General features: G+C 69.4%; 50 protein-coding genes and 3 tRNA genes. 38 read left to right on the top strand and 15 right to left on the bottom strand.

The genetic code is table 11. The features are described 5' to 3' along the window. Positions 1-23 precede the first annotated feature (23 nt). A complete protein-coding gene (locus AC1DYD_RS12250; protein WP_478173009.1) occupies positions 24-1,292 on the bottom strand; it encodes a cation:proton antiporter in 1,269 nt (422 codons plus the stop codon). A 78-nt stretch (positions 1,293-1,370) separates the two neighbouring features. Continuing rightward, positions 1,371-1,769 (bottom strand): Co2+/Mg2+ efflux protein ApaG, encoded by a 399-nt coding sequence (gene apaG / locus AC1DYD_RS12245; protein ID WP_478173008.1) that lies wholly within the window; start codon positions 1,767-1,769, stop codon positions 1,371-1,373. Between the two features lie 90 nt (positions 1,770-1,859). On the opposite strand from apaG, the gene rpe reads away from it, so the two are divergent. Then, positions 1,860-2,555, top strand: a complete 696-nt coding sequence (rpe, locus tag AC1DYD_RS12240; RefSeq protein ID WP_478173007.1) for a ribulose-phosphate 3-epimerase — start codon at positions 1,860-1,862, stop codon at positions 2,553-2,555. A gap of 73 nt (positions 2,556-2,628) precedes the next feature. Beyond that, entirely contained in the window at positions 2,629-3,600 is a 972-nt protein-coding gene (locus AC1DYD_RS12235; RefSeq protein WP_478173006.1) for a succinylglutamate desuccinylase/aspartoacylase family protein, read from the top strand. On the opposite strand, the gene AC1DYD_RS12230 is transcribed toward AC1DYD_RS12235, so the two are convergent. Beyond that, entirely contained in the window at positions 3,601-4,203 is a 603-nt protein-coding gene (locus AC1DYD_RS12230) for a phenylacetic acid degradation protein PaaY (RefSeq protein WP_478173005.1), read from the bottom strand. It lies immediately after the preceding gene. Between the two features lie 170 nt (positions 4,204-4,373). On the opposite strand from AC1DYD_RS12230, the gene AC1DYD_RS12225 reads away from it, so the two are divergent. The 16 genes from AC1DYD_RS12225 to AC1DYD_RS12150 all read left to right on the top strand — a co-directional run bounded on the left by AC1DYD_RS12225 (position 4,374) and on the right by AC1DYD_RS12150 (position 21,780). Then, complete coding sequence (locus AC1DYD_RS12225; protein WP_478173004.1) at positions 4,374-5,174, top strand: enoyl-CoA hydratase-related protein; 801 nt, start codon at positions 4,374-4,376, stop codon at positions 5,172-5,174. Between the two features lie 9 nt (positions 5,175-5,183). Beyond that, the gene (gene paaI, locus AC1DYD_RS12220; protein WP_478173003.1) at positions 5,184-5,633 is read left to right on the top strand and encodes a hydroxyphenylacetyl-CoA thioesterase PaaI; all 450 of its coding nucleotides are present in this window, start codon (positions 5,184-5,186) and stop codon (positions 5,631-5,633) included. Positions 5,634-5,707: 74 nt separating this feature from the next. Then, on the top strand, positions 5,708-7,027 hold the full coding sequence (gene paaK / locus AC1DYD_RS12215; protein WP_478173002.1) for a phenylacetate--CoA ligase PaaK: 1,320 nt from the start codon (positions 5,708-5,710) through the stop codon (positions 7,025-7,027). A gap of 24 nt (positions 7,028-7,051) precedes the next feature. Next, the gene (paaA, locus tag AC1DYD_RS12210; RefSeq protein ID WP_478173001.1) at positions 7,052-8,065 is read left to right on the top strand and encodes a 1,2-phenylacetyl-CoA epoxidase subunit PaaA; all 1,014 of its coding nucleotides are present in this window, start codon (positions 7,052-7,054) and stop codon (positions 8,063-8,065) included. A gap of 36 nt (positions 8,066-8,101) precedes the next feature. After that, entirely contained in the window at positions 8,102-8,407 is a 306-nt protein-coding gene (gene paaB, locus AC1DYD_RS12205) for a 1,2-phenylacetyl-CoA epoxidase subunit PaaB (protein WP_478173000.1), read from the top strand. A 10-nt stretch (positions 8,408-8,417) separates the two neighbouring features. Then, entirely contained in the window at positions 8,418-9,191 is a 774-nt protein-coding gene (paaC, locus tag AC1DYD_RS12200; protein WP_478172999.1) for a 1,2-phenylacetyl-CoA epoxidase subunit PaaC, read from the top strand. Between the two features lie 143 nt (positions 9,192-9,334). After that, a complete protein-coding gene (paaD, locus tag AC1DYD_RS12195; protein WP_478173095.1) occupies positions 9,335-9,805 on the top strand; it encodes a 1,2-phenylacetyl-CoA epoxidase subunit PaaD in 471 nt (156 codons plus the stop codon). Positions 9,806-9,815: 10 nt separating this feature from the next. Further along, positions 9,816-10,901, top strand: coding sequence for a 1,2-phenylacetyl-CoA epoxidase subunit PaaE (gene paaE / locus AC1DYD_RS12190; RefSeq protein WP_478172998.1), 1,086 nt, complete (start codon positions 9,816-9,818; stop codon positions 10,899-10,901). Between the two features lie 140 nt (positions 10,902-11,041). Then, on the top strand, positions 11,042-11,665 hold the full coding sequence (locus tag AC1DYD_RS12185) for a TetR/AcrR family transcriptional regulator (protein ID WP_478172997.1): 624 nt from the start codon (positions 11,042-11,044) through the stop codon (positions 11,663-11,665). A 67-nt stretch (positions 11,666-11,732) separates the two neighbouring features. Next, on the top strand, positions 11,733-12,887 hold the full coding sequence (locus AC1DYD_RS12180; RefSeq protein WP_478172996.1) for an ABC transporter substrate-binding protein: 1,155 nt from the start codon (positions 11,733-11,735) through the stop codon (positions 12,885-12,887). A gap of 217 nt (positions 12,888-13,104) precedes the next feature. Continuing rightward, positions 13,105-14,133, top strand: a complete 1,029-nt coding sequence (locus tag AC1DYD_RS12175) for a branched-chain amino acid ABC transporter permease (protein WP_478172995.1) — start codon at positions 13,105-13,107, stop codon at positions 14,131-14,133. Then, positions 14,130-15,956: a branched-chain amino acid ABC transporter ATP-binding protein/permease gene (locus AC1DYD_RS12170; RefSeq protein WP_478172994.1), complete on the top strand. Its 1,827-nt coding sequence runs from the start codon at positions 14,130-14,132 to the stop codon at positions 15,954-15,956. Before AC1DYD_RS12175 ends, AC1DYD_RS12170 begins: the two co-directional genes overlap by 4 nt. Continuing rightward, entirely contained in the window at positions 15,953-16,705 is a 753-nt protein-coding gene (locus AC1DYD_RS12165; RefSeq protein ID WP_478172993.1) for an ABC transporter ATP-binding protein, read from the top strand. Before AC1DYD_RS12170 ends, AC1DYD_RS12165 begins: the two co-directional genes overlap by 4 nt. Before the next feature lie 22 nt (positions 16,706-16,727). Beyond that, positions 16,728-18,773, top strand: a complete 2,046-nt coding sequence (gene paaZ, locus AC1DYD_RS12160; RefSeq protein WP_478172992.1) for a phenylacetic acid degradation bifunctional protein PaaZ — start codon at positions 16,728-16,730, stop codon at positions 18,771-18,773. A 51-nt stretch (positions 18,774-18,824) separates the two neighbouring features. Continuing rightward, on the top strand, positions 18,825-21,335 hold the full coding sequence (ligD, locus tag AC1DYD_RS12155) for a DNA ligase D (protein WP_478172991.1): 2,511 nt from the start codon (positions 18,825-18,827) through the stop codon (positions 21,333-21,335). 58 nt (positions 21,336-21,393) lie between these two features. Then, complete coding sequence (locus AC1DYD_RS12150; protein ID WP_478172990.1) at positions 21,394-21,780, top strand: DUF4345 family protein; 387 nt, start codon at positions 21,394-21,396, stop codon at positions 21,778-21,780. Between the two features lie 36 nt (positions 21,781-21,816). Here the strand turns inward: AC1DYD_RS12150 and AC1DYD_RS12145 are convergent, their stop codons facing one another. Then, positions 21,817-22,644 (bottom strand): transglutaminase-like domain-containing protein, encoded by an 828-nt coding sequence (locus AC1DYD_RS12145; protein WP_478172989.1) that lies wholly within the window; start codon positions 22,642-22,644, stop codon positions 21,817-21,819. A 288-nt stretch (positions 22,645-22,932) separates the two neighbouring features. Here AC1DYD_RS12145 and katE point away from each other — a divergent pair, with 288 nt between their 5' ends. Next, positions 22,933-25,113 (top strand): catalase HPII, encoded by a 2,181-nt coding sequence (katE, locus tag AC1DYD_RS12140; protein WP_478172988.1) that lies wholly within the window; start codon positions 22,933-22,935, stop codon positions 25,111-25,113. Positions 25,114-25,172: 59 nt separating this feature from the next. Here the strand turns inward: katE and AC1DYD_RS12135 are convergent, their stop codons facing one another. The 3 genes from AC1DYD_RS12135 to AC1DYD_RS12125 form a co-directional block, all read right to left on the bottom strand. Further along, positions 25,173-27,164, bottom strand: coding sequence for a sensor histidine kinase (locus tag AC1DYD_RS12135; protein WP_478172987.1), 1,992 nt, complete (start codon positions 27,162-27,164; stop codon positions 25,173-25,175). 66 nt (positions 27,165-27,230) lie between these two features. Beyond that, a complete protein-coding gene (locus AC1DYD_RS12130; RefSeq protein WP_478172986.1) occupies positions 27,231-28,184 on the bottom strand; it encodes an ABC transporter substrate-binding protein in 954 nt (317 codons plus the stop codon). 158 nt (positions 28,185-28,342) lie between these two features. Further along, positions 28,343-30,277, bottom strand: a complete 1,935-nt coding sequence (locus AC1DYD_RS12125; RefSeq protein ID WP_478172985.1) for an ATP-binding response regulator — start codon at positions 30,275-30,277, stop codon at positions 28,343-28,345. A gap of 136 nt (positions 30,278-30,413) precedes the next feature. Here AC1DYD_RS12125 and phnD point away from each other — a divergent pair, with 136 nt between their 5' ends. Together phnD and AC1DYD_RS12115 are read left to right on the top strand one after the other, a co-directional pair. Further along, positions 30,414-31,514 (top strand): phosphate/phosphite/phosphonate ABC transporter substrate-binding protein, encoded by a 1,101-nt coding sequence (gene phnD / locus AC1DYD_RS12120; protein ID WP_478172984.1) that lies wholly within the window; start codon positions 30,414-30,416, stop codon positions 31,512-31,514. A 19-nt stretch (positions 31,515-31,533) separates the two neighbouring features. Continuing rightward, positions 31,534-32,535: a phosphate/phosphite/phosphonate ABC transporter substrate-binding protein gene (locus AC1DYD_RS12115; protein ID WP_478172983.1), complete on the top strand. Its 1,002-nt coding sequence runs from the start codon at positions 31,534-31,536 to the stop codon at positions 32,533-32,535. Between the two features lie 15 nt (positions 32,536-32,550). On the opposite strand, the gene AC1DYD_RS12110 is transcribed toward AC1DYD_RS12115, so the two are convergent. Then, the gene (locus tag AC1DYD_RS12110) at positions 32,551-32,946 is read right to left on the bottom strand and encodes a hypothetical protein (RefSeq protein WP_478172982.1); all 396 of its coding nucleotides are present in this window, start codon (positions 32,944-32,946) and stop codon (positions 32,551-32,553) included. Positions 32,947-33,040: 94 nt separating this feature from the next. On the opposite strand from AC1DYD_RS12110, the gene fusA reads away from it, so the two are divergent. Beyond that, positions 33,041-35,101: an elongation factor G gene (gene fusA / locus AC1DYD_RS12105; protein WP_478172981.1), complete on the top strand. Its 2,061-nt coding sequence runs from the start codon at positions 33,041-33,043 to the stop codon at positions 35,099-35,101. Here the strand turns inward: fusA and AC1DYD_RS12100 are convergent. Together AC1DYD_RS12100 and AC1DYD_RS12095 are read right to left on the bottom strand one after the other, a co-directional pair. After that, positions 35,074-35,901, bottom strand: a complete 828-nt coding sequence (locus AC1DYD_RS12100) for a type VI secretion system protein (protein WP_478172980.1) — start codon at positions 35,899-35,901, stop codon at positions 35,074-35,076. The two genes, fusA and AC1DYD_RS12100, sit on opposite strands and share 28 nt — an antisense overlap. Before the next feature lie 93 nt (positions 35,902-35,994). Then, positions 35,995-37,329 (bottom strand): DotU family type IV/VI secretion system protein, encoded by a 1,335-nt coding sequence (locus AC1DYD_RS12095; RefSeq protein ID WP_478172979.1) that lies wholly within the window; start codon positions 37,327-37,329, stop codon positions 35,995-35,997. 236 nt (positions 37,330-37,565) lie between these two features. On the opposite strand from AC1DYD_RS12095, the gene AC1DYD_RS12090 reads away from it, so the two are divergent. Next, positions 37,566-38,252, top strand: coding sequence for a LuxR C-terminal-related transcriptional regulator (locus AC1DYD_RS12090; RefSeq protein WP_478172978.1), 687 nt, complete (start codon positions 37,566-37,568; stop codon positions 38,250-38,252). A gap of 287 nt (positions 38,253-38,539) precedes the next feature. Here AC1DYD_RS12090 and AC1DYD_RS12085 read toward each other — a convergent pair whose 3' ends face one another. The 3 genes from AC1DYD_RS12085 to prpC are packed head-to-tail and all read right to left on the bottom strand — an operon-like array spanning position 38,540 to position 42,076. Further along, entirely contained in the window at positions 38,540-39,409 is an 870-nt protein-coding gene (locus AC1DYD_RS12085; RefSeq protein ID WP_478172977.1) for an isocitrate lyase/PEP mutase family protein, read from the bottom strand. A gap of 1 nt (position 39,410) precedes the next feature. Beyond that, positions 39,411-40,862, bottom strand: a complete 1,452-nt coding sequence (locus tag AC1DYD_RS12080) for a bifunctional 2-methylcitrate dehydratase/aconitate hydratase (protein ID WP_478172976.1) — start codon at positions 40,860-40,862, stop codon at positions 39,411-39,413. A 56-nt stretch (positions 40,863-40,918) separates the two neighbouring features. Next, positions 40,919-42,076, bottom strand: a complete 1,158-nt coding sequence (gene prpC, locus AC1DYD_RS12075) for a bifunctional 2-methylcitrate synthase/citrate synthase (RefSeq protein WP_478172975.1) — start codon at positions 42,074-42,076, stop codon at positions 40,919-40,921. A 111-nt stretch (positions 42,077-42,187) separates the two neighbouring features. On the opposite strand from prpC, the gene AC1DYD_RS12070 reads away from it, so the two are divergent. Then, on the top strand, positions 42,188-43,621 hold the full coding sequence (locus AC1DYD_RS12070; RefSeq protein ID WP_478172974.1) for a short-chain fatty acyl-CoA regulator family protein: 1,434 nt from the start codon (positions 42,188-42,190) through the stop codon (positions 43,619-43,621). 16 nt (positions 43,622-43,637) lie between these two features. Here the strand turns inward: AC1DYD_RS12070 and metE are convergent, their stop codons facing one another. Next, the gene (metE, locus tag AC1DYD_RS12065) at positions 43,638-46,007 is read right to left on the bottom strand and encodes a 5-methyltetrahydropteroyltriglutamate--homocysteine S-methyltransferase (protein WP_478172973.1); all 2,370 of its coding nucleotides are present in this window, start codon (positions 46,005-46,007) and stop codon (positions 43,638-43,640) included. Positions 46,008-46,077: 70 nt separating this feature from the next. Between metE and AC1DYD_RS12060 the strand changes: the two genes are divergently transcribed. Then, entirely contained in the window at positions 46,078-47,004 is a 927-nt protein-coding gene (locus AC1DYD_RS12060; RefSeq protein WP_478172972.1) for a LysR family transcriptional regulator, read from the top strand. Positions 47,005-47,045: 41 nt separating this feature from the next. Then, positions 47,046-47,747, top strand: coding sequence for a phosphoglycolate phosphatase (gph, locus tag AC1DYD_RS12055; protein WP_478172971.1), 702 nt, complete (start codon positions 47,046-47,048; stop codon positions 47,745-47,747). On the opposite strand, the gene AC1DYD_RS12050 is transcribed toward gph, so the two are convergent. Then, positions 47,711-48,301 (bottom strand): chalcone isomerase family protein, encoded by a 591-nt coding sequence (locus AC1DYD_RS12050; RefSeq protein ID WP_478172970.1) that lies wholly within the window; start codon positions 48,299-48,301, stop codon positions 47,711-47,713. The two genes, gph and AC1DYD_RS12050, sit on opposite strands and share 37 nt — an antisense overlap. A gap of 284 nt (positions 48,302-48,585) precedes the next feature. Between AC1DYD_RS12050 and trpE the strand changes: the two genes are divergently transcribed. From trpE to AC1DYD_RS11990, 12 genes are all read left to right on the top strand, one after another. Continuing rightward, positions 48,586-50,088 carry an anthranilate synthase component I gene (gene trpE / locus AC1DYD_RS12045; protein WP_478172969.1) on the top strand — a complete coding sequence of 501 codons (1,503 nt, stop codon included), beginning with the start codon at positions 48,586-48,588 and terminating at the stop codon, positions 50,086-50,088. Between the two features lie 82 nt (positions 50,089-50,170). Then, complete coding sequence (locus AC1DYD_RS12040) at positions 50,171-50,563, top strand: GxxExxY protein (RefSeq protein WP_478172968.1); 393 nt, start codon at positions 50,171-50,173, stop codon at positions 50,561-50,563. Next, complete coding sequence (locus tag AC1DYD_RS12035) at positions 50,560-51,144, top strand: anthranilate synthase component II (protein ID WP_478172967.1); 585 nt, start codon at positions 50,560-50,562, stop codon at positions 51,142-51,144. The genes AC1DYD_RS12040 and AC1DYD_RS12035 overlap by 4 nt, the downstream gene beginning before the upstream one ends. A 4-nt stretch (positions 51,145-51,148) precedes the next feature. Beyond that, a complete protein-coding gene (gene ltaE, locus AC1DYD_RS12030; RefSeq protein WP_478172966.1) occupies positions 51,149-52,210 on the top strand; it encodes a low-specificity L-threonine aldolase in 1,062 nt (353 codons plus the stop codon). After that, positions 52,203-52,859 (top strand): LysE family translocator, encoded by a 657-nt coding sequence (locus AC1DYD_RS12025; protein WP_478172965.1) that lies wholly within the window; start codon positions 52,203-52,205, stop codon positions 52,857-52,859. The genes ltaE and AC1DYD_RS12025 overlap by 8 nt, the downstream gene beginning before the upstream one ends. 13 nt (positions 52,860-52,872) lie before the next feature. Continuing rightward, positions 52,873-53,898, top strand: coding sequence for an anthranilate phosphoribosyltransferase (trpD, locus tag AC1DYD_RS12020; protein WP_478172964.1), 1,026 nt, complete (start codon positions 52,873-52,875; stop codon positions 53,896-53,898). A gap of 13 nt (positions 53,899-53,911) precedes the next feature. Beyond that, entirely contained in the window at positions 53,912-54,712 is an 801-nt protein-coding gene (trpC, locus tag AC1DYD_RS12015) for an indole-3-glycerol phosphate synthase TrpC (RefSeq protein WP_478172963.1), read from the top strand. Then, positions 54,709-55,446 carry a uracil-DNA glycosylase gene (locus tag AC1DYD_RS12010; RefSeq protein ID WP_478172962.1) on the top strand — a complete coding sequence of 246 codons (738 nt, stop codon included), beginning with the start codon at positions 54,709-54,711 and terminating at the stop codon, positions 55,444-55,446. The genes trpC and AC1DYD_RS12010 overlap by 4 nt, the downstream gene beginning before the upstream one ends. A 96-nt stretch (positions 55,447-55,542) precedes the next feature. Next, positions 55,543-55,628 (top strand) — tRNA-Tyr (locus AC1DYD_RS12005). Between the two features lie 74 nt (positions 55,629-55,702). After that, a tRNA-Gly gene (locus AC1DYD_RS12000) sits at positions 55,703-55,776 on the top strand. 49 nt (positions 55,777-55,825) lie between these two features. Beyond that, a tRNA-Thr gene (locus AC1DYD_RS11995) sits at positions 55,826-55,900 on the top strand. Between the two features lie 74 nt (positions 55,901-55,974). Further along, a partial coding sequence (locus AC1DYD_RS11990) for a GTP-binding protein (RefSeq protein ID WP_478158694.1) occupies positions 55,975-56,218 on the top strand: 244 nt, incomplete at its 3' end.

Genomic DNA, 56,218 nt, shown 5'->3' with positions numbered 1-56,218 from the left:
CTTGGGGCGGCCCGGCGCTGCGCTCATCTCTGGGTGTCCTCCACCGTGCCGAAGGCCTCGGGCGTCCAGGGCATGGAGCTCTCGCCGGCGGCGTGGATGGCGACGGTGGCGAACACCGCGCCGAGCACTTCCATCAGCAGGATCGCGGGCAGTGCGATCTGCGTGATCATCGCACCCAGCAGCGGCGAGGCGGTGACGAAGGCCGAGGTGATCAGCATCGCGATCGACGACAGCGGCGACATCGCGCAGCCGACCCAGAAGGCCTGCTTCCAGCTCGCGCCGCTGCCCGGGTTGGCGATCGCGACGCCGGCGATCTTGGCGAGCGCGCGCACGCCGATGACGCTCAGCACCACGCTGGCCACCGGCAGGCTCCAGTCGGCCTGGGCGGCGACGATCGACACCAGCACGAACATCAGCATCGTGAGCAGCGAGGCCGCGGTGCCGAGCTGCCGCGGCCAGGCCCAGGGCTTGGGGTTGAGGGCCTTCAGCAGCACGCCGCCGATCAGGGCCGCCAGCGGCGCCGAGCCGCCGAAGTGCGCCGCCAGCGCGGCACCGGCGGCGATGATCGCCAGCAGCAGGATCGAGGTGTTCTCGCTGCTCGGGCTCATCACGCGCAGCGCCGAACGCAGCGACAGCGCCATCAGCGCACCGACCACGAAGGACAGGCCGAGCACCACGCCGACCGGGTTGAGCTTCTGCAGCAGGCCGGTGGGCGCATGCTCGATCAGGCCGGCCTGCGCGTAGCCGAGCGCCAGCGCATAGAAGGTGTTGAGGGTGGCGAGCGTCATCGCGCGCTCGGTCACCGGGCCCGAGGCGCGGGTGTCCATCACGACCCGGCTCAGCACCGCCGGCGAGGCCACGATCGCCATCAGCGCGATCGGGTTCGCGACCGGGTCGGGGATGCCGAGCCAGTGCAGGGTCCAGAAGACGCCGAAGTAGGTCAGCGTCGATTCGAGCAGGCTCTGGACCAGCACCATCGGGTTGTGCTTGAACCAGCGCAGCGGCAGCCGGCCGCCGGCCTCGAACAGCACGATCGCCACGCCGAGTTCGAGCAGGAACAGGCTGATGCCCTGCAGCGGCCAGATCGCGCCCTCGAAGCCGGCGAAGCCGACCACCGTGCCGACGATCGAATAGCCGACCACCTTGGGCAGGCCCATGTAGCGCTGCACCAGGTGGCCGGCCGCGGCCGCGGCGGCCAGCAGCAGCGACCACAGCACGATCGGCAGGCCGGCCGAGGGCCGCACCCATTCCGACCAGAAGCCCAGCAGATCATTGGGAAGAAAAGTCGTCATCGATACGTTGGGGAACATCGGCCCCGCGGAACATCCAGAGCGCGCGAGGCGTTCATGGCTCGAAGAAAGGAAGCGTGCTCAGTGCAGCACGCGCGAAGAGGGCATGTCGCCCGCGTCGGCTTCCAGCACCAGCGTGGGGATCGGAACGTCGAAGCGTTCGCCGCGCTCGGTGACGAAGAAAAAGCTGCCGTGCATGGTACCGCTGGGCGCCTGCAACCGGCAGCCGCTGGTGTAGCGGAAGGATTCCCCTGCCGCCAGCAGGGGCTGCTGGCCGATCACGCCGAGGCCGTCGACCTCCTGCGTGTGGCCGGAGGCGTCGGCAAAGACCCAGTGGCGCGCGATCAGTTGTGCCGCCACCTTGCCATGGTTGGTCACCGTCACGGCATAGGCGAAGGTATGCACCCGGTCCTCGGGCGAGGACTGGTCTGGCAGGTAGCGCGGCTCGACCTGGATGCTGATGGGGAGGAGACTCGACATCGAGACGATGGTACATCGGGCCGCAGGCCGCCTCGAGGCGGCCTGCGGCCCGTGTACGGGGGTTTTCTCCTGCTGCGACAATCCGGGCCCATGAGCAGCCCCTTCAGAATCGCCCCCTCCATCCTCTCGGCCGATTTCGCACGCCTTGGCGACGAAGTGCGCGACGTGGTCGCCGCCGGTGCCGACTGGATCCACTTCGACGTGATGGACAACCACTACGTGCCGAACCTGACCTTCGGGCCGATGGTCTGCCAGGCCCTCAAGCCGCATGCCAAGACACCCGACGGCCAGCCGGTACCGATCGACGTCCACCTGATGATCCAGCCGGTCGATGCGCTGGCGGCGGCCTTCGCGCAGGCCGGTGCCGACTACATCAGCTTCCATCCCGACGCATCGCCGCACACGCACCGCAGCATCCAGGCGATCAAGGCGGCCGGCTGCAAGGCCGGGCTGGTGTTCAACCCGGGCCTGGGCCTGGAGGCGCTCGACTGGGCGATCGACGACATCGACCTGATTCTGATCATGAGCGTGAACCCGGGCTTCGGCGGCCAGAGCTTCATCGATTCGGCGCTGCGCAAGATCGAACTCGCGCGCAAGCGCATCGACCAGACCGGCCGCGACATCCGGTTGGAAGTCGATGGCGGCATCAAGGCCGACAACATCGCGCGCGTGGCCAGCGCAGGTGCCGACACCTTCGTGGCCGGCAGCGCGATCTTCAACGCCGCGGACTATGGGAGCGTGGTGAGGGCGATGCGCGAGCAACTGGCCACCACCGTCAAGGCTTGAGCTTGTCGTCGTAGGCCCGGTCGCCGGACCCTTGCCGGTGTCGACCAGGCCGCACTGTAGGATGAGCGGCGAAATGACCGCGCCTCACGACTTTCTTCGCATCCATGGGTTCGCGACCCTGCAACCCGGGCCGCGCCTGATCGTGCTGGGCGGCGTGCACGGCGACGAGACCTGCGGCACCGCCGGCATCGAGCGCATCGTGGCCGCGCTCGATGCCGGATCGCTTCAGCTGTTGCGCGGCCAGCTCAGCCTGGTGCCGGTGGCCAATCCGCTGGCGCGGCGGCGGCTGCGGCGCGAAGGCGAGCGCAACCTCAACCGCCTGTTCCGGCCGACCGCGCCGGACGCCGAGCCGGCCGACTACGAGGCCCGCATCACCGATCTGCTGTGCCCGCTGCTGGACCGGCACGAGGTGCTGCTCGACCTGCATTCCTTCCAGAGCGAGGGCGAGGCCTTCGCGATGATCGGGCCGCGCGACAACCCCGGCCCGCTCGAACCCTTCGCGCGCGGCTTCGAGGAAGGACAGCTGGCCTTGCACCTGGGCACGCCGCGGGTGGTCGAGGGCTGGCTCGACATCTATGCCGCCGGCCTGGCGCAGCGCGGACAGGCCGCCGACGAGGCCGCGCTGGCCTTCGGCTGGGGCACCAACGAATACATGCGCAGCCGCGGCGGCTACGGCGTGACGCTCGAATGCGGGCAGCACGAGGACCCGGCTGCACCGGCGGTCGCGTACCGGGCCATCCTGTCGGCGCTGCGGCTGCTGGGGATGATCGAGCCCGACCCGGCGGCACCGCCGCCGGTTTCGCCCGAGCTGCTGCGGCTGGTCAGCGTCACCGACCGGCTGCACGAGGAGGACCAGTTCGTGCGCGAGTGGGCCACCTTCGACCGCGTGGCGCGGGGCGAGCCGATCGGGGTGCGCGAGGACGGCAGCGTCCTGCACGCCGAGCGCGATGGCTTCATCGTGTTCCCGAACGCCGAGGCGCTGCCGGGGACCGAATGGTTCTATTTCGCGGTGGAGAGCGAGCGGGACCTGGCGCGCAAGGCCTGATCAACCCCGCTTGGTCGCGATCAGCGGCCGCACGTCCGGCGCATCGAGCCGCGGCCGGCCGGCCTCGACCGCCGACAGCGCAGCCACTTCCTGCATGCTCGCCAGGCTGCGCAGCGTCAGCGCCTGGTAGGTCCGGGTGCCCTCGAGCTTCCACGCCACTTCCTGGTCGCTGAGTTCGCGCAGCACCTTGGCCGGCATGCCGGCGGCGAGCGAACGGGCGGGGATCTTCCGGCCCGCCGGCACGAAGGCGCAGGCGGCGACGATCGCGGCCTCGCCGATCTCGGCCTCGTCCATCACGACCGCGTTCATGCCGACCAGGGCGTCGCGCCTCACGGTGCAGCTGTGCAGCACGGCGCCGTGGCCGATGTGGCCGTTCTCGCCGACCACCGTGTCCTGGGCCGGAAAGCCGTGCAGCACGCAGGTGTCCTGCACGTTGGCGCCGCGCTCGAGCACGATGCGGCCGAAATCCCCGCGCAGCACGGCGCAGGGCCCCACGTAGCAGTCCGGCCCGACGATCACGTCGCCGATCAGCACCGCGGTCGGATGCACATAGGCGCTCGGATCGACGACCGGCACCACCCCTTCGATGGAATAACAAGGCAAGGCAATCTCCGTTGTTTCTGGATGGACGCCGGGATCAGGGTAATCCCTTGGCAGCTTTGACTTGCGTCAAGCTTTTTTCGATCCTATGATTAACCGACCGGTCGGTCAATGATACTTTTGATGCCGGTCAAGACTCCGCCCACGCCAAAACCCAAGACAGGAGACACAGCTTGTCCGACACACTCGTGCTTGCCGCGCAGCAGGGCCCGGTCCTGACGCTGACGCTGAACCGGCCCGCTGCCCTCAACAGCTTCACCGAAGCCATGCACCAGGCGCTGCGCCAGGCGCTCGACGCCGCCGCGGCGAATGCCGAGGTGCGCTGCGTGGTGCTCACGGGGGCCGGCCGCGGCTTCTGCGCCGGCCAGGACCTGGCCGACCCGATGGTCGCGCCCTCGCCGCCCGGCGAACCGCCCAAGGACCTGGGCCGCACCATCGAGCTGCTCTACAAGCCCCTGGTGCAGCGGCTGCGTTCGATGCCGGTGCCGGTGATCGCTGCGGTCAACGGCGTGGCGGCCGGCGCGGGCGCCAACCTGGCGCTGAACTGCGACTTCGTGCTGGCCGGCCAATCGGCCAGCTTCATCCAGGCCTTCGCCAAGATCGGGCTGGTGCCCGATACCGGCGGTACCTGGCTGTTGCCGCGCATCGTCGGCCGCGCCCGTGCGCTGGCCCTGGCCATGCTGGGCGACAAGCTGCCGGCCGCCGAGGCCGAGCGCATCGGCCTGATCTGGAAGTGCGTAGCCGACGCGGACCTGGCCGAGGAGACCGCCGGGCTCGCGCAGCGCCTTGCCGCGATGCCCGTGAAGGCCCTGGCCGCGACCCGCGCCGCGATCGACGGCGCCCAGCACCTGACCCTCGATCAGGCGCTCGACGCCGAGGCCGAGGTGCAGGCGCAACTCGGCAGCGCCCATGACTATCTCGAGGGCGTGGCCGCCTTCGGCGCCAAGCGCGCGCCCGTCTTTACCGATCGCTGAGACCCTCACATGCCCCATACCGCCACCGAAGCAAACCCGCAGCAGACCGCCGACCTGGTGCGCGAGCGCATGTACGCCAATGACCCCGCGGTCCGAGGCCTGGGCATCGACGTGACCGAGGTCGCGCCCGGCCAGGCCACGGTCACGATGACCGTGCGCGCCAACATGCTCAACGGCCACGCCACCTGTCACGGCGGTTTCCTCGCCGCCCTGGCCGACACCGCCTTCGCCTACGCCTGCAACTCCTACAACGAGCTCACCGTGGCCTCGGGCTTCTCGATCGACCTGATGGCGCCGGCACGCGAGGGCGACGTGCTCACGGCCCGCAGCGTCGAGCTGTCGAAGGCCGGACGCACCGGCGTCTACGACAGCGAGATCACCAACCAGCGCGGCCAGCGGATCGCGATGTTCCGCGGCCGCTCCTACACCATCAAGGGCAAGCCGGCGGTGGCTTCCTGAGACCTTGCGGGACAGATCAAGAAGCTGCGCAGCAGTTCTTGCTCTGTCCTCAACCGACTGAACTGGAGACACCCATGCCCGTCAAGCAACCCGCACCCGGCGACCTCGACGCCATCGAAACCGCCAGCCGCGACCAGATCGAGGCGTTGCAGCTGCAGCGCCTGCGCTGGACCCTGCACCATGCCTACGACAACGTGCCGCACTACCGCCAGGCCTTCGAGGCCAAGGGCGTGCACCCGTCTGACCTGAAGCAGCTGAGCGACCTGTCGAAGTTCCCGTTCACGGCCAAGAAGGACCTGCGTGACAACTACCCCTTCGGCATGTTCGCGGTGCCGCGCCAGCAGGTCGCGCGCATCCACGCGTCCTCGGGCACCACCGGCAAGCCGACCGTGGTGGGCTACACGCTGCAGGACATCAACCACTGGGCCGACCTGGTGGCGCGCTCGATCCGCGCCGCGGGCGGGCGCCGCGGCGACATCGTGCACGTGGCCTACGGCTACGGCCTGTTCACCGGCGGCCTCGGTGCCCACTACGGCGCCGAGCGCGCCGGCTGCACCGTGATCCCGATGTCGGGCGGCCAGACCGAGAAGCAGGTGCAGCTGATCCGCGACTTCCGGCCCGACCTGATCATGGTCACGCCGAGCTACATGCAGGTGATCATCGAGGAGTTCGTGCGCCAGGGCCAGGACCCGCGCGAGTGCTCGCTGACCGTCGGCATCTTCGGCGCCGAGCCCTGGACCGAAGCCATGCGGCACGAGATCGAGGGCAAGGCCGGCATCGACGCGGTCGACATCTACGGCCTGTCGGAAGTGATGGGCCCGGGCGTGGCCAGCGAATGCATCGAGACCAAGGACGGCCCGGTGATCTGGGAAGACCATTTCTATCCCGAGATCGTCGACCCCGAGACCGGCGAGGTGCTGCCCGACGGCGAGGAGGGCGAGCTGGTCTTCACCTCGCTCACCAAGGAAGCGCTGCCGATCATCCGCTACCGCACGCGCGACCTCACACGCCTGCTGCCGCCCACGGCCCGTTCGTTCCGCCGCATGGGCAAGATCGTCGGCCGCTGCGACGACATGCTGATCATCCGCGGCGTCAACGTCTTCCCGACCCAGATCGAGGAAATCGTGCTGCAGCACGCCAAGCTCTCGGGCCAGTACCGCATCAACGTCAGCCGCGACGGCCTGCTCGACACCGTCCAGGTGCAGTGCGAGCTGCAGCCGCAGGCGGTGTCGGCCACCGACGACGCCGAGCGGCGCGAGATCACGCAGTGGCTGCAACAGCGCATCAAGACCCTGGTCGGCATCTCCACGCAGGTGGAGGTGCTGGCTCCCGATTCGATCGAACGCACGCTCACCGGCAAGGCGAAGCGCGTGGTCGATTCCCGCCCGCGGTAGGCACCGGCTGAAAGGACAGACACCATGTACACGCAAGCGATGGACACGATGGGCAAGGAGCCCGGCGACGGCAAGAAGGCGGTGCGCTCCGCCGAGGAGATGCAGCTCGAGAAGCGCTTCGACGCCCGCATCGACGAAGGCGGCTTCATCGAGGCCAAGGACTGGATGCCCGAGCACTACCGCAAGACCCTGGTGCGGCAGATCAGCCAGCACGCGCATTCCGAGATCGTCGGCATGCTGCCCGAGGGCAACTGGATCACGCGCGCGCCCACGCTCAAGCGCAAGGCGATCCTGCTGGCCAAGGTGCAGGACGAGGCCGGCCATGGGCTGTACCTGTATTCGGCCGCCGAGACGCTCGGCACCTCGCGCGACCAGATGGTCGACGCGCTGCACACGGGCCGCGCCAAGTACAGCTCGATCTTCAACTACCCGACCCTGAGCTGGGCCGACATGGGCACCATCGGCTGGCTGGTCGACGGCGCCGCGATCATGAACCAGGTGCCGATCTGCCGCTGCTCCTACGCGCCGTATGCGCGCGCGATGATCCGCATCTGCCGCGAGGAAAGCTTCCATCAGCGCCAGGGCTTCGAGGCGCTGCTGACCATGATGCAGCAGGGCACCGAGGCGCAGAAGGCGATGGTGCAGGACGCGGTCGACCGCTGGTGGTGGCCCTCGATCATGATGTTCGGCCCGCCCGACGACCAGTCGCCCAACTCGGCGCAGTCGATGCGCTGGGGCATCAAGCGCTTCAGCAACGACGACCTGCGCGCCAAGTTCATCGACGCCGCGGTCGAGCAGGCCAAGGTGCTCGGCGTGACCTTGCCCGACCCCGACCTGAAGTGGAACGAGGCGCGCCAGCACCACGACCACGGGCCGATCGACTGGAGCGAGTTCTGGCGCGTGATCGGCGGCGACGGCCCCTGCAACCGCGAGCGCCTGGGCGCCCGCGTGAAAGCCTGGGAAGACGGCGCCTGGGTGCGCGAAGCCGCGCTCGCCCATGCCGCCAAGCGCGCCGAGCCGACCCCGATCGCCGCTTGAGGCGCAACGCCGACACACCGAATCAAGGAAACATCCATGACGAACCCGACTCCCGCCTCCGCCACCGAATGGCCCCTCTGGGAGGTCTTCGTGCGCAGCCGATCCGGCCTCGACCACAAGCACTGCGGCAGCCTGCATGCCGCCGACCCCAAGATGGCGATCCAGATGGCGCGCGACGTCTACACGCGGCGCCAGGAGGGCACCAGCGTGTGGGTGGTGCGCTCCGACCAGATCGTCGCCAGCGACCCGGCCGACAAGGACATGTACTTCGATCCGGCGGAAGACAAGGTCTACCGCCACCCGACTTTCTACAAGCTGCCCGGTTCCGTGGACCACATGTGAGCGCCTGACCATGCAAGCCTCCATCGCCATCGAATCCACGCCCGCCGTGCAGTACCTGCTGCGCCTCGGCGACACCTGCCTGATCCTCGGCCAGCGCATCGCCGAGTGGTCGGGCCACGCGCCGATCCTCGAGGAAGACATCGCCATGTCGAACATGGCGCTCGACCTCATCGGCCAGGCCCGCGCCGTGCTGACGCACGCGGGCCGCATCGAGGGACTCGGCCACGACGAGGACCAGCTGGCCTTCCTGCGCGACGAGAAGGACTACCGCAACCTGACGCTGGTCGAGCTGCCGCGCGGCGACTTCGCCTTCACGGTGCTGCGCAACGCGATGGTCGCGACGCTCATGAAGCTGCTGTGGGAGCGCCTGCGCGACTCGAGCGACGCCGAACTCGCGGGCATCGCCGGCAAGGCGGTCAAGGAAGCGCGCTATCACCAGCAGCATGCGGCCGACTGGGTGGTTCGACTGGGCGACGGCACCGAGGAATCGCGCCGGCGCATCGAGCGCGCGCTCGAAGACCTGTGGCGCTACGTGCCCGAGATGTTCGAGTCGGACGCGGTCGACGAGGCCGCGGCCTCTGAAGGGCTGGGCCCGCGCTGGTCGGAGCTGCAGGCGCCGTGGCTGGCCGAGATGCGCACGATCCTCGCCGAAGCGGCGCTGGCCGAACCCAAGGAGTCGGCCTTCCGCAGCACCGGCAAGCGCGGCGTGCACAGCGAGCACATGGGCTACATCCTGGCCGAGATGCAGACCCTGCAACGCTCCTTCCCCGGAGGCGTCTGGTGACTGTTGCTCCCCCCCCAGTCGTCGCGCACTCCGTGTCGCTTCCTCCGACCCCCCTGCCGGGGGGCGGGCCGGCCGCTTCGGACGGCCGTGCGCGGCGGCCCCCCCGGGAAGAGCGCGTATCGAGGGTCGAAGCGGCCTGGGACGTGCTCGGCACCGTGCTCGACCCCGAGGTGCCGGCGCTGTCGGTGCGCGACCTGGGCATCGTGCGCGACGTGATCGAGCACGACGCTGCGCTCGAGGTCGTGCTGACGCCGACCTACTCCGGTTGCCCCGCAACCGAGGTGATCGAGCACGACGTGCTGGCGGCGATCGACAAGGCCGGTCTCGGCCCGGCCTACGTCACGCTCCAGCGCGCACCGGCCTGGACCACCGACTGGATCAGCGCCGAGGGCAAGCGCAAGCTGACCGAGTACGGCATCGCGCCGCCCGGACCGGCGTCGCCCGACGGCACGGTGCCGATCCGCTTCTTCGGCCGCCGGGTCGATGCCATCGCCTGCCCGCGTTGCGGCAGCAGCAACACCGAGCGGCTGTCGGCCTTCGGTTCCACCGCCTGCAAGGCGATGTACCGCTGCGTCTCCTGCCGCGAACCCTTCGAACATTTCAAACCGATCTGACGGGCCTCCCATGAGTGTCATCTTCCACCCGCTTCGCGTGCGCGCCGTCGAGCCCGACACCGCCGAAGCCGTCATCGTCTCCTTCGACGTGCCGACCGACCTGCGCGAGGCCTTCGGCTTCACCCAGGGCCAGTACCTCACGCTGCGCAAGGACATCGACGGCCAGGACCTGCGCCGCTCCTATTCGATCTGCGCCGGCGTCGACGACGGCGAGCTGCGCGTCGGCGTGCGCAAGGTCAAGGGCGGCACCTTCTCGAACTGGATCAACGAGAAGCTGCAGCCGGGCGACACCATCCACGTGATGGCGCCGCAAGGCCGCTTCTTCGTGCCGATCGAGCCGAAGTCGAAGCGCCAGCACGTCGGCATCGTCGGCGGCAGCGGCATCACGCCGATCCTGTCGATCATGAAGACGGTGCTGGCGCGCGAGCCGCAGTCGGGCTTCACGCTGATCTACGGCAACCGCAAGCTGCAGTCGACGATGTTCAAGGAAGAACTCGAGGACCTCAAGAACCGCTACATGACGCGACTGGTGCTGCACCATGTGTTCTCGGGCGAGCCGACCGATGCGCCGCTCAACATGGGCCGCATGGATCGCGCCAAGATCGGCGAGTTCCTGGCCAGCGTGGTGCCGGCCGGCACCATCGACCATGCCTACATCTGCGGCCCGTTCCAGATGAACGACGAGGCCGAGGCCGCGCTGCTGGAAGCCGGGGTGCCCGAGGAGCGCATCCACATCGAGCGCTTCGGGGTCGCCGCGCCCGAGGGCGCGCCGGTCGGCGCGGTGATCCACGAGGCCAGGCCGGGCGATGCCGAGGTGGCGAAGATCGTCATCGTGCGCGACGGCCTGCAGCGCGAGATCGAGTTCCGCAGGGACCAGCCGAGCATCCTCGACTGCGCCTCGGCGGCCGGCATGGAAGTGCCTTTCTCGTGCACCTCGGGGGTCTGCGGCACCTGCCGTGCCAAGCTCATCGAGGGCAAGGTCCGAATGGAGCGAAACTTCGCGCTCGACAAGAACGAGGTGGCGGCCGGATTCGTGCTGACCTGCCAGGCGCATCCGCTGACCGAGCGGGTGGTGCTCTCGTTCGACGAACGCTAAGGCCATGAAACACCCCCCGATGCACCTGCGGTGCCTCCCCCCTCAAGGGGGGCGATACCGGCGGCTTGGCAAAGCCAGTTCCGCGGTATCCCTGGCATTTGATTGCGCCGGTTTCATGCGTCGCATGGTGGAGCACTGACATGGCCCGCGGACGCTCTGCCGGATACGACGATCAACGCGAAATGATCCTCGCGCATGCGGCGCTGCTGTTCGCCAACCGCGGCTATTCGGCCACCTCGATGAACCAGGTCGCCGAGGCCTGCGGCTTCTCGAAGGGCCTGCTTTACCACTACTACCGCGACAAATACAGCCTGCTCGTGAGCATCGCGGAGAACCACGTCTCGCGCCTCGAGGACCTGGTGGCCGACGTCGAGCGGCAGGGCCTGGCGCCCGACGTCCGGCTGCGCGAGCTGATCCGCCGCTTCGTCGAGGAATACGCCGGTGCCAAGCATGCGCACCGCGTGCTCACCGAAGACGTCAAGTTCCTCCAGGAAGAAGACCGCCAGCGCGTGCTCGACACCCAGCGCACGGTGGTCGCCGGCTTCGCGCGCGTGGTCGCCGAACTGCGGCCCGACCTGCAACAGGCCGCGCTGGACAAGCCGCTGACCATGCTGCTGTTCGGCATGATCAACTGGATGTTCATCTGGATGCGTCCGGATGGCGAACTCGACTACGAATCGATGGCGCCGGTGGTGGCCGACCTGTTCCTTGGCGGCCTGCCGGCGGTGCAGCGGCCGTTGCGCGTGACGGCCGTCGATGCCTGAAACCACCCACCACGCGGCCCGTTCACCCCTTATTCTCAACCCCTCGAAAAAACCGGAGACAACCCGTATGAAGCTTCTGAAACCCCTCGCCTTCGCAGCCCTGCTGCTGGCCTCGGCGCTGGCCCAGGCCGACATCAACGTCGGCGTCACGGTGTCGGCCACCGGACCGGCCGCGTCGCTCGGCATTCCCGAGAAGAACACGATCGCGCTGATGCCCAAGACCATCGGCGGCCAGAAGATCAACTACATCTTGCTCGACGACGCCAGCGACACCACGGCCGCGGTCAACAACACGCGCAAGCTGGTCGCCGAGAACAAGGTCGACGTCATCCTCGGCTCGACCACCACGCCGAACTCGCTGGCGATGATCGACGTCGCTGCCGAGAGCCAGACGCCGATGATCTCGATGGCCGCCTCGGCCCGCATCATCGAGCCGATGGATGCCAAGAAGCGCTGGGTTTTCAAGACGCCGCAGAACGACATCATGATGTCGCTCGCGATCGCCGAGCACATGGCCGCCAACGGCGTCAAGACAGTCGGCTTCGTCGGCTTCTCCGATGCCTACGGCGAAGGCTGGTTCCAGGAGTTCAGCAAGGCCGCCGACCTGAAGAAGATCAAGATCGTCGCCAACGAGCGCTATTCGCGTACCGACACCTCGGTCACCGGCCAGACCCTGAAGCTGATGTCGGCCAAGCCCGATGCGGTGCTGGTCGCCGGCTCCGGCACGCCGGCCGCACTGCCGCAGAAGAGCCTCAAGGAGCGCGGCTACACGGGCAAGGTCTACCAGACCCACGGCGTCGCCAACGCCGATTTCCTGCGCGTCGGCGGCAAGGACGTCGAAGGCACCTTCCTGCCGGCCGGCCCGGTGCTGGTGGCGGAGCAGCTGCCGGCGGGCAATCCGGTGAAGAAGTCGGCGCTGGCCTATGTCGCCGCCTACGAGGCCGCGAACGGCAAAGGCACGGTGTCGACCTTCGGCGCCCACGCCTGGGACACCGGCCTGCTGATGGCGGCCGCGGTTCCGGTCGCGCTCAAGAAGGCGCAGCCCGGCACGCCTGAGTTCCGCGCCGCGCTGCGCGATGCGCTCGAGCAGGTCCAGGAACTGCCCGGTGCGCATGGCGTCTTCAACATGACCGCCAATGACCACCTGGGCCTGGACCAGCGCGCCCGCGTCATGGTGAAGATCGAGAACGGCGCCTGGAAGTACCTGCCCCCGAGTCCTTGACCCACCCCCGATGCCGGCTCACTTCGTCGCCCGCCCCGTGTCGCTGCCAGAGGCAGCGGCTCTTCGGAGCCGTCCAAGCCTGCGCAGGCAGGCTTGGAGCCGCGGCTCCTCAGCCCCTCAAGGGGGCAACACCAGCGGCCTGGCAAAGCCAGTTCCGCGGTGTTTCCCGAACAGCCTTCGCTTCGCTTGGCCTGAAGCCGCGCTTTAGAAAGCTCAAATGGATTTGCAGATCGCCCTCTTGTTGGGGCAGGACGGCATCGTCAACGGCGCGGTCTACGGACTGATGGCCTTGGCCCTGGTGCTGGTGTTTTCCGTCACGCGCGTGATCTTCATCCCGCAGGGCGAGCTGGTGGCTTTCGGTGCGCTGTCGATGGCGGCCCTGACCGCCGGGCGCGTGCCGGCCACGCTCGGGCTGCTGGTCGCGCTGGCCGCGATGACGCTGGTGGTCGAGGCCTGGCGCTGGAAGCGCGGCGCCACGGTCGACTGGAAGTCGACGCTGGTGTGGACGCTGCTGTTCCCCGTGATCGCGGCCGGCCTGGTGCTGGGACTGCGCCCGAGTTCGCTCGCGCTGCAGGCGCTGACCACGCTCGTCCTCATCACGCCGCTCGGCCCGCTGCTGTACCGGCTGGCCTACCGTCCGCTGGCCGATGCCACGGTGCTGATCCTGCTGATCGTCTCGGTCGCGCTGCATGGCGTGCTGGTCGGCCTCGGCCTCCTCTTCTTCGGCGCCGAGGGTTCGCGCACGCCGCCTTTCTCCGAAGCGCGCTTCGACCTCGGCGGCGTGCCGATCAGCGGCCAGTCGCTGGTGGTGGTGGGCGTCGCCTTCGTGCTGGTGCTGCTGATGTTCCTGTTCTTCGAGCGATCGATCGTCGGCAAGGCGCTGCGCGCCACCGCGATGAACCGGGTCGGCGCGCGCCTGATGGGCATTCCGACCGACCTGTCGGGCGACCTGAGCTTCGCGCTCTCGGCGCTGATCGGCGCGGTGTCGGGCCTGTTGATCGCGCCGCTGACCACGGTCTACTACGACACCGGCTTCCTCATCGGCCTCAAGGGTTTCGTCGCCGCAATCGTCGGCGGGCTCGCCAGCTACCCGGTCGCGCTGGTCGGCGCCCTGCTGGTGGGCCAGCTCGAGGCCTTCTCGTCGTTCTGGGCCAGCGCCTTCAAGGAAGTGCTGGTGTTCACCTTGATCATTCCGGTGCTGTGGTGGCGATCGCTGCGCAGCCGTCACGTGGAGGACGAGGAATGACCCGCCGCCACCTCACCCTTCTGTGCATCGCCGCGCTGGCATTGGCCTGGCCCTGGCTGCCCGACTTCACCGTCACGGTGTTCAGCTACATCGCGCTCTATTCGCTGGTCGCGGCCGGGCTCGTGATGCTGACGGGCGTCGGCGGCATGACTTCCTTCGGGCAGGCGGCCTTTGTCGCCATCGGCGCCTACGCCACCGCCTGGGTCTGCACCTCGCCGCTGGCCGCCGCGGCGCTCGGCGGCGTGGTCGCGCCCGCGCTGCTGCCCTGGGTCGGCCTGCTGTTCGGGCTGCTGCTGACCTTCGTCGTGGCCTGGTTCCTCGGCGCGATCACGCTCAAGCTCTCGGGCCACTATCTGCCCCTGTGCACGATCGCCTGGGGCCTGAGCCTGTACTTCCTGTTCGGCAACCTCGAGTTCCTCGGTGGCCAGACCGGCATCACCGGCGTGCCGGCGCTCACGATCGGCGGCCTTTCGCTGGCGTCGCCGCGCGCACTGGGCCCGCTGATCTGGGCGGTGCTGCTGTTCGCCCTGTGGGCGCTGCACAACCTGCTCGATTCGCGCGAAGGGCGTGCCGTGCGCGCGCTCAAGTCGGGCCGCGTGATGGCCGAGTCGATGGGCGTCGACACGGCGCGCTACCGGGTCAAGGTGTTCGTGCTCGCCGCGCTGCTGGCGGCCCTGTCGGGCTGGCTCTACGCGCACATGCAGCGCTTCGTGAACCCGACGCCGTTCAACATCAACATCGGCATCGAGTACCTGTTCATGGCGGTGGTCGGCGGCTCGGGCTACCTGTGGGGCGCGGTGCTCGGCGCGACGCTGATCACGCTGGTCAAGGAGCAGCTGCAGGACATCCTGCCGAAGCTGCTGGGCGCCAGCGGCAACTTCGAAGTGATCGTCTTCGGTCTCCTGATGCTGTTCGTGCTGCAGCGCTTCGCCGAGGGGCTCTGGCCGACGCTGGCCCGCGTGAGCGGCCGCTTCCTGAAGCCGGAACCGGTGAAGGCTGCGAAGGCCCTCGCGACGCTGGACTCCCGCACGCTGCCGCCCGCCGGCGAGCTGCTGCTTGAGGCCGACCGCGTGACCAAGCGCTTCGGCGGCCTGGTCGCCAACAACGCGGTCGCGATGACGCTGAAGGCCGGCGAGGTGCATGCGCTGATCGGCCCGAATGGCGCCGGCAAGAGCACTTTCTTCAACATGATCTCGGGCGTCGACGACCCGACCGAGGGGGAAGTCCGCCTGCTGGGCGCTGCCATGACCGGCAAGCCCTCGCGCGACTTCGCGGCCCGCGGCCTGGGGCGCACCTTCCAGCACGTGCGGCTGCTCGGCAACCGCAGCGTGCTCGAGAACGTGGCGCTCGGCGCGCACCGGCGCGGGCACCGGGGCTGGATCGCCTCGATGCTGCGGCTCGACCGCGCCGAGGAGGCGGCGCTGCTGGCCGAAGCCAGGCGGCAGATCGCGCGCTGCGGCCTCGGCGCGCATGCCGATGCGCCGGCCGCTTCGCTGGCACTGGGCCAGCAGCGCGTGGTCGAGATCGCGCGCGCCCTGGCGGGCCAGCCGGCTGCGCTGCTGCTCGACGAGCCGGCCGCCGGCCTGCGCCATCTGGAGAAGCAGGCGCTGGCCGAGCTGCTGTCGCAGCTGCGTGCCGAGGGCCTGGGCATCCTGGTGGTCGAGCACGACATGGAATTCGTCATGAACCTGGCCGACCGCATCACGGTGCTGGAGTTCGGCGCCGTCATCGCCGAGGGCACGCCGGCCCAGGTGCAATCCAACCCCCGTGTGCTGGACGCCTACCTCGGCGGCAGCGACGAACCGATCGCGGCGGCCGCATGACGAATCCACTTTTCGAGTTGCAGGACTTCAGCGTCGCCTACGGCGCCGTCGAGGCGGTGCACCGCGTCGCGCTGCGCGTCGACGAGGGCGAGATCGTCACCGTCATCGGCCCCAATGGCGCCGGCAAGACCACGCTGCTGTGCGCCGCGATGGGCCTGCTGCCGTCGAGCGGCCGCCTCACGCTGGCGGGCGAACGCATCGCCCGGCCCAGCGTCGAGGCGATGGTCGCGCGCGGCGTCGCGCTGGTGCCCGAGCGGCGCGAGCTGTTCGGCGAGATGCCGGTCGAGGACAACCTGCTGCTCGGCGGCTTCTACCGCTGGCGCACCGGCAGGCGCGACCAGAAGGAGCGCATGGAGGAGGTTTTCGCGATCTTCCCGCGCCTCAAGGAGCGCCGCGAACAACTCGCCAGCACGCTCTCCGGCGGCGAGCGCCAGATGCTCGCCATCGGCCGCGCGCTGATGGCGCGGCCGCGCCTGCTGATGCTCGACGAGCCCTCGCTCGGCCTCGCGCCGCTGATCGTGCGCGAGGTGCTGCACGTGGTGTCCTCGCTGCGCTCGCACGGCGTCTCGGTGCTGCTGGTCGAGCAGAACGCGCGCGCCGCGCTGCAGGTCGCCGACCGCGGCTATGTGCTGGAGACCGGCGCCGTGGCGCTGACCGGCCCGGCGCAGGCGCTGCTGCACGACCGCCGGATCATCGACACCTACCTCGGCCTCGGCAACAAGAACGCCGCCGTCGCCGCGGCCGCCTGACCCAACCCTTCGGGAGAACACCATGACCCAGATCCTTCAGAGCTTCATTGGCGGCCGCTGGCTCGGCGCGCAAGGCGCGCAAGAACTGCGCAGCGCCATCAATGGCCGCCCGGTGGCCAGCACCCATGCCGAAGCCATCGATTTCGGCGAAGCCCTGGCCCACGCGCGCACGGCCGGCCTCGCGAACCTGCTGGCGATGGACTTCCAGCAGCGCGCCCAGCGCCTGCGCGCGCTCGCCAAGTACCTGGCCGAGCACAAGGAAGCGCTCTATGCGATCTCGGCCCACACCGGCGCCACGCGCGCCGACAGCTGGGTCGACATCGAGGGCGGCGCCGGCACGCTGGCGGCCTACGCCGGCATCGGCGGCAACGAGCTGCCCTCGGGCAACCTGGTGCACGAAGGCCCGGCGATGCCGCTGGGCAAGAAGGGCGGTTTCGCCGGCACCCACATCCTGGTGCCGCGCCGCGGTGTCGCGGTGCACATCAACGCCTTCAACTTCCCGGTCTGGGGCCTGCTCGAGAAGTGGGCGCCGAGCTTCCTCGCGGGCATGCCCTGCATCGGCAAGCCGGCCACCTCGACCAGCTACCTGACCGAGGCGCTGGTGCGCCTCATGCACCGCTCGGGCCTGCTGCCCGAAGGCAGCCTGCAGCTGGTGATCGGCAGCACCGGCGACTTGCTCGACCGGCTCGACGGCAACGACGTCGTGACCTTCACTGGTTCGGCCGACACCGCGGCCAAGCTGCGCGTGCATCCGAACATCGTGCGCCAGTCGATCCCGTTCAATGCCGAGGCCGACTCGCTCAACTGCGCGATCCTGGCGCCCGACGTCTCGCCGGACGACGAGGAGTTCGACCTGTTCGTCAAGGAAGTGGCGCGCGAGATGACGGTCAAGTCGGGCCAGAAGTGCACCGCGATCCGGCGCGCCATCGTGCCGCGCCAGCACCTCGATGCGGTGGCCGAGAAGCTGCGTGCGCGGCTCGCCAGGACCGTGGTCGGCGACCCGGCGCGCGAGGACGTCCGCATGGGCGCGCTGGCCTCGCATGCGCAGCAGGCCGACGTCGCCGAGCGCGTGCGGCTGCTGATGCAGGGCACCGAGCTGGTCTATGGCGAGCGCGACGGCTTTGCGCCGCAGGGCGAGGGCGTGGCCGAAGGCGCGTTCTTCTCGCCGACCCTGCTGCTGGCGCGCGACCCGCTCGGCAACGACGCGGTGCACGACATCGAGGCCTTCGGGCCGGTCAGCACGCTGATGGCCTACGACGGCCTCGACGAAGCGCTGGCGCTGGCCGCGCGCGGGCGCGGCAGCCTGGTCGGCACGCTGGTGACGAAAGACCCGGCGACCGCCGCCCGCGTGATTCCGATCGCCGCTGCGCACCACGGCCGCATGCTGGTGCTCGACCGCGAGGCCGCGGTCGAGTCGACCGGCCATGGCTCGCCGCTGCCTTTCCTCAAGCACGGCGGCCCGGGCCGCGCGGGCGGCGGCGAAGAACTGGGCGGACTGCGCGCGGTCAAGCACTACCTGCAGCGCGCGGCGCTGCAGGGTTCGCCGAGCATGATCGCCGCGGTCACCGGCGAGTACATGCGCGGTGCCAAGCTCAACGAATCCGAGCTGCACCCGTTCCGCAAGCACTTCGAGGACCTGGCCATCGGCGACTCGCTGCTGACCCACCGCCGCACCGTCGGCGAGGCCGACATCGTGGCTTTCGGCGGCATCTCGGGCGACTACTTCTACATGCACTTCGACGAGATCGCGGCCAAGGAAAGCCCGTTCGGCAAGCGCATCGCGCACGGCTACTTCGTGCTGTCGGCGGCGGCCGGGCTGTTCGTCTCGCCGGCGCCCGGCCCGGTGCTGGCGAACTACGGCCTCGACACGCTGCGCTTCGTCAAGCCGGTCGGCATCGGCGACACGATCCGCGCCCGGCTCACTTGCAAGCGCAAGATCGACCGGCAGAAGAAGGATGCCAACGGCGTCGGCCAGGGCGTGGTCGCCTGGGATGTCGAGGTGACCAACCAGGACGGCGAGCTGGTCGCGAGCTACGACATCCTCACCTTGGTCGCGAAAAAAGGGTGACTCGCAGCGGCGGGCGCGACCCGCATTAGGATGCGTGGCTGGAGGATATCCATGCCCGCAGCCTCCCGAGCGCGCGAAGCGCTGGCGCCGTACCACGGCAAGCGCGACTTCAAGAAGACGCCCGAACCCCGCGCCGGCGGCAAGCCGGCCCAGGGCGTGCTGTCCTTCGTCGTGCAGAAGCACCACGCGAGCCATCTGCACTACGACTTCCGGCTCGAGCTCGACGGCACGCTGAAGAGCTGGGCGGTGCCCAAGGGCCCCTGCCTGGACCCCACGGTCAAGCGCATGGCCGTGCAGGTGGAGGACCATCCGATGGCCTATGGCGGCTTCGAAGGCACCATTCCACCGAAGCAGTACGGTGCCGGGACCGTGATCGTCTGGGACCGCGGCGAGTGGGCGCCCGAGGGCGATGCGCGCCAGTCGCTGGCGCAGGGCAAGCTCAAGTTCGCACTGCGCGGCGACAAGCTGCGCGGCCGCTGGACCCTGGTGCGCATGCGCGGCGAGGGCGAGAAGCAGACGCCCTGGCTGCTGATCAAGGAAAGGGACGCCGAGGCGCGTCCGCTCTCGGACTACGACGTGGTCGAGGCCGAGCCCGACAGCGTGCTGAGCGGCCGCGGCGTCGATGACCCGGCACCGCGCGCGGCCCCTGCCGCGACGAAGAGCCCCGCGAAGCATGTGGGCCGCAAGGCCGCCTTGCCGGCTGCACTCGTGCCGCAGTTGGCGACCCTGGCCTGCGCACCGCCCGCCACGCCCAAAGACTGGCTCTACGAACTCAAGTTCGACGGCTATCGCCTGCTGGCGCGCATCGATGGCGACAAGGTCCGGTGCATCACGCGCAATGGCCACGACTGGACCGCGAAGCTTCCCGCGCTCGCGAAGGCGCTGGCGAAGCTGAAGACCCGTTCGGCCTGGCTCGACGGCGAGATCGTGGTCGATGGCGACAACGGCGCGCCGGATTTCCAGCTGCTGCAGAACGCCTTCGACAGCCGGGCCACATCGAAGATCGTCTACTGGCTGTTCGACGTGCCCTTCCTCGATGGCCTCGACCTGCGCGCACTGCCGGTCGAAGCGCGCCGGGATCGGCTGGCGCGGCTGCTCGGCAGCCGGCCGCCGGCCCCGCTGCGGCTCAGCGCGGCCTTCGACGCATCGCCGCGCGACCTGCTCGCCGCATCGGCGAAGCTGGGCTTCGAGGGCATCGTCGGCAAGCGCAGGGGCTCGGGCTATGTCTCGCGCCGCTCGCCCGACTGGATCAAGCTCAAGAACCAGCACCGGCAGGAGTTCGTGATCGGCGGCTACACGGCGCCGAAGGGTTCGCGCTCGGGCTTCGGCTCGCTGCTGCTCGGCGTCCACGATGACGCGGGCAAGCTCGTCTACTGCGGCAACGTCGGTACCGGCTTCGACGAGCGACGGCTGGCCGGCATCAAGGCCCGGCTCGACCCGCAGGCCAGCGGCAAGTGCCCGTTCGACGACCGGCCCGCCGGTGTCAAGGCGCAGTGGGTCAAGCCGGTGCTGGTGTGCGAGGCGTCCTTCGGCGATTGGACGCGCGAGGGCCGGATTCGCCACGCGGTGTTCCAGGGCCTGCGCAGCGACAAGCCGGCGGCCCAGATCCGGCGCGAGCGCGCCCAGCCACCCGATCCAGCCCCCGCCGGCGGCGGCCATGCACGAGGAGCGACGAAGGCCATGGACCTGCGAATCACCCACGCCGAGCGCATGATCGACACGAAGAGCGGCATGACCAAGGGCGAGCTGGTGGCCTTCTACGAGCAGGTGGCGGACCTCATGCTGCCGCATCTCAAGGGCCGGCCGGTGGCGCTGGTCCGTGCGCCCGAGGGCATCGGTGGCGAGCTCTTCTTCCAGAAGCATGCGCAGCACGGCGAGATGCCGGGCGTGAAGCTGCTCGACCCCTCGCTCGACCCCGGCCACGATCCGCTGCTGCAGATCGACACCGTGCGCGGCCTGTTGTCGGCGGCGCAGATGAACGTGATCGAGCTGCACACCTGGAACGCGCGCTCGAAGGCGATCGCCACGCCCGACCGCATGACCTTCGACCTCGACCCGGGGGAGGGCGTGCCCTGGGTGCGGATGCAGGAGGCGGCGCTGCTGGTCCAGACCTTGCTCACCGAGCTCGGGCTGCCGGCCTTCCTGAAGACCAGCGGCGGCAAGGGCCTGCATGTGCTGGTGCCGATCCAGCGGCACTACGGATGGGATGCAGTGAAGGGGTTCTCGCAAGCCGTGGTGCAGCACCTGGCCACCACCATCCCGGACCGCTTTGTCGCCAAGAGCGGCCCGCGCAATCGTGTCGGCAAGATCTTCGTCGACTACCTGCGCAACGGCTTCGGCGCCACGACGGTCAGCGCCTGGTCGGCACGCTCGCGCCCGGGGCTCGGCGTGTCGGTGCCGCTGGCCTGGGACGAACTGCCGGCGCTGACCAGCGCTTCGCAATGGACCGTGCGGAACATCGCCGATCGGCTGGCGGTCGGCAACGGGCCGTGGGAGGGGATGGAGAAGCGCGGCAAGGCGCTCGGGCCGGCGATGAAGATGCTGGGTTGCGTGCCGCCCTGAATCGCCGCCGGGCAGGGGCAGAATGCGTGCACCTTCCCCATCGAGCGAGAAGCATCGAATGACCGCCGACACCCCTCTCCTTGTCAGCCAGATCGTGGTGCGAGCCTGCCTGTTCCTGGTGGCGGCCATCGCCTTGTTCGGCGGCACCGTCCAGATGGTCCTCGGGCAACCGGACACCAACCCGCGGCTGGACAACGTCCATCGCTTCATGGCGGGTGTGTACTTCTCGATGGGCCTGATCTGCCTGTGGGCTGCGATCACCATCCGGCAGCAGGGCTTTCTCGTCTACCTGATCGCCCTGGGCGTGCTGCTGGCGGCCTTCGGCCGCCTGGTGTCCATCGCCAAGGTCGGCTTGCCCAAGCCCCGGGGGGTCTGGCTTGCCTACCTCATTCCCGAACTGGTGCTGCCGTTCGTGATCGCAGGGGCGCACTTCGCCGGCGCCTGAACGCCGCAATGATCAGGCCTGCGGCCGCGGCGGCGCTCAGGCGGCGACCGCGAACACCTCGTCGGTCGTCACCTCGAAGCGCTCCAGCGTGTTGGTGCCGAACACCATCGTGATCGGCACGTCGGCCGCATCGCGCCCGCGCGCGATCACCACCCGGCCGATGCGCGGCGTGTTGTGCCGGGCGTCGAAGGTGTGCCAGCGGTCGCCGAGGTAGACCTCGAACCAGGCGCTGAAGTCCATCGGATACGGCACCGGTGGAATACCGATGTCGCCGAGGTAGCCCGTGACATAGCGCGCCGGAATGTTCATGCAGCGGCACAGCGTGATCGCCAGCTGCGTGAAGTCGCGGCACACGCCGACGCGCTCGCGGAAGGCCTCCAGCGCAGTGCGCGTGGCGCGTGCGCATTGGTAGTCGAAGCGCAGGTGCCGGTGCACGAAGTCGCAGATCGCCTGCACGCGCTGCCAGCCTTGCGGCACACCGCCGAACTGCGCCCAGGCGAACTGCAGCAATTCGCTGTCGACCTCGCAGTAGCGGCTCGGCAGCAGGAATTGGAGCGTCTCCACCGGCAGATCCGCGGGCGCATGCTCGATCGCCCCGTAGCTGACCGGGTCCGGCCAGCCGGTGTCGAACACCACGGCCTCGTTGCGCAGGCGCACCCGGCTCACGCCCAGGGGAACGGCCACACGGGCGCAGTGGTTGTTGAAGCTGTCGGCGTAGTGGTCGGTGCGCAGGGGCGGACTGATCGTGAGGTTCTCGCTGCCCTGCAGGTCGGCTGCACGCGAAGAATGCAACTGAAGCATGTAGATGAGCGCGGTCGGCGCGCTGACCCCGAGCTCGATGTCGAAACCGATTTTGATGAGCATGATGCGCTGACCTTGGGGTGGGGAATGCAGCTAAAGCAGGTTTGATGCCGACTTTCGCGGTCCATCGTAAGGAAGCACATCGTCGCACCTTGTGGGCAGGGGCGCGCGATACCGCGTAGGCCGTGGCGCGAACGCGTCGGTGCGGTCCTACCGCGCACCCCTCGCCGCGCCGACAGGCGAGCGCGTGCAGCCACTACGGCCCGCACGCAGCGGCCAGCCTAAGCTTAGCGAGCGCGCGCAGGCCGTGCGTGCCGTGCGCCGCTTCTCTTGAACCCCGAGGAAACCCAGATGAGCTCACAGACCAAGGCCGCCGCTGGCCGTCGCCCGAAGCCGAGCGATGGCAGCCAGGCCAAGCAGGCGCAGCTGGCGGGGTTCACCAGCGACAACGTGGCCCAGCTCACCACCAACCAGGGTCTGCAGATCCCCGACAACCACAACGCGCTGAAGGCGGGGGTGCGCGGGCCGACCCTGCTCGAAGACTTCATCTTGCGCGAAAAGATCACGCATTTCGACCACGAGCGCATCCCGGAGCGCGTGGTCCACGCCCGCGGTTCGGCCGCGCATGGCTATTTCGAGGTCTACAAGTCGATGTCGCAGTTCACGGCGGCCGAGTTCCTGCAGGACCCGGCCGTGAAGACGCCTGTTTTCGTGCGCTTTTCGACCGTGGCGGGTTCGCGCGGTTCCGCCGACACGGTGCGCGACGTGCGCGGCTTCGCGGTCAAGTTCTATACGCCGCAGGGCAACTACGACCTGGTGGGCAACAACATCCCGGTCTTCTTCATCCAGGATGCGATGAAGTTTCCCGACCTGATCCATGCCGTCAAGCCCGAGCCGCACCACGAGATGCCGCAGGCGGCGAGCGCGCACGACACCTTCTGGGACTTTGCCTCGCTGATGCCCGAGACCACCCACATGCTGATGTGGGCGATGTCGGACCGCGCCATTCCGCGCAGCCTGCGCATGATGGAGGGCTTCGGCGTCCACACCTTCCGCTTCATCAATGGGCGTGGCGAGAGCCATTTCGTCAAGTTCCACTGGAAGCCCAAGCTCGGGATCCACGGCCTGGCCTGGGACGAGGCGCAGAAGATCGCCGGCAAGGACGCCGACTTTCACCGCCGTGACCTGTGGGAGGCCATCGAGAACGGCGACTTCCCCGAGTGGGAGCTCGGCGTGCAGCTGATTCCGCAGGACAAGGAGCACGCCTTCGGCTTCGATCTGCTCGATCCGACCAAGCTCATTCCGGAAGAAATGGTGCCGGTCCAGCGCATCGGCCGCATGGTGCTCAACCGCAATCCCGACAACTTCTTCGCCGAGACCGAGCAGGTGGCCTTTCATCCGGGCCACGTGGTGCCGGGCATCGACTTCACGAACGACCCGCTGCTGCAGGGCCGCCTGTTCTCCTACACCGACACGCAGATCTCGCGCCTGGGCGGCGCCAACTTCCACGAGCTGCCGATCAACAAGGGCGTGTGCCCGTTCCACAACTTCCAGCGCGACGGCATGCACCGGCAGACCATCGGGCGCGGCCAGGTGGCCTACGAGCCGAATTCGCTCGGCGACGGCAAGGAGTTCAGGGTCGACGGCGCAAGCGCCGGCTTCCAGTCCTTTGCGGAGGAGCTCGAGCCGCCGAAGCTGCGCCGGCGCAGTCCGTCCTTCGACGACCACTTCACGCAGGCGCGGCTGTTCTTCAACAGCCAGAGTGCACCCGAGAAGGAGCACATCATCGCGGCCTTCCGCTTCGAGCTGTCGAAGGTCGAAGTGCCGGCGGTGCGCCAGCGCATGGTCGACAACCTGGCGCACGTCGACGAGAAGCTGGCGCGGCGCGTGGCCGAAGTGCTGGGCATCAGGGCGCCCGACCCCAAGGCGGCGGCAGGGCGTGCCGGCTTCCGCGAGCATCGTTTCACGCTGCCGATCGACGAGTCGCCGGCGCTCAGCATGGCCGACACCGGGGGGGGATCGGTCAAGACGCGCAAGGTCGCGATCCTGGTGGAGGACGGCATCGACTCGGCCTCGCTCAAGGCGATCCGCGAGGGCATCGAGCAGGCCGGGGCCCGGTGCAAGGTCATCGGTCCGCGGCTCGGCACCATCGCCAGCGCCTCGAAGCGGCAGATCGAGGTCGACGCCACCTTCGTCAACATGCCCTCGGTGATGTTCGATGCGGTCCTGGTGCCGGCCGGTGCCGAGGGCGTCAAGGCCCTGGCCGAGAACGGCGACGCGGTGCACTTCGTGCGCGAGGCCTACAAGCACTGCAAGGCGATCTGCACCGTGGGAGAAGGCGTGCAGCTGCTGGCCTCGCTGGGCGTCGGCGCCGATCCGAAGAGCGCTCCGGCCGGCGTCGTGGTGGCGGCGACGCCGGTCACCAATCTCGGCGATGCCAAGGCGGCGCTGCGGGTGGCGCAGGACTTCGTGGCGGCGATCGCGAAGCACCGGCATTGGGACCGGGCCAGGCTCGATGCCGTGCCGGCCTGAGTCCGCTTGACAGTGGATGGCGCCGCCCCCAAGGCGTAGCCCGCGCCGGCGCACGGCCTTCAGGCGGGTACTGCACCGCGGAGGGTCGACAGCAGGGCTCGCAGCTTGGCCGGCGCCACCGGCTTGGTGAGCAGCATCACGCCGCCCTTGCGCAGCCGCTGCAGCACCTCGGGCCCGGTGGCCCCGGACACCAGCACAGGCAGCGCGTCCGGCTGAAGCCGGCGCACCGCCGCGATGACTTCCATGCCGTCTTCGTCGTGCGCCAGCTGCAGGTCGCACAGCACCACGTCGAAGTGTGCGCCAACCGCCCCGAGCCGTGCCAGGGCCCCGGCGCGGGTGGAGGCGGATTCGACCTGGCAGCCCCATTGCTCGAGCAATATGCGGCTGCCGTCGAGGATGGCCGGGTCGTCGTCGACGATCAGGCAGTGCAGGCCGGCCAGCGCTGCGGAGGCCGGGGGCTCCGGTGCCATGGTCATCACTTCGCGCGGGCTCGCCAGCGGCAACTCGATCGCGAAGGTGCTGCCGGCCTGCAGCGCGGAGCGCAGCGTGATGCGGGTGCCGAGCAAGGCGGCGATGCGTGAGCAGATCGCGAGGCCGAGGCCGAAGCCCTGCCGGCGGTCGCGCTCGGTGTTCGAGACCTGGTAGAACTCCTCGAAGATGCGCGCCTGGTGGATCGGCGCGATGCCGGTGCCGTTGTCGCGCACCTCGATCCGCACCGCGCCGCCGCGGCGCCTCGCCGTCACCAGCACCGTGCCCTCGGCCGGCGTGTGGCGCACCGCATTGCTGACCAGGTTGCCGACGATCCGCAGCAGCAGGGCGGCGTCGCTGCGCACCGCCAGGCCGCGGTCGCGCCACAGCAGCCGCACTCTGGCGGCGACCGCAGACGAGGCGTGCTGGGCTTCGAGCTGGTCGAACAGCGTGGCAAGCGACACGCCGCCGATCGCCGGCGTCAGCACCTGGGCGTCGAGCCGCGAGATCTCCAGCAGGTCGTCGAGCAGCACGCCCATGAAATCGGTCGCCTCCTGCAGGCGCAGCACGGCAGGGCGCTGCACGCTCGAGGCGGTGGGCAGCAGGCCGTCGATGAACAGGCCCATCGCGTGCAGCGGCTGTCGCAGGTCGTGGCTCGCGGCCGCGAGGAAGCGGGCCCGCGACAGCGCCGCCTGTTCGGCCTCGGCCATGCGCTGCAAGGCGACCGCAGTGGCCTCGCGCACCCGCTCCTCGCTCAGCTGCCGGTTGCGCTGAAGCCGCTCGGCCAGGCGGTTGATGTCGTGCGCCAGGTTGGCGAACTCGTGCTGGGCGCGTCGGGCGCGTTCGGCCGGATCGCGCTCGACCTCGTCCTCGGCGACCACGTTGCAGCGGGCGTCGAATCGACCCGCCTCCAGCGCCGCCACCGTGCGCGAGATGCGGCGCAGCGGCTGGGCGATGGCGCGCGCCGTGTGGCGCACCCAGGCCCAGGCGGCCAGCAGCGCGATCATCGCGATGCCGATGCCGGCCATCAGCGAACGGGTGCGTTCGCGGTCGTAGGCGGTGGTGTCGCGGAAGGTCTGCACCAGACCGATCGGCGTCTCGCCGGCCACCGTCGAACCGGCCGGTGCGAAGGCGCTGGCGCGCGAGGCTTCGCGCAGCGTGACCGGGGCCGTGAACATGCGCAGCTGCGCCAGCGGTGCGGTCTTCGGGCCGGCCGTGACATAGACGCCGGCGCTGTTGCTGATCTCGACCCGGGTCACCTGGCCGCCGCGCAGCGCCGCATTGGCGACGTTCTGCAGCGCCGGCAGGTCGCCGGCGAAGAGGCTCAGGTCGGACATCGCGGCCACCTGGCGCGCCACCGCTTCGCCCTCGGCATCGAAGGCAGCCTCCAGGGTGCTCAGGCGGCTGTGGGTGAACCAGCCGGTGAGCGCCAGCGCGACCGCCACGCAGGGCAGCACGCCGAGCCGGAACAGGTCGCGCTGCAGGCTGGCGCCGACCACCAGTGCACGCCTCTCCGGCGCCGGCAGTTCGCTCGGGCGGGCGATGGCGGCAGGGGCGCGAAGGCGGTGGCTGGGGGCGCTCATTTCAGTGGTCCATGGCGCCACGCGCCTTCCGCGACGGATGAAACGCAGTCGAACTTCGGGGGTGATTCATCGGACACCGCTGACCCGTGCGGTCAGCTCGCGTTCTTCGGGCAGGCGCAGGCCGAGGCCGCGCGCCACGGTGGCGTTGACGCGCACCGTGGCGGGCGTCGCGGCCTCGATCCGCACGCTGGCGGAGCCGTTGGCCGCGGCCAGCTTGAGGCCGAGCCCGCGCGCCTGGTGGGCGAGCTGGCTCGGGGTCGACACCGCGGCGGCCAGGCCGCCGGAACGCACCAGGCCGTCGCTGGTGCCGAACACCGGCAGGCCGGCGCTGGCGCCGGCGCGCAGCACCGCCAGCGTGGCGGCCTGGCTGTCGCCGATCTTGTCGGGCAGCACCAGCAGCGCGTCGCTGCGCGACACCAGCAGCCGCAGCACGGCGGCCAGCGACTTGGCATCCGGCGCGTATTCGACCTGCAGGTCCCAGCCTTGGGCGGCGCGCTGCAGCTCGCTGACGATCGGCTCCGACTCGGCCGTGGCGACGATCCCGAGCCGGCGCTTGCTCGGCATCACCGCATCGATCAGCGCCAGCTGGTCGGCCATTGCCGGCTCGCGCAGCAGCACGCCGATCTGGCGCTCCGGGCGCCGCAGGGCGGCCGTGCCCTTGAGGCTTTCGTAGTCGAGCCGGCTCAGCATCGCGAGCACCAGCGGATCCTGGCCCGGCCGCTCGATCGCCGTGCGTGAGGCGCTCAGTCCGACGGCCAGCGTGATGCCCGTCGGCGCGGTGCTCGCCGCGGCGTCCTCGACCATGCTTTCGCCGGTTTCCAGACGCACGACCGTGAAGGGGCTGCCGGCGTCCTGGGTGTCGCGCAGCTGGCGGACGAATTCGGTATGGGCGGCCGTTGCTTCGGCCATCAGCACCGTGAGCCCGACCGCCTGCGCGCCGCTGCAAAGCCAGGCTGCGCAGGCGATGAACAGGAGGTCGCGCTGCCTTCGCAGCAGCGTGGGGAGACGGTTCGCAAGCATGGACTGCATTCGCGGAGGGTGAGGGATCCAATGTACGGAGGGGGCTGTTTGGGCGCGATAAGGCAGAGGGCTTATGCCCTGCTGCGGCCTGCCGCGTTGCGGGGCGGCAGGTGGGAATTTCGCGGCCTGTCGGTCTATGCCGGACGACGTACAGGCCTTCAGGCCGCGGTCGCGAGGGCGCTGTGCACCGTGGCCAGCTGGGCTTGTATCGCCTGGCGCAGCACCCGCGGCGACACCGGCTTGTAGAGCACCGCGACACCGGCGCCGGCAACTTCGCGCAGGCGGTCGGGCTTGGTCTCGCCGGTCACCAGCAGACGCGCGGTCGACGGCCCGATGCCGCGCGGATGGCGCTCCAGCGCGGCGAGCACGTCGAGGCCGTTGTCGCCGCCCTGCAGCAGCAGGTCGCTCACCACGACGTCGGGCGGGCGGACCCAGGCGTCGGCCAGCGCCAGGGCCTCGGCGCGGCTCTGGGCGGCCATCACCCGCGCGCCCCAGTTCGTCAGCACGACCTGCAAGCCCTCGAGGATGGTGCGTTCGTCGTCGATCACCAGCACCACGACGTCGGCCAGGCTGCGGTCCTCCTCGGCCGGCATGCCGGCCGGCTGCACGGGCGATGGCGCCGGCACCGCCGGGGGCTCCACCGCCCGCACCGGAACGCGCACGCAGGTGCCCTTGTTCGGCTGCGAAATGAGTTCGACCCGGGTGTTCAGCAGGGCCGCGAGCCGCTGCACGGTCGCCAGGCCCAGGCCCATGCCGCGCGCCTCGCGGCTGCCTTGCCGTCCCTGCGGCTCGACCTGGTAGAACTCCTCGAAGACCCGCGGCTGGTGATGGGGCGCGATGCCGATGCCGGTGTCCCAGACGTCGATGCGGATCGACTTGCCGCGCCGCCGTGCACCGACCAATATGCCGCCCTCGGTGGTGTGGCGCAGCGAGTTCGACACCAGGTTGTTGAGGATGCGCGACAGCATCACGTAGTCGCAGCGGACCCAGGCATCGGTCTTGCGCACCACCAGCCGAAGGTTCTTCTGCTCCGCCACGGCGCGGAAATTGCGACTGATCTCGTCGAACAGGGTGTCGAGCGCGAAATCGGTCCAGTGCGGCTGCAGCACGCCGGCGTCCAGCTGCGAGAGGTTCAGCAGCTCCGAGAACAGCCGGTCCAGCGACTCCACGCACTCGCGGATATGGCCGATGCGCTGCAGCCGCACCGGATCGGTCTCGCCCTTGGCCAGCCCGTCGGAAAACAGGGTCAGCGCGTGCAGCGGCTGCCGCAGGTCGTGGCTGGCGGCGGCCAGCAGCCGCGTCTTGGCCTGGCTGGCGACCTCGAGCTGCTTGTTCTTGCTGGCCAGTTCGGCGGTCGCATGCAAGATGCGGCTCTCGAGCTGGTTGCGGCTGTCGAGCAGGGCGCGTGCCGCCAGGTTGAAGCCGTGCTGCAGCCGCCGCACCTCGGCCGTGCCCTCGACCTCCACCTGTGCGTCCTCGCCGGCGCCCAGCCGGTCGACCGCCTCGCCGAGCGCCTGGATCGGCGCACTGATGCGCCGCGCCGCCCACCAGCCCGCCAGCCCGACCCCGAGCAGGCTGGCGCCGAGCACCAGCACGACTTTGAACCAGACCGCCCGCTTGGCGCTCGTCACCGCGTCGAGGCTCATCTCGACCATCACCTTGCCGTTGTGCTTGCCGTCCTCGCCGGTGATCGGCGCGACCACCTGCAGGCCTTCCCCGCGCTGCCGGTCCACGGTTTCCGAATTGGCGACGATTTCCCCCTCTTCCGACCAGATCTGCACCTGCTGCACGTGCGGCTGGTAGCTGCCCGACTGCGCCGTGCGCTGCAGGGCCCGGCGGTCCAGGTGCTGCATCTGCGACTGCGCCACGGTCGCGACCTGCAGCGCCACGGTCTGGGCATTGGCGCGCATCAGTTCGGTCAGGTTCTCCAGGTGCTGGCGCGTCAGCACCGCAATCGCGCCCAGGGTCGCGACGGTGGCGGGCAGCAGCGCCAGCAGGACGAGCTGCTGCGCCAGCGTCAGGCCCGCCAGCAGGCGAAGGGCGCGGAACGACCAGCTCATCGAGGAGCGGAGGTGGCTGTGGCGATCAGCCATCGGACGGTCCGCAAATGCGCATGGAATGAGGAAAATGACACGTTTAACGCTTAAGTTGGTTTCTAATTGTGTTGTAGGCGGCACCACTTTGACCAGCTCGTTCTGGGCCGCGGTCCGGCCGATGTGTTCCAGAAAGATGCAGCTTCCCGTCCCTTGCGCCTTCCGCGCCTTCCCTGTCCCCGAGGCCACCCGACCGGATCGGGTCGGCGCCGGGGTGCTGCGCGTGCGGGCCTGGCTGCTGCGCGCGGGGCTCGCCGTCCTGCTCGGGTGGCAGCTTGGGGTGGCGGCGCAGACCGTCGGCGGCACCGAGACCTCCGGTCCCGTGCGTTTCGGGATCCTGCCCCTGGGGGGGGCCTTCGAGTCGCGCAACGACTGGGAGCCGCTGCTGGCGGACCTGCAGCACGCCATCGGTCGTCCGGTCACGATGCTGTCGGTGACCTCGTACGAGGCCCTGGAGCAGGCGATCCAGCGCAACCAGGTCGACATGGCCTTCCTGTCCGGCAGGATGGCGCTCGATGCCGTGACGCTGCGTCGCATGAAGGTGTTGGCGCAGGTCACCCGCCATGACGGGCTGCCCGGCTACCGCGCGCTGCTGCTGGCGCGCAAGTCGGGCCCCCGCAGCACCCTCAAGAGCCTGCTGGCCGAGCCCGAGAACTGGCGCCTGGCGCGCGGCGAAAGCCGTTCGGTTTCGGGTTTCATCGTGCCCCAGCTGCAGCTCTTCCTGCCGAACCACATCGCGATGGAGACCCGCTTTCGCAGCGAGCTGGTCGGCACCCACCAGGTGACCGCGCTCGCGGTGGCCAACGGCGAGGCCGATGTCGCCACCAACAACACGGCCGACTTCGAGCGCTTCCGGCAGCAGTTCCCGTCCGAGGCCGATCGCTTGCAAGTGATCTGGGAGTCGGAGCTGATCCCGCACGCGCAGATCGTCATCCGGCGCGACTACGGTCCCGAGTTCGAGAAGAAGGTGCAGGCCTTCCTGGTCGAGTACGCCCGCGGCAAGGGCCCGCGCGGCGACGGCGAGCGGGCGGTGCTGAAGTCGCTGCATGACCTGGCCGGCTTCGTCGCGGCCGACAACAGCTCGCTGCTGCCGGCCGCCAAGCTGGCCTACCAGTTGGCGCGGCAGAGCGCCATGACGTCGCAGTGGGTCAACGAGGCGGCGCGCCAGGCGCGGCTTCAGCGCATCGAGTCCACCTATGCCGAACAGGTGGCGGCGCTGCGCGCGGCGGCGCCGTGACCGCATGCTGAGATCGGGGATGCTCGCCATCGCGCGTCTGGCGCTGGCGGCCGCGCTGGCCTGGCATGCGATGGCCGGGGCCGAGGGCGTCCGGCCGTCGCCGGCGGCCGAGCTGCGATTCGGCGTGCTGCCGATCGGCGGCGTGGTCGAGTCGCGCGAGAACTGGACACCGCTGCTGGCCGACATGAGCCGCGCGATCGGCTGGCCCGTGACGGTGCATTCGGCCGTCACCTACGAATCCCTGGGCGAGGCCATCCGGCAGCGCCAGGTCGATCTGAGCCTCCTGTCGGCCCAGCTCGCGCTCGACGCCGTCGTCCAGCGGCGCATGAACGTCCTGGCCCAGGTGCGGCGGCACCCCGGCACGCCCGACCACCGGGCCGTGCTGCTGGTGCGCAAGAGCGGTCCGCGCAACACGCTGCAGGACCTGCTTGCCCATCCCGAGCAATGGCGCCTGGCGCGCGGCGACAGCCGGTCGGTGTCGGGCTTCATCCTGCCGCAGGTCCAGTTGTTCCTGCCGAACCGGATCGTGATGGAGACCCGCTTCCAGAGCGAGATCGTCGGCACCCACCAGACCACGGCGCTGGCGGTGGCCAATGGCGATGCCGACGTGGCGACCAACAACACCACCGATTTCGAGCGCTTCCGCGAGCAGTTCCCGGTCGAGGCCGAGCGCCTGCAGGTGATCTGGCGGTCGGAGCCGACGCCACCGGCGCAGTTCGTGGTGCGCGCCGACCTTCCGCCGGAACTGCAGAAGAAGCTGCGCGGCTTCCTGGCCGGCTACGGGCGCGGCCAGGGGCCGCGTGCCGAGGCCCAGCGCGAGGTGCTGAAGGGCCTGCGCGCCTCCCTGGGCTATGTCGCGGCCGACAACAGGGCGCTGCTGCCGGCCGCCACGCTGCAATACCAGCTCGCGAAGCAGAGCGCACTCAATGCGCAATGGGTCAGCGAGGCGGCGCGCCAGGCCCGGCTGCAGCGCATCGAGAGCGCCCATGCGGAGCAGATCGCGGCGTTGCGCGGCGACTGAGGGGGCCCGCCGGCCCTAAGGGACCTGCGGCTGCGCCAGCAGCCAGTCCGGCGGCGTATAGATGTCGGCGAACCGGACCCGCCCGACCGAATAGTGGATCTCGGTGCCCGGCGGCACGCCGATTGCCGGCAGTGCGGACTGCAGCAGCGCCCGCCCGGCGGCGATATCCGAGACGTCGATGTCGACCCGGGTGAAGGCAACCCGGCGTCGGCCGCGGGGCGTCGCTTCGCCCAGCGAGTCGCCCCAGCCGAGCACCGAGCCGATGCCGCGGCCGCGCAGCGCCTCGTCGATGCGTTCCTCGCGCTGGTGCCAGCGGTCGTCCACGTCCTCGACCACCGGGATCTTGACGACCATGAAGTCGCGGCGCCCGTAGCCGGCGTTGTCGGAGGCGGAATCGGTCGGGAGTGCCATGGCGGCCATTTTCCGGCATGCGCTGGCCGGCTTGCGTCGCGGCGTCCGATCCCGTACGCTGGGCCGACGCGCCCAGGCGCCGAGGAGACAGCCCATGCCAAGCCGATCGAACGGCCAGACGGCCGAAATGGAAGCGGTGCGAACCCTGGCGCTCGTCGGCGCCTCCGCCGCCGGCAAGACCTCCCTCGCCGAGGCCCTGCTGCACGAGGCCGGTGCCATCGGCGCCCGCGGCAGCGTCGAACGCGGCACCACCGTGAGCGACCACGACCCCCTCGAGCGCCGCATGCAGCATTCGCTCAATGCCTCGGTGATGCACCTGATGCATGCCGGCACGCGGGTGCACTTCATCGACACGCCGGGCGGGGCCGACTTCCTCGGCCAGAGCCTGCCTCCGTTGGAGGCCGTGGAGACTGCGGCGGTGGTCGTCAACGCCGCCACCGGCATCGAGCCGATGACGCTGCGGATGATGGCCTATGCCGCCGAGCGGCATCTGTCGCGGATGGTCATCGTCAACAAGATCGACACCCAGGGCGTCGACCTGGCCGGCCTGCTGGCGCGGATCCAGGCCGCCTTCGGGCGCGAATGCCTGCCGCTGAACCTGCCGGCCGCCGGCGGCACGCAGGTCATCGACTGCTTCTTCAATCGCGAGGGGCAGTCCGACCTCGGCAGCGTCGAGGACGCGCACCGGGCCCTGGTCGAGCAGGTGGTCGAGGTCGACGCGGCCTTCGTCGACCGCTACCTGTCCGAGGGCGACGTCGATGCCGCCGAGCTGCATGCACCACTCGAGCAGGCCCTGCGCGAAGGCCACCTGATCCCGGTCTGCTTCGTCTCGGCCCGCAGCGGCGCCGGCCTTTCGGAACTGCTCGACGTGGTCGTCAGGCTGCTGCCCGACCCGACCGAGGCCAATCCGCCCGATTTCCTGCTCGGCGAAGGCGCGGCCGCGCAGCCGATGCAGGCCCGGCCCGATCCCTCGCTGCACGTGCTGGCGCATGTCTTCAAGGTCACGGTCGATCCCTACGTGGGCAAGCTCGGGATCTTCCGCGTCCACCAGGGCACGGTCACGCGCGACAGCCAGCTCTATGTCGGCGATGGCCGCAAGCCCTTCAAGGTCGGCCACCTGTTCATGCTCCAGGGCAAGGACCACGTCGAGGTGTCGCGGGCGCTGCCGGGCGACATCGTGGCGGTGGCCAAGGTCGAGGAGATCCACTACGACGCCGTGCTGCACGACGCCGCCGAGGACGACCACGTGCACCTGGCGCCACTGGCCTTTCCGGTGCCGGTGCATGGCCTGGCGGTCGAGCCCAAGCGCCACGGCGACGAGCAGCGGGCCTGGGAGATCCTCGGCAAGCTGGTTGCCGAGGACCCCTGCCTGCGCGTCGAGCATGTGGTGGCCACCAACGAGACCATCATCTACGGCCTTGGCGAGCTGCACCTGCGCGTGATGCTCGAGCGCTTGCGCGAGGTCTACCGCTTCGACGTCGACACCCGGCCGCCGCGCATCGCCTACCGAGAGACCGTGACTGCCCCGGCCGAGGGCCACCACCGCCACAAGAAGCAGACCGGCGGCGCCGGCCAGTTCGGCGAGGTCTTCCTGCGCATCGAGCCGCTGGCGCGCGGCGGCGGCTTCGAGTTCGCCGACGAGGTCAAGGGAGGGGCGATCCCGGGCCAGTTCATCCCGGCGGTCGAGAAGGGCGTGCGCGAAGTGCTGCTCTCGGGCGCCATCGCCGGCTATCCGGTGGTCGATATCCGCGTGGTGGTGCACGACGGCAAGCACCACAGCGTCGACAGCAAGGACATCGCCTTCGCGACCGCCGGGCGCAAGGCCTTCATGGCCGCGATCCGGGCGGCGCGGCCGATCGTGCTGGAGCCGATCGTGCAGATCGAGATCGCCGCGCCCGACCATGCGATCGGCGACGTCACCGGCGACCTGTCCTCGCGCCGCGGGCTGGTCACGGGCACCGCGAATGGCGGTGCCGGCACGGTGCTGGTCCGCGGCCAGGTGCCGATGTCGGAACTCGCCAGCTACCAGTCGCGGCTGAACGCCATGACCAGCGGCCAGGGCCGCTACACCATCGCGCTGTCGCACTACGAGGCGGTGCCGCCAGCCACCCAGCAGACGCTCATGGGTCAGTACCGGGTTCGCGACGATGAATGATGAAGCCCCCACGCTCCCCCACTGCGTGTGGGTCGCTGCCTCCCGGGGGGGCCGCAGGCCGCCGCCGATGGCGCTGCCGTCAGGTAGAGCCCGCGCCAGCGCGGCGCCCGCGCGCCCCTTGGCGCGGCGAACAGGCGCAGCGCCAGCAGCTGCAAGCCGGGCTGCAGGGCCCGCAGCCGTTCCGTGAAGGTGTGAATGGCCAGTCGCCGGACCGGGTCCTCCTCGTCGCGCAGCAGCGCCATGCGCAGGGCATGCAGTTGCATGCCCAGCTCGCCGAAGATGCCGTCGAGCCGGCCGCCGGCATCGATGCCGGCCGGCGCGTTGTCCGCCAGGCGGTGGCCCAGCGCCTGTCCGAGCGTCTCCGCCGGCAGCGCACCGCGCACCGCTGCATAGCCTTCCAGCTGCTCCAGCCCCGTCACCACCAGGTAGACCGGCAACTGGATCCGCAATTGCTCGGCCGCTTCGTCGATCCGCTGGCGCAGCCGCACCGCCAGCGATTCCGTGGCCCCGGTGTCGCCGAGCACCGTGGCGGCCGCGACGCAAGCCACGATGCCATTGAGCGGCAGGTGCTCACGCCGCTCGGCCAGCTCAAGCAGCGCGCGGTACCAGCGGCCGCGCTCACGTGGATCGACCGGATTGCCGAGCGCGGCCGGGCCGCTCGGCGGGCGCGGGCCATGGCCTCCTGAATGCCGACCAGGTCCAGGGGTGCAGGCGGAGCGGCTTCGGCATCGAACGCCGCGATGCGCCGCCGCAGCCGCCGCCGCCTTGCGCTGCGGCCGGACGCCAGCATGAACCACCACAGGGTGAGGAAGGCCAGCAGGCACAGCCCTGTCAGGCTCCAGAAATGCGGCGGCAAGGGAGATGCGGCGATCATTGGGCGCAGGCGCGCGGACTCAGCGCGGCACGGTTTGAAGGAAGACCACCTCGGCGACCACGCGGGCGCCGAATTCGCCGACCGCCAGCGATTCGCGCAAGCGCTGGAGGTAGGCCGAGGCCAGCTCGAAAGGCGGCCGGTCGATCGCCTCGGCGAAAGGCATGGGCGAGGACAGCGCTGTCACCAGCACCGTGCCGAAGGGCGGTGCGGAGAGCCAGCTCGAGGGGATGTCGCGCCCGAGTTCGACGGTTTCGCCGCCGCGCAGGCGCCGCTGCGCCGATCCGGCATTGAGGTGCATCACGGCGCCATCGGCCGTGTAGTAGTCGACCCACAGATAGCCGTCGCGTTGCGCGTTCCTGACCTCGATCCATACCGGGTCGCCCTCCCGCAGCCGGCCTTTCGGTGCCGTGGGCGTCGCGATGGACAGGCCCGGCGCGTTCTCCCGGTTGCGCGCCTGGTAGGGCTTCAGCAGTGCCAGCACTTCGCAGTGCGGCCAGATCCGCAGCTGGAGGTCGAACACGGCGACGGCGGCGTTCACCCCCGGCAGGGCCAGCACCTCGCGCTGCACCCGGGCGATCTCCTCGGCGATCGGGACGAAGCCCTGCACCCGTGCCGCGCCGTCCGGTGTCACCGTGGCGGAGAGGTCCGCGCAGGCATAGGTCTGGAGTTGCTGGTCGATGCGCTGGGCCAGCGTGGGCGGCTCTTCGCGCGGGCCCGCCAGCGTGAACCAGAGCAGGTAGGCGAGCGGGAGCAGCAGCGCCAGCGCGCCGCCGGCGCGCAGCAGGGTGCGTTCGCGCCGCTGCGGGTCGCGCGGCCCGGGCGGATCGGGCAGGCTGTAGGGTTGCGGCGTGATGCGCTCCTGCGCGAGGGCGTCGAGCCAGGCCGGACGCAGCGCGAGCTGCTCGCCGTGCAGGGCCTTGAGCTTGCCGAGCTCGCCGCTGTCGCCGCTCTCGAAGTAGTACTGGCCCTTGAATCCGAGCGCCAGCGCGTGCCAGAACACCTCGCGGACCTCGTCGTCGCCGGCCGCCAGGGCCGACAAGTGGTGGAAGAACTCGGTGTGCGCGTTGTTGGAATTGAACAGCTGCCGCTGCAGCGGCGCCCCCTCGCCGGCCTTGCAGTCGGGGTGCCGCGCCAGGATCTCGTCGATCCAGGCGACCATCGCGAACCGAGCCGATTCGATCGCCGAGGCCGGGCGGCCGAGCGCCCGGGCCGCTTCCCGGGCATCTTCGAGCAGGCGGAGCGCCTCCTGCCGGGCCGTCTCGCAGTCGGGTTCGGCCCGGCCCGCGGCGACCGATGCATCCAGCCCGAGTCCGAACGCGATCAGCCTGGAAAAGCAATCGAGCAGGCGAGCCATTCAGCGCTCGCGGCTAGGCGTTGCGGGGGATCGGAGTCTGGCTGCTGCGCCTGTGTCGTTGGCACATGCCCACGTTCCCGGTCGATTTTGGATGTGGATCATTGTTTCATCGACGCAAGCGGGCACCATACCGCTTGGGAGCTATGTCGTTCGGGGAGCGAAATCCGCCTTGATGCGCGTCTCGTTCGCCGTTATCGTCGGCCTGCCTGAATTTATCCATGACGCTGGGGAAAGCCATGAAAATCCTGATCGCCGACGACCACCGGCTCGTCATCGAGGCGGTCAAGGCCAAGTTGTCCGAGCTCGAGCCCGGCATCGACTTCGTCCTGGCCATGAGCGTCGACGAGTTGCTCACCCGTGCCTCCGACGACCTCGATCTGGCCGTGATCGACCTCAACATGCCCGGTGCCGAAGGCCAGGCCCACATCGACGAGATCCGCCGCCGCCATCCCGCCGTGCCGGTCATCGTGCTCTCGGGCTACGAAGATCCCGCCGTGATGCGCAGCGCGCTCGAGCGCGGCGTGCTGGGCTTCATTCCCAAGGCCTATTCGCCGGAGGTGATGCTGTCGGCGGTGCGCCTGGTGCTGGCGGGCGGGGTCTACGTGCCCCCCATGATGCTGTCGTCGCTGCCGCCCGGCGTGGTCGCCGGAATCCCGGGCGCCGGCGCGGTCGGCGAGGGGGGGCCGCGCGGCTCGTCCGCGGCCGCCGCGCAGACGCTCGAGCACCTGCGCAACGTGCTGACCGAGCGCCAGGTCGAAGTGCTGCAGCTGCTGTCGCAGGGCAAGCCCAACAAGCTGATCGGACGTGCGCTCGGCATCAGCGAAGGCACGGTCAAGATCCACCTGGCGGCGATCTTCCGCGCGCTCAATGTACGCAACCGCACCGAGGCGGTGGTCGCGGCGCAGACCGTGACCGAAGCCTAAGGACTAGGGCCTGTTCACACCATTTCCGGAGATCGCGTTGCCCGGCCAAGGGGCTGGATGCAAGGCGCGCGTGCGCAGCAAGGCTTTCGCCTTGCAAGCGCGGGCAACGCCGCAGACGGCCCCTTGGCCGGGCAACCCGCAGGGAAGGCATGCCCGGACAGGCCACTCGGCGTTGCACTCCTTGCATGTGCCAACGTACATGCGGCGTCGCGCGCCTTGATTGGCCYGTCCGGGCATGCCTTCGCGACTCCGGAAATGGTGTGAACAGGCCCTAACCCCCAGCCGGCTCAGGCCGCGTATTTTTTCTCCAGCGCGTCCAGCGCCGGCTTGCCGACCAGGCGCTGGCGCTCCGCGAAGCTGACGACCAGCGCCGGGTCCTCGTCGATGCGCCGGGTGGTGCGCAGCACGTTCAGCGCCTTCTGCATGCCGGCCACCGCGCCCTGCAGCGCCGCGTTGGCGTAGAGCACGATGCCGTAGCCGAGTCCGGCCAGCTCGGCGGCGCCGGTGATCGGCGTCTTGCCGCCGATCACCATGTTCATGAGCTGCGGCCTCGCAAGCCGTTGCGGCAGCGCGCGGATCTGCTCGGCGGTGGTCACAGCTTCGACGAACAGGATGTCGGCACCGGCTTCGCTGAGCTTCTGTGCCCGCTCGACCGCGGCCTCGAAGCCCAAGGTCGCACAGGCATCGGTGCGGGCCAGGATCAGCAGGTCCGGGTCGGTGCGGGCATCGACCGCGGCCTTGATCTTCCCCACGGCCTCGTCGGTGCCGATCACCTCCTTGCCGGCGAAGTGGCCGCAGCGCTTGGGCGCCACCTGGTCCTCGAACTGGATGCAGTCGGCGCCGGCACGCTCCAGCACGCGCACCGTGTGCCGCACGTTGAGCGCATTGCCGAAGCCGGTGTCGGCATCGACGATCAGCGGCAACTGAACGGCATCGCGGATGCGCGCCGTGTGGTCGGCGATCTCGTGCAGCCCCATGAAGCCCTGGTCGGGCAGGCCGAGCCACATGTTGGTGACGCCGGCGCCGGTGACGTAGATCGCCTCGAAACCGAGGTCCTCGACCACCCGCGCCGACAGCGCGTTGAAGGCGCCGGGCACCAGCACGCCGCGGCGTGCCTCGGCCAGCGCGCGCAAGGTTTTTCGTGTGCTTTGAGCCATGTCAGATCACGTAGAGCCCGAGGTATTCGTTGACCGGCATGGACTCGAGCGCCCCCGGGTCGAGCGACACCGCGAGGATCGCGTCCTGCTGCTTCTTCGGGAAGCGGCGCGCGAGGTTGGTGCGGAACTTGGCCTCGAGCAGCGGGATGCCTTCGGCGCGGCGGCGCTGGTGGCCGATCGGGTATTCGACCGCGACTTCGGCGAGCCGGCTGCCGTCCTTGAATTCGACCGTGAGCGCATTCGCGATGCTGCGCTTCTCCGGGTCGTGGTAGTCCTGCGTGTAGCGCGGGTCCTCGACGCAATGGATCTTCGCCCGCAAGGCGTCGATGCGAGGGTCGGCCGCCACGCCGTCCTCGTAGTCGGAGGCCTTCAGATGGCCGAAGATCAGCGGCACCGCCACCATGTACTGGATGCAATGGTCGCGGTCGGCCTCGTTGTTCAGCGGGCCCTGCTTGTCGATGATGCGGATGCAGGCCTCGTGCGTGCGGATGGTGATCTTCTCGATGTCCTCCACCGTCTTGCCGGCCGCGTTCAGCTGCCGGTGCAGCGCGACCGCCGCCTCGACCGCGGTCTGGCTGTGGAACTCGGCCGGGAAGCTGATCTTGAACAGCACGTTCTCCGACACATAGCTGCCGTACGGCCGCTGGAAGCGGAAGGGCTGGCCCTTGAAGAGCACGTCGTAGAAGCCCCAGGTCTTCGCGGTCAAGGCCGAGGGGTAGCCCATCTCGCCGGTCTGCGCGATCAGCGCCAGCCGCACGGCGCGGCTGGTGGCGTCGCCGGCCGCCCAGCTCTTGCGGCTGCCGGCGTTCGGGGCGTGGCGGTAGGTGCGCAGCGACTGGCCGTCGACCCAGGCCAGCGACACCGCGGCCAGGGTCTCGTCGCGCGTCAGGCCCAGCAGTTGCGACACCACGGCGGTCGATGCCACCTTGACCAGCAGCACGTGGTCGAGGCCGACCTTGTTGAAGGAGTTCTCGAGCGCGATCACGCCCTGGATCTCGTGCGCCTTGACGATCGCGGTCAGCACGTCGCGCATCAGGAGCGGCTTGCGGCCCGCTGCAATCGCGCTGCGGCTCGCCCAGTCGGCGACGGCGAGGATGCCGCCGAGATTGTCGCTGGGATGGCCCCATTCGGCCGCCAGCCAGGTGTCGTTGAAGTCCAGCCAGCGAATGAGGGCGCCGATGTCGAAGGCCGCCTGCACCGGGTCGAGCTGGAACTGCGTGCCCGGCACCCGGGCGCCGTTCGGCACCACGGTGCCCTTGACGACCGGGCCGAGCAGCTTGCAGGCCGCCGGGTACGCCAGCGCCTCCAAGCCGCAGCCCAGGGTGTCGATCAGGATGTGGCGGGCGGTGTCGAGGGCCAGCCGGGATTCGACCTCGTAGCCGAGGGCGTAGTCGACGATGTCGACGATGACGGAGTCCCAGTCGGGGCGGACGTTGCTGATGTGTGCGGACATTCGGGTGGTGAAGAAGCGGGGAGAGGAGAGGGAAGGGAAAGCAACAGGCGTCGGGGCTATCGGCGCTGCGCCATGGGGACGTACGCGAGATCCTCGGGGCCGGTGTAGTTCGCGCTCGGCCGGATGATCTTGTTGTCGAGGCGCTGCTCGATGATGTGGGCCGCCCAGCCCGAGGTGCGTGCGACCACGAACAGCGGCGTGAACATCGCGGTCGGCACGCCCATCATGTGGTAGCTCACGGCGCTGAACCAGTCGAGGTTGGGGAACATCTTCTTGGCGTCCCACATGGCGTCTTCGAGACGCTCCGCGATGTCGAACATCTTGGTCGAGCCCGCCGCGAGCGACAGCGACTTCGCGACGGCCTTGATGACCTCGTTGCGCGGATCGCTCACCGTGTAGACCGGGTGGCCGAAACCGATCACCACCTCCCTGGCTTCGACCCGCCGGCGGATGTCGGCCTCGGCCTCGTCGGGCGAGTCGTAGCGCTTCTGGATCTCGAAGGCCACCTCGTTGGCGCCGCCGTGCTTCGGCCCGCGCAGCGCGCCGATCGCGCCGGTGATCGCGGAGTAGACATCGGCGCCGGTGCCCGCCACCACGCGGGCGGCGAAGGTGCTGGCGTTGAACTCGTGTTCCGCATAGAGGTTGAGCGAGGTGTGCATCGCGCGCTCCCAGGCGGGCGAGGGCTTGGCGCCGTGCAGCAGGTGCAGGAAGTGCGCGCCGATCGAGTCGTCGTCGGTTTCGACCTCGATGCGCCGGCCCTGCGTCGACCAGTGGTACCAGTACAGCAGCATCGATCCGAGCGAGGCCATCAGGCGGTCGGCGATGTCGCGCGCGCCGGGCACGTTGTGGTCGTCCTTCTCGGGCAGCATGCAGCCCAGGGTCGAGACGCCGGTGCGCATCACGTCCATCGGGTGCGCGCTCGCGGGCAATTGCTCGAGCGCTTCCTTGAGGCCCGCGGGCAGGCCGCGCAGGGCCTGGAGCCGGCGCTTGTAGGCCCGCAGTTCGGCTTCGGTCGGCAGCTTGCCGTGGACCAGCAGGTGGGCGATCTCCTCGAACTCGCAGACCTCGGCGATGTCCAGGATGTCGTAGCCGCGATAGTGCAGGTCGTTGCCGGTGCGCCCGACGCTGCACAGCGCGGTGTTGCCGGCGGTGACGCCGGAAAGCGCGACGGATTTCTTTGGCTTGAAGCCGGTGGGAGAAGCAAGCGTGTTCATGGTTCGCAATCTACGCAATTGAAGATCCATAATGAAGGACTGAATTGGCGAAAGGATGCGAATGGAAATGCACTGGTTTGCGAAGTTTGCGAAATTATTGGGTCCGGCCTGATGCGCAAGACCTTCATGGGCGTTCGCCTGCGCAAGCTCCGGGGCGAGCGCGGCCTGAGCCAGGTGGCGCTGGCCCATGCGCTGGGCCTGTCGCCCAGCTACCTGAACCAGATCGAGCAGAACCAGCGGCCGCTGACCGTCGCCGTGCTGCTCAGGATCAGCCGTGCGCTCGGTGTCGACGTGCAGCAGTTCTCGGAGGACGAGGAGGCGCGGCTGGTGGCCGACCTGCGCGAAGCGCTCGCCGACAACCCGGGTGGCGAGGCGGTGTCGCTGCCCGAACTGCGGGAGGTCGCCGCGCAGATGCCGGCCGTCGGCCGTGCGCTGCTGGCGCTGCATCGGCGCCACCAGGAGGCGATGGAGCGGCTGGAGGCCATGGCGGCCGAGCTCGGCGACGGCCGCGGCGATCTCGCGGGCGCGCGTCCGATGCCCTTCGAGCGGGTGCGCGACTTCTTCTTTGCCCACCAGAACCATTTCGACCCGCTCGACGTCGCCGCCGAAGGGCTGGCTTCGGAGGCGCGCGGCCACGGCGGACCGCTGGGCGAATGGCTGCAGCAGCGGCTCATGAAGCGGCACGGCGTGCGCGTCGTTCCGGCCGACCAGGAGCCCGCGGACAGCCAGCGGCGCTACGACCCCGCGCACCGCGTGCTGCGCCTGTCGACCGGTCTCGAGGCCGGCCAGCAGGCCTTCCAGCTGGCCACGCAGCTGGCCCTGCTCGAGCAGACCGCCCTGATCGAATCGCTGCTCGAAGGCGCGGGCTTCGCCGACGCGCCGGCGCACGGTCTGGCCCGCATCGGCCTGGCCAACTACTTCGCGGGCGCCCTGCTGCTGCCCTATGGCCTCTTCCTCGAGGCGGCCGAGACCTTGCGCTACGACATCGACCAGCTCGCGCGCCGCTTCGGCGTCGGCTTCGAGACCATCTGCCACCGGCTCAGCACGCTGCAGCGGCCGCAGGCGCCCGGCGTGCCCTTCTTCTTCATCCGCGTCGACCGGGCCGGCAACATCTCCAAGCGCCAGTCGGCGACGCACTTCCACTTCTCGAAGACCGGCGGCACCTGCCCGCTGTGGAATGTCTACGAGGCCTTCGCGCAGCCCGGGCGCGTCCTGCCGCAGCTCGCGCGCATGCCCGACGGGCGGGCCTACCTCTGGATCGCGCGCACCGTGTCGCACGGGCAGCGCGGCTTCGGCTCGCCGAGCAAGACCTTCTCGATCGGCCTCGGCTGCGACATCCGCTATGCGCCGCGGCTGGTGTATTCGAAAGGCCTCGACCTCAAGGACCCGGAGGTGCCGACGCCGATCGGCATGGGCTGCAAGGTCTGCGAGCGCGTCGCCTGCCCGCAGCGCGCCTTCCCGTTCATCGGCCGGCCGCTGGACGTGAACGAGAACGAGAGCCGCTTCACGCCGTATGCAGTGGCGCACGAGAAGCCGGCGGGCTGAGAGCCCCCACGCTCCCTCACTTCGTGTAGTCGCTGCCCCCCAAGGGGGCCGCAGGCCGCTTGGGGCGGCCCGGCGCCGGCCTGAGTTCGCCGCGCAGGATCCGCGCCGCGGCCACCATGTTGGCGAGCGCCGCCTCGGTTTCCGCCCAGCCGCGCGTCTTCAGGCCGCAATCCGGGTTGATCCAGAGCCTTTCCGCCGGCACCACCGCGGCCGCCTTGCGCATCAATCGCACCATCTCGTCGGTGCCCGGGATGCGCGGCGAGTGGATGTCGTAGACGCCGGGGCCGATCTCGTTCGGGTAGTCGAAGTCGCCGAAGCCGCGCAGCAGATCCATGTCGGAGCGGCTGGTCTCGATGGTGATCACGTCGGCATCCATGGCCGCGATCTCCGGCAGGATGTCGTTGAATTCCGAATAGCACATGTGGGTGTGGATCTGGGTCCGGTCGGCCACGCCCGAGGCGCTGATGCGGAACGACCGGGTCGCGCCTTCGAGGTAGTTCTTCCAGCCCGCGCGCCGCAGCGGCAGCCCTTCGCGGATCGCCGGCTCGTCGATCTGGATGATGCCGATGCCGGCCCGTTCGAGGTCCACCACCTCGTCGCGGATCGCCCAGGCGATCTGCTCGGTCGTGACGCTGCGCGGCTGGTCGTCGCGCACGAAGGACCACTGCAGGATCGTGACCGGGCCGGTCAGCATGCCCTTCATCGGCCGCTGCGTGAGGCTTTGCGCATAGGCGGTCCATTCGACCGTCATCGGCGCCGGCCGGGCGACGTCGCCGAAGATCAGCGGCGGCTTGACGCAGCGCGAACCGTAGGACTGCACCCAGCCGTTGGCCGTGAACGCAAAGCCGTCGAGCTGCTCGCCGAAGTACTCGACCATGTCGTTGCGCTCGGCCTCGCCATGCACCAGCACGTCGATGCCGAGCGCTTCCTGCTTGCGCACCGCGAGCGCGATCTCGTCCTGCATCTTCTCGCGGTAGCCGGCGGCATCGAGTTCGCCGCGCTTGAAGGCGGCGCGCGCCGCGCGGATGGCGGGGGTCTGCGGGAACGAGCCGATGGTCGTGGTGGGCAGGGGCGGCAAGGCGAAGCGGGCGCGCTGCTCGGCCTGGCGCTGCCTGAACGCGGACCGGCGGCGGTCGGCGCTGTACACGCTGCGCGCCAGGCGCAATGCGACATCGGCGCGGTGCACGCGCGGGCTGGCGCGGCGCGCCGCCACGGCCTTGCGGGCCGCGACCAGTTCGCCTTCGACCGCGGCCTCCTCGCCGTCCAGCGCGGCGCGCAGCACCCGCAGTTCGTCGAGCTTCTCGATCGCGAAGGCCAGCCAGGACTTGATCTCGGCATCGCGCTTCGTTTCCGCCGCGAGGCTGAAGGGCACGTGCAGCAGCGAGCATGACGGCGCGATCCAGAGTTCGCCGCGGTGCTTGTCGGCCACCGGCTTCAGCCGCGCCAGCGCGGCGTCCGGATCGGTGCGCCAGATGTTGCGGCCATCGACGATGCCGACCGAGAGCACCTTGTGCGCGGGCAGCCAGTCGGCCACGCCGACCAGCTCGTCGGGGGCGCGCACCGCGTCCACGTGCAGGCCCGCGACCGGCAGCTGGCAGGCCAGCCGGAGGTTCTCGGCCAGCGGCGAGAAGTAGGTGGCGAGCAGCAGCTTCGGCGCGCTGCGCGCGAGCTGCCAGTAGCTGCGCTCGAAGGCATTGCGCCAGGCGTCGGGCAGGTCGAGGCCGAGGATCGGCTCGTCGACCTGAACCCATTCGACGCCCATCGCCTTGAGGCGCGCCAGCACCTGCTCGTACACCGGCAGCAGCGCATCGAGCAGCGAGAAGCGGTCGAAGCCGGCCTGCTTCTCCTTGCCCAGCCAGAGGAAGCTCAGCGGCCCGAGCAGCACCGCCTTGACCTGGTGGCCGAACTTCTGTGCCTGGGCCACCTCGTCGAACAGCCGCACCGAGGAGAGGCCGAAGCGGGTGTGGGGCGAGAACTCGGGCACCAGGTAGTGGTAGTTGGTGTCGAACCACTTGGTCATCTCCAGCGCGAAGCTGCCGGGGTTGCCATGCGCGCAGCCTTCGTGGCCGGCCTCGCTGGCGACGCCGCGCGCCATCGTGAAGTAGCGCGCCAGCTCGGGCGCGTCGCCGGGGAACGCGAAGCGCGGCGGCTCGCAGCCCAGCAGCTGGATGTGGTTGGCCACGTGGTCGTAGAAGGCGAAGTCGCCGACGGTCACGAAGTCGAGGCCGGCATCGCGCTGGGCCTGCCAATGACGGGCGCGCAGTTCGGCGCCGGTGGCTTCGAGGGTCGCGGCGTCGATCTCGCCGTGCCAGTGCTTTTCGAGCGCGAACTTGAGCTCGCGGTGGGCGCCCATGCGCGGGAATCCGAGGGTGTGGGTACGTGTCATCCGGCGATGATCCCAAGGGTGGCGATATGATTCAAACGAAACATTTTGCCGCTCAACGTGAGCGAAATTCATGCAATCATCCGTTCTCGAAATCCGCCACTTCCGCACGCTGGCCGCGCTGCGCGATACCGGCAGCCTGGTGCGGGCGGCGCAGCTGCTGAACCTCACGCAGTCGGCGCTGTCGCACCAGATCAAGTTGCTGGAGGATCACTTCGGCCTGGCGCTGTTCGAGCGCAAGTCGGTGCCGCCGCAGTTCAGCGTGGCCGGCATGCGCCTGCTCGAACTGGCCGACAAGGTGCTGCCGCTGATCGGCGAGGCCGAGCGCGACCTGGCGCGCTTGTCGCTCGGGCGCGCCGGCCAGCTGCGCATCGTGGTCGAGTGCCATACCTGCTTCGACTGGCTGATGCCGGCGATGGATGCTTTCCGCCAGCGCTGGCCCGAGATCGAGCTCGACATCGTCTCGGGCTTCCATCCCGACCCGATCGCGCTGGTGCTGCAGGACCGGGCCGAAGTCGCGATCGTCTCCGAGCAGGACCCGGCCGAGCGCGTCGACTACCACCCGCTGTTCCGCTTCGAGATCATGGCGCTGCTGGCCAACGACCATCCGCTCACCGCGAAGTCCCATCTCACGGCGCGGCACTTCGCCGACCAGACGCTGATCACCTACCCGGTGCCCGACGACATGCTGGATCTGGTGCGGCAGGTGCTGCAGCCGGCTGGGGTCGAGCCGGCCCGGCGGCGCACCACCGAGCTCACGGTGGCGATGCTGCAACTGGTGGCGAGCGGGCGCGGCATCGCGACGCTGCCGCTGTGGGCGGTGCAGGGCTACCTCGACCGCGGCTATGTCACGGCGCGGCCGGTCGGCAAGAAGGGGCTCACCGGCGAACTGCACATGGCCTGCACCGCCGCGACCTCGAAGCAGGCCTGGCTGGGCGATTTCGTGCAGATCACGCGCGAAAGCTGCTTCAAGAGTCTGCCCGGAATCGAATTGCTCTAAGGCCCGGCGGCGGCTTGGCCGCGCGCCCTATGATTCGTCGCGTGAATTCCCCAAGCATCGACCTGTCCCTCTTCGACGCCGCGATCGTCGACCTCGACGGCACGATGGTCGACACGCTCGGTGACTTCGTCGTCGCCCTGAACCTCATGCTGGCCGACCTGGCGCTGCCGCGCGTCGATGCGCCGACCGTCGAGACCCTGGTCGGCAAGGGGTCCGAGCATCTGATCCAGTCGGTGCTGCGCCACGTCGGCGCCGAAGCGGCGCTCTACGAGCGCGCCTGGTCGCGCTATCAGCACCATTACCTGGCGATCAACGGCCAGCACGCCAGCGTCTACGCCGGTGTGGCCGAAGGGCTTTCGGCCTTGCGTGCACGCGGCCTGCGCCTGGCCTGCCTGACCAACAAGCCGACCGATTTCGCGCGGCCGCTGCTGGCCGCCAAGGGCCTCGACAGCTACTTCGGGCAGGTCTTCGGCGGCGATGCCTTCGAGCGCAAGAAGCCCGACCCGCTGCCGTTGCTCAAGACTTGCGAGGCGCTGGGCACCTTGCCGGGGCGCACCCTGATGGTCGGTGACTCGAGCAACGACGCCAAGGCCGCGCGCGCCGCCGGTTGCCCCGTGGTGCTGGTCAGCTACGGCTACAACCACGGCGAGCCGGTGCGCGGCGTCGACGCCGACGGCTTCGTCGACTCGCTGCTCGAACTGAGCGCTCAGGTCTTGCCGAGCAAGGCGTCTTTCAGCTTGTAGTCGGCCGGCGTCGGCCCGATCCAGATCCGCAGCAGCGCATTGAAGAAGGCCTGCTCCTTGATCGGCTCGCCCTGCGGCACGCCGCGCACCGTGACCAGGCTGCCGCTGCCCGGGATCCAGTCGACCGTGAAGCCGTCGCCCGCCTTCAGCTGCTTCTGGTCGGCGAACATCTGGCCCATGCGCAGCAGGCCCGGAATCAGCTGCGACATCTCGCTCTTGGGCGAGTTGTCCTCGACCCCGCGCGTGAACAGCTTGCCGAGCTCGTTGGCATCGATGTCGCGCAGCATGGTGATGGTCACGCGCTTGGGGCCGGGGGCCGCCAGCACCTCTTCGGCGGTGTCGGTCTTCTTGCCCAGATAGAGCCCGGCGGTGTAGACCTTGAACACCGCCTTGTAGCGAACGCCGGCGCCATTGAGCAGCAGCTTGCTGCCGCGCAGGTCGATCGTGTCGTCGAGCTTCACGCCCGCGACGTCGACCTGGGCGGCCGATGCCGCGATCGATGCGAGGGCAAGGGTGGACAGCGCGAGCATGCGCCGCAGGTCGAAGGAAGGCATCAGAGGTCTCCGTGGGCCGCAAGAATTTTTAAAGAACGCCAATGTATCTTTTTGTATGTGGCTTGTCCCTGGGCTAAACTCCCGATTCCATGTTCATTCATCACGTCACTCAGACAGGTCAAGGCAGCCGGGGAGCCTGGCCTTGGCGCACGCCATCGTCGTTGCCTGTTTGATTGCACGGCGCACGCCGTGCGCCCGCGGCCTTCAGTCCCTCTGAACCGGCCAACCTGAATGACCCCGCCAGCGACCATCGAAGCGTCTGCTGGCCGACGGAGACCCCACCCGTGATCACCGAACTCGAATTCAAGAGCCTCAGCGCGCAGGGCTACAACCGCATTCCGCTGATGGTCGAGGCCTTTGCCGACCTCGAAACGCCTCTGTCCCTCTACCTCAAACTGGCCTACACCAAGGACAGCGGCAAGCACAGCTTCCTGCTCGAATCGGTGGTCGGCGGTGAGCGCTTCGGCCGCTACAGCTTCATCGGCCTGCCGGCGCGCACGCTGCTGCGGTCCAGCGGCTTCGGCGCCGATGCGCTGACCGAGGTTGTAACGGACGGCAAAGTCGTGGAAAAAGCCCATGGCAACCCGCTCGATTTCGTTGCGGCCTACCAACAGCGCTTCAAGGTGGCGCTGCGTCCGGGCCTGCCGCGCTTCTGCGGCGGGCTGGCCGGCTACTTCGGCTACGACACCGTGCGCCACATCGAGAAGAAGCTCGAAAAAAGCTGCCCGCCCGACACCCTGGGCTGCCCCGACATCCTGCTGCTGCAGTGCGAAGAGCTGGCGGTGATCGACAACCTCTCGGGCAAGCTCTACCTGATCGTCTATGCCGACCCGGCCCAGCCCGAGGCCTACGCCAACGCCAAGCGCCGGCTGCGCGAGCTGCGCGACCAGCTCAAGTACTCGGTCAGCGCGCCACGGGTGTTGCCGAGCCAGGCGCATCCGGCGCAGCGCAGCTTCGCCAAGGCCGACTACCTGGCCGCGGTCGAGCGCGCCAAGGAACTGATCGCGGCCGGCGACTTCATGCAGGTGCAGGTCGGCCAGCGCATCAGCAAGCGCTACACCGAGTCGCCGCTGTCGCTCTACCGGGCGCTGCGCTCGCTCAATCCGTCGCCCTACATGTACTACTACCACCTGGGTGATTTCCACGTCGTCGGCGCCTCGCCCGAGATCCTGGTGCGGCAGGAGCACACCGGCGAGGGCGAGCAGAAGATCACCATCCGCCCGCTGGCCGGCACGCGGCCGCGCGGCGCCTCGCCCGAGCTCGACCGCGCGGCCGAGGTCGAGCTGATCAACGACCCCAAGGAGCGCGCCGAGCACGTGATGCTGATCGACCTGGCGCGCAACGACATCGGCCGCATCGCCAAGACCGGCACGGTGAAGGTGACCGAGGCCTTCGCGGTCGAGCGCTACAGCCACGTGATGCACATCGTGAGCAACGTCGAGGGCACGCTGAAGGACGGCATGACCGCGATCGACGTGCTCAAGGCCACCTTCCCGGCCGGCACGCTCACGGGCGCGCCCAAGGTGCACGCGATGGAGCTCATCGACCAGCTCGAGCCGACCAAGCGCGGCCTCTACGGCGGCGCCTGCGGCTACATCAGCTACGCCGGCGACATGGACGTCGCGATCGCGATCCGCACCGGCATCGTCAAGGACCAGATGCTGCACGTGCAGGCCGCGGCCGGCGTGGTCGCCGACTCGGTGCCCGAGCTCGAATGGAAAGAGACCGAAGCCAAGGCGCGGGCGCTGCTGCGCGCCGCCGAGCTGGTCGAGGAGGGCCTGGAATGAGCGCCGCGCCGGGCCGCCCCAAGCCAGCTCGCGCCCCCTCGGGGGGCAGCGCAGCACACGAAGTGGCAAGCGAGGGGGCACTATGAGCACCGAAGACAACAACAACAACGACTTCTCGCACGAGATCATCGGCGCCGCCGTCGAGGTGCAGCGGGTGCTCGGCACCGGCCTGCCCGAGGCCGTGTACGCCGCCGCGCTCGAAATCGAGCTGGCCGAGCGCGAGATCGGTTTCCAGCGCAACGTGCCGGTGGCGGCCAGCTACAAGGGTCGCTCGCTCGGCGAGGTCTGCCGTGCCGCCTTCGTGGTCGAGCAGTCGGTGGTGGTCGAGCTCAAGGCGGTCGATGCGCTGACCGACCTGCACCGCGCGCAGGCCCAGGCGGCCGTGCGCCTGTCGGGGCTCCGGCTGGGCCTCTTGATCAACTTCAACGTGTTCCCGGTGGTGAAGGGCGTGCACCGGATCGGAGTCAAGCCATGAAGCTCCTGATGATCGACAACTACGACAGCTTCACCTACAACCTGGTGCAGTATTTCGGCGAGCTCGGCGCCGAGGTCGAGGTCCATCGCAACGACGAGATCACGCTCGAGGGCCTGCAGGAGCGGATCGCCGGCGGCGTCGACCGGCTGGTGGTCTCGCCGGGCCCGTGCTCGCCGGCCGAAGCCGGCGTCTCGGTGGCGGCGATCCAGGCCTTCGCAGGCCGGCTGCCGATCCTCGGCGTCTGCCTCGGGCACCAGGCGATCGGCGCCGCCTTCGGCGGCAGGATCATCCGCGCCCAGCAGCTGATGCACGGCAAGGTCAGCGAGATCACGACCACGCGCGAGGGCGTCTTCGCCGGCCTGCCCGGGAAGTTCAGCGTCAACCGCTACCACTCGCTGGCGATCGAGCGCGCCTCCTGCCCCGAAGCCCTGGCGCTCACCGCCTGGACCGACGACGGTGAGATCATGGGTGTGCGCCACACCGGCTTCGAACATGCGGTGCGTATCGAAGGCGTGCAGTTCCACCCCGAGTCGATTCTTACGGAGCATGGCCACGCGATGCTCAAGAACTTTCTGGAGTGATCCGATGAGCAACTCTTCATCGCGAGCCGTGGTCGACCTGCGCAGCGACACCGTGACCCAGCCGACCGACGCCATGCGCGCCGCCATGCTCGCGGCGCCGCTCGGCGACGACGTGTTCGCCGACGACCCGAGCGTCAACGCGCTGCAGCGGCAGATTGCCGAACTGCTGGGCTTCGAGGCGGCGCTGTTCGTGCCCACCGGCACGCAGAGCAACCTCTGCGCCATCCTCGCGCACTGCCAGCGCGGCGACGAGTACATCGTCGGCCAGCAGGCGCACTGCTACCGCTGGGAAGGCGGCGGCGCGGCGGTGTTCGGCAGCGTGCAGCCGCAGCCGCTCGACCACCAGCCCGACGGCTCGCTGGCGCTCGACGCGATCGAGGCCGCCATCAAGCCCGACGATGCCCATTTCGCGCGCACCCGGCTGCTGGCGCTGGAGAACACGCTCGGCGGCAAGCTGCTGCCGTTCGCCTATGTGGCGCAGGCCACGCAGCTCGCGCAGCGCCGGGGCCTGGCGCGCCACCTCGATGGCGCCCGGCTCTTCAACGCCGCCACCGCCCAGGCGGCGGCGCTCGGCACCGCCGTGCGCGACGAGGCGCGGCGCATCGCCGGCTGCTTCGACAGCGTGTCGGTGTGCTTCAGCAAGGGCCTGGGCGCGCCGGTCGGCTCGGCGCTGTGCGGTTCGCGCGAGTTCATCGCGCGCGCCCACCGCGTGCGCAAGATGGCAGGCGGCGGCATGCGCCAGGCCGGCATGCTGGCCGCGGCCGCTTCCTACGCGCTCGAACGCCACGTCGATCGCCTGGCCGACGACCATGCGCTGGCACAGCGGCTGGCGCAAGGCCTGCAAGGCATCGACGGCCTGCAGGTCGAGGCCCCGCAGACCAATCTGCTGTTCGTCGACCTGACGGGCGAGGCGCGCTCGCGTTCCGGCGAGCTGCTGGCGCACCTGAAGGAACACGGCGTTCTCGCCACCGGCCTCTACCGGCTGCGCTTCGCCACCCATCTCGATGTGGACGCCGGCGGCATCGACCGCGCCATCGGCGCGATCCGGAGCTTCTTCCATGCCTGACGCCCACGCGCTGCTGCTGTTCGTCGCCGCCGGCCTGCTGCTGAACCTGACGCCGGGCCCCGACGTGCTCTACATCGTGAGCCATTCGCTGCGTTCCGGCGTGCGCGCCGGCATCCTCGCGGGCTTGGGCATCACGGCAGGCTGCTTCGTCCACATCGTCGCCGCGGCGCTGGGCCTGAGCGCCTTGATGGCCGCCTCCAGCACCGCCTTCGCCGTCCTCAAGTGGGTCGGCGCGGCCTACCTGCTGTGGGTCGGCGTGCGGATGCTGTTCTCGCGCGCTTCCAGCGCCGCACCGGCGCTCGCGGCGGCGGGCCCGGCGAGCGCGAAGAGCGTGTTCCTTGGCGGCTTCTGGACCAACGCCCTGAACCCCAAGGTGGCGCTGTTCTTCCTGGCCTTCGTGCCGCAGTTCATCGCGCCGGGCACCGACGACAAGGCGCTGGCCTTCTTCCTGCTGGGCGTGCTGTTCAACTTCAACGCGATCTTCGTCAACGTGGCGTGGGCGCTCGCGGCCGGGTGGACCGCGCGCCGCGTCGGCCTCGTGCAGCGCGGCATGCACTGGCTGCAGCGCGGCGCCGGCGCGCTGTTCGTCGGCTTCGGCCTGCGGCTCGCGCTGTCCGATTCACCGCTGGCACCGTCAGCCCCTCACTAGAGAGACAAACACCATGCCCATCACCCCCCAGGAAGCCCTGCAGCGCACCATCGAGCACCGCGAGGTGTTCCACGACGAGATGCTGCACATCGTGCGCCTCATCATGAGCGGCGAATGCTCGCCCGTGATGATGGCGGCGCTGATCACCGGCCTGCGCGTCAAGAAGGAGACCATCGGCGAGATCACCGCCGCGGCGCAGGTGATGCGCGAGGTCTCGACCAAGGTGCCGGTGGCGGACACCACGAACCTGGTCGACATCGTCGGCACGGGCGGCGACGGCTCCCACACCTTCAACATCTCGACCTGCACGATGTTCGTCGCCGCGGCGGCCGGCGCCAAGGTCAGCAAGCACGGCGGGCGCAGCGTCAGCAGCAAGTCCGGCAGCGCCGACGTGCTCGAGTCGCTGGGCATCAACATCAACCTGAAGCCCGAGCAGATCGCGAAATGCATCGCCGACGTCGGCATCGGCTTCATGTTCGCGCCGAACCACCATCCGGCCATGAAGAACGTGGCGCCGGTGCGCAAGGAACTCGGCATCAAGACCATCTTCAATATCCTCGGCCCGCTGACCAATCCGGCCGGCGCGCCCAACATCCTGATGGGCGTGTTCCACCCCGACCTGGTCGGCATCCAGGTGCGCGCGCTGCAGCGCCTCGGCGCCGAGCATGCGCTGGTGGTCTACGGCCGCGACGGCATGGACGAGATCTCGCTTGGCGCCGCTACCATGGTCGGCGAGCTGAAGGGCGGCGAGGTGCGCGAGTACGAGCTGCATCCGGAGGACTTCGGCTTCGCGATGGCGAGCAACCGCAGCCTGCGCGTCGAGACCCCCGAGCAATCGAAGGCGATGCTGCTCGACGTGCTGGACAACCAGCCCGGTCCGGCGCGCGACATCGTCGTGCTGAACGCCGGCGCCGCGCTCTATGCGGCCAATGTCTGCGAATCGATCGCCGCCGGCATCGAGCGGGCGCGTGCCGCGCTCGATTCCGGCGCCGCCAAGGCCAAGCTGGCCGAGCTCGCCGCGGCCACCGCGGCGGCCTGAGGAGAAAGCAAGCATGTCGAACACCCTGGAGAAGATCGTCGCCGTCAAGCGCGAGGAGATCGTCGCGGCCAAGAAGAGAAGCCCGCTCGAGGCCGTGCGCTTCGATGCCGAGAGCCGCGTGCTGACGCGCGACTTCGTCGGCGCGCTGCGCGCCAAGATCGCCGCCGGCGCCGCCGCGGTCATCGCCGAGGTCAAGAAGGCCAGTCCGAGCAAGGGCGTGCTGCGCGCCGATTTCATTCCGGCCGACATCGCCCAGAGCTACGCCGAGGGCGACGGCCAGGTCAGCGCCGCCTGCCTGTCGGTGCTGACCGACCGCCAGTTCTTCCAGGGCGGCGTCGACTACCTGAAGCAGGCGCGGGCCTCCTGCGCGCTGCCGGTGCTGCGCAAGGACTTCATCGTCGATCCCTACCAGGTCTACGAGTCGCGCGCCATGGGCGCCGACGCCATCCTGCTGATCGTCTCCTGCCTCGACGATGCCCAGATGCGCGACTACGAGGCCATCGCGGCCGGGCTCGGCATGGCAGTGCTGGTCGAGGCGCACGACGGCGACGAAGTCGATCGCGCCTTGAAGCTGCGCACGCCGCTGATCGGCGTCAACAACCGCAACCTGCGCACCTTCGAGGTCTCGGTGCAGACCACCCTCGATCTGCTGCCGAGGGTGCCGGCCGATCGCCTGCTGGTGACCGAATCGGGCATCGCGACGCGCGACGAGGTGGCCAGGCTGCGCGCCGCCGGCGTCCACGCCTTCCTGGTCGGCGAGACCTTCATGCGGGCCGACGAGCCGGGCGAGGCGCTGGCCGAGCTGTTCCGATGAGCGCCGCGCCGGCGAACGGGGCCGATCAACTGGCGAGCGCCGACCCGGCCGACTGGCCGGTCGCGCCCGGCTGGCGGCCGCTGGTGGACGAATTCTTCGCCGGTCCGGTCGGCGTGAAGCTGCTCGGATTCCTGCGCGAGCGGCTGGCCGCCGGGGCCGTGATCTTCCCGCCGCGGCCGCTGCGTGCCCTCGAGCTGACGCCGCCCGAGGACGTCCGCGTCGTGATCCTCGGCCAGGACCCGTACCACGGCCGTGGGCAGGCCGAAGGGCTGGCCTTCTCGGTCGCGCCGGGCGTGCCGTTGCCGCCCTCGCTGCGCAACATCTTCAAAGAGCTGGAGCGCGACCTCGGCACCCGCCCGCCGGCCTTTCCGAACCCGGGTGGCAGCCTGGTGAAATGGGCATCGCACGGCGTGCTGCTGCTGAACACCTGCCTCACCGTGGAGGAGGGGCAGGCGGCCAGCCATTCGGGGCGCGGCTGGGAGGTGCTGACCGACGCGGTGATCCGTCATGTGGCGGCCCGCGAACGGCCCGTCGTGTTCATGCTGTGGGGCGCCCATGCGCAGAGCAAGCGCGCGTTGATCGATACAAATAGCCACAAAGTCCTTGTCGCCAACCATCCGTCCCCGTTGTCGGCCTTGCGACCCCCGCTTCCCTTCATCGGCTGCGGCCATTTCGGCCAGGCTCGCGCCTGGCGCGAAGCGGAATCCTTGGGGTCCGGGCAAGAAGGCGCCTGATTTCGTGCGAAAATGTGAGGCTCTCGGGAAAACGGCCCGGGTAGACGGGCTGCGATCGACCGGCTCTGATACTCGTGCTATATTCCGAGGTTCGCCGGAGAGGTGGCCGAGTGGTTAATGGCAGCAGACTGTAAATCTGCCCTCTTACGAGTACGCTGGTTCGAATCCAGCCCTCTCCACCAGCGATGAATGGATTTTGCAGAGCGCTTGACTGTGACCGTTGCGGTGCTTCCCGAGCAAGGGCGGGTGCCACGATGCGGGAGTAGTTCAATGGTAGAACCCTAGCCTTCCAAGCTAATGACGCGGGTTCGATTCCCGTCTCCCGCTCCAGAAGTCCAGGTCGGCGCGAAGCGCAGTGTTTTTGCAGATTTTTGATATCGCCCATTTGGCTCAGTGGTAGAGCACTCCCTTGGTAAGGGAGAGGTCGCGGGTCCGATTCCCGCAATGGGCACCAGTTTTGGGGTTGCAGCCGGCCGGTTGCAACCCCATGTCAGTGTGTTGATCTAGTTATTTTTCGGAGTCGAGAAAATGGCAAAAGGAAAATTCACCCGCACGAAGCCGCACGTCAACGTGGGCACGATCGGTCACGTGGACCATGGCAAGACGACGCTGACGGCGGCGATTGCCACCGTGCTGTCGGCCAAGTTCGGCGGCGAAGCGAAGGCCTATGACCAGATCGACGCGGCTCCGGAAGAAAAGGCGCGCGGCATCACGATCAACACCGCGCACGTCGAGTACGAGACGGCCAACCGCCACTACGCGCACGTCGACT

Source organism: Variovorax sp. P4_B11 (assembly GCF_056402355.1).
Note: the sequence above shows the minus strand (reverse complement) of the source record. Positions and strands in the feature narration are given on the sequence as shown.

Excerpts from the sequence above, each read along its gene's own strand:
- AC1DYD_RS12250 (WP_478173009.1), bottom strand. The coding sequence starts at position 1,292 with ATGACGACTTTTCTTCCCAATGATCTGCTGGGCTTCTGGTCGGAATGG.
- apaG (WP_478173008.1), bottom strand. The coding sequence starts at position 1,769 with ATGTCGAGTCTCCTCCCCATCAGCATCCAGGTCGAGCCGCGCTACCTG.
- rpe (WP_478173007.1), top strand. The coding sequence starts at position 1,860 with ATGAGCAGCCCCTTCAGAATCGCCCCCTCCATCCTCTCGGCCGATTTC.
- AC1DYD_RS12235 (WP_478173006.1), top strand. The coding sequence starts at position 2,629 with ATGACCGCGCCTCACGACTTTCTTCGCATCCATGGGTTCGCGACCCTG.
- paaI (WP_478173003.1), top strand. The coding sequence starts at position 5,184 with ATGCCCCATACCGCCACCGAAGCAAACCCGCAGCAGACCGCCGACCTG.
- paaK (WP_478173002.1), top strand. The coding sequence starts at position 5,708 with ATGCCCGTCAAGCAACCCGCACCCGGCGACCTCGACGCCATCGAAACC.
- paaA (WP_478173001.1), top strand. The coding sequence starts at position 7,052 with ATGTACACGCAAGCGATGGACACGATGGGCAAGGAGCCCGGCGACGGC.
- paaB (WP_478173000.1), top strand. The coding sequence starts at position 8,102 with ATGACGAACCCGACTCCCGCCTCCGCCACCGAATGGCCCCTCTGGGAG.
- paaC (WP_478172999.1), top strand. The coding sequence starts at position 8,418 with ATGCAAGCCTCCATCGCCATCGAATCCACGCCCGCCGTGCAGTACCTG.
- paaE (WP_478172998.1), top strand. The coding sequence starts at position 9,816 with ATGAGTGTCATCTTCCACCCGCTTCGCGTGCGCGCCGTCGAGCCCGAC.
- AC1DYD_RS12185 (WP_478172997.1), top strand. The coding sequence starts at position 11,042 with ATGGCCCGCGGACGCTCTGCCGGATACGACGATCAACGCGAAATGATC.
- AC1DYD_RS12180 (WP_478172996.1), top strand. The coding sequence starts at position 11,733 with ATGAAGCTTCTGAAACCCCTCGCCTTCGCAGCCCTGCTGCTGGCCTCG.
- AC1DYD_RS12175 (WP_478172995.1), top strand. The coding sequence starts at position 13,105 with ATGGATTTGCAGATCGCCCTCTTGTTGGGGCAGGACGGCATCGTCAAC.
- AC1DYD_RS12170 (WP_478172994.1), top strand. The coding sequence starts at position 14,130 with ATGACCCGCCGCCACCTCACCCTTCTGTGCATCGCCGCGCTGGCATTG.
- AC1DYD_RS12165 (WP_478172993.1), top strand. The coding sequence starts at position 15,953 with ATGACGAATCCACTTTTCGAGTTGCAGGACTTCAGCGTCGCCTACGGC.
- paaZ (WP_478172992.1), top strand. The coding sequence starts at position 16,728 with ATGACCCAGATCCTTCAGAGCTTCATTGGCGGCCGCTGGCTCGGCGCG.
- ligD (WP_478172991.1), top strand. The coding sequence starts at position 18,825 with ATGCCCGCAGCCTCCCGAGCGCGCGAAGCGCTGGCGCCGTACCACGGC.
- AC1DYD_RS12150 (WP_478172990.1), top strand. The coding sequence starts at position 21,394 with ATGACCGCCGACACCCCTCTCCTTGTCAGCCAGATCGTGGTGCGAGCC.
- AC1DYD_RS12145 (WP_478172989.1), bottom strand. The coding sequence starts at position 22,644 with ATGCTCATCAAAATCGGTTTCGACATCGAGCTCGGGGTCAGCGCGCCG.
- katE (WP_478172988.1), top strand. The coding sequence starts at position 22,933 with ATGAGCTCACAGACCAAGGCCGCCGCTGGCCGTCGCCCGAAGCCGAGC.
- AC1DYD_RS12135 (WP_478172987.1), bottom strand. The coding sequence starts at position 27,164 with ATGAGCGCCCCCAGCCACCGCCTTCGCGCCCCTGCCGCCATCGCCCGC.
- AC1DYD_RS12130 (WP_478172986.1), bottom strand. The coding sequence starts at position 28,184 with ATGCTTGCGAACCGTCTCCCCACGCTGCTGCGAAGGCAGCGCGACCTC.
- AC1DYD_RS12125 (WP_478172985.1), bottom strand. The coding sequence starts at position 30,277 with ATGGCTGATCGCCACAGCCACCTCCGCTCCTCGATGAGCTGGTCGTTC.
- phnD (WP_478172984.1), top strand. The coding sequence starts at position 30,414 with ATGCAGCTTCCCGTCCCTTGCGCCTTCCGCGCCTTCCCTGTCCCCGAG.
- AC1DYD_RS12115 (WP_478172983.1), top strand. The coding sequence starts at position 31,534 with ATGCTCGCCATCGCGCGTCTGGCGCTGGCGGCCGCGCTGGCCTGGCAT.
- AC1DYD_RS12110 (WP_478172982.1), bottom strand. The coding sequence starts at position 32,946 with ATGGCACTCCCGACCGATTCCGCCTCCGACAACGCCGGCTACGGGCGC.
- fusA (WP_478172981.1), top strand. The coding sequence starts at position 33,041 with ATGCCAAGCCGATCGAACGGCCAGACGGCCGAAATGGAAGCGGTGCGA.
- AC1DYD_RS12095 (WP_478172979.1), bottom strand. The coding sequence starts at position 37,329 with ATGGCTCGCCTGCTCGATTGCTTTTCCAGGCTGATCGCGTTCGGACTC.
- AC1DYD_RS12090 (WP_478172978.1), top strand. The coding sequence starts at position 37,566 with ATGAAAATCCTGATCGCCGACGACCACCGGCTCGTCATCGAGGCGGTC.
- AC1DYD_RS12085 (WP_478172977.1), bottom strand. The coding sequence starts at position 39,409 with ATGGCTCAAAGCACACGAAAAACCTTGCGCGCGCTGGCCGAGGCACGC.
- AC1DYD_RS12080 (WP_478172976.1), bottom strand. The coding sequence starts at position 40,862 with ATGTCCGCACACATCAGCAACGTCCGCCCCGACTGGGACTCCGTCATC.
- prpC (WP_478172975.1), bottom strand. The coding sequence starts at position 42,076 with ATGAACACGCTTGCTTCTCCCACCGGCTTCAAGCCAAAGAAATCCGTC.
- AC1DYD_RS12070 (WP_478172974.1), top strand. The coding sequence starts at position 42,188 with ATGCGCAAGACCTTCATGGGCGTTCGCCTGCGCAAGCTCCGGGGCGAG.
- metE (WP_478172973.1), bottom strand. The coding sequence starts at position 46,007 with ATGACACGTACCCACACCCTCGGATTCCCGCGCATGGGCGCCCACCGC.
- AC1DYD_RS12060 (WP_478172972.1), top strand. The coding sequence starts at position 46,078 with ATGCAATCATCCGTTCTCGAAATCCGCCACTTCCGCACGCTGGCCGCG.
- AC1DYD_RS12050 (WP_478172970.1), bottom strand. The coding sequence starts at position 48,301 with ATGCCTTCCTTCGACCTGCGGCGCATGCTCGCGCTGTCCACCCTTGCC.
- AC1DYD_RS12040 (WP_478172968.1), top strand. The coding sequence starts at position 50,171 with ATGAGCACCGAAGACAACAACAACAACGACTTCTCGCACGAGATCATC.
- AC1DYD_RS12035 (WP_478172967.1), top strand. The coding sequence starts at position 50,560 with ATGAAGCTCCTGATGATCGACAACTACGACAGCTTCACCTACAACCTG.
- ltaE (WP_478172966.1), top strand. The coding sequence starts at position 51,149 with ATGAGCAACTCTTCATCGCGAGCCGTGGTCGACCTGCGCAGCGACACC.
- AC1DYD_RS12025 (WP_478172965.1), top strand. The coding sequence starts at position 52,203 with ATGCCTGACGCCCACGCGCTGCTGCTGTTCGTCGCCGCCGGCCTGCTG.
- trpD (WP_478172964.1), top strand. The coding sequence starts at position 52,873 with ATGCCCATCACCCCCCAGGAAGCCCTGCAGCGCACCATCGAGCACCGC.
- trpC (WP_478172963.1), top strand. The coding sequence starts at position 53,912 with ATGTCGAACACCCTGGAGAAGATCGTCGCCGTCAAGCGCGAGGAGATC.
- AC1DYD_RS12010 (WP_478172962.1), top strand. The coding sequence starts at position 54,709 with ATGAGCGCCGCGCCGGCGAACGGGGCCGATCAACTGGCGAGCGCCGAC.